At 47.0% G+C, this 57,671-nt stretch carries 41 protein-coding genes and 1 pseudogene (2 of these 42 cut by a window edge); 8 read left to right on the top strand and 34 right to left on the bottom strand.

Annotated elements, in window-relative coordinates:
* The 11 genes from BLS14_RS06940 to BLS14_RS06990 form a co-directional block, all read right to left on the bottom strand.
* Positions 1–426, bottom strand: the start of a protein-coding gene (locus BLS14_RS06940; RefSeq protein WP_090806669.1) for a GDSL-type esterase/lipase family protein. Its footprint begins 861 nt before the window's first position; 426 of the gene's 1,287 nt are visible here — the first part of the coding sequence; its start codon is at positions 424–426; its stop codon lies beyond the left edge, outside the window.
* Between the two features lie 136 nt (positions 427–562).
* A complete protein-coding gene (locus BLS14_RS06945) occupies positions 563–2,263 on the bottom strand; it encodes an RICIN domain-containing protein (RefSeq protein ID WP_231952494.1) in 1,701 nt (566 codons plus the stop codon).
* A 103-nt stretch (positions 2,264–2,366) separates the two neighbouring features.
* Positions 2,367–3,308, bottom strand: a complete 942-nt coding sequence (locus BLS14_RS06950; RefSeq protein WP_371121619.1) for a carbohydrate ABC transporter permease — start codon at positions 3,306–3,308, stop codon at positions 2,367–2,369.
* A gap of 20 nt (positions 3,309–3,328) precedes the next feature.
* Positions 3,329–4,231, bottom strand: coding sequence for a carbohydrate ABC transporter permease (locus BLS14_RS06955; protein WP_090950449.1), 903 nt, complete (start codon positions 4,229–4,231; stop codon positions 3,329–3,331).
* Positions 4,228–6,798: a DUF5696 domain-containing protein gene (locus tag BLS14_RS06960; protein WP_090950452.1), complete on the bottom strand. Its 2,571-nt coding sequence runs from the start codon at positions 6,796–6,798 to the stop codon at positions 4,228–4,230. The genes BLS14_RS06955 and BLS14_RS06960 overlap by 4 nt, the downstream gene beginning before the upstream one ends.
* A gap of 15 nt (positions 6,799–6,813) precedes the next feature.
* Positions 6,814–7,449: a Yip1 family protein gene (locus BLS14_RS06965; RefSeq protein ID WP_072733035.1), complete on the bottom strand. Its 636-nt coding sequence runs from the start codon at positions 7,447–7,449 to the stop codon at positions 6,814–6,816.
* A complete protein-coding gene (locus BLS14_RS06970) occupies positions 7,433–8,884 on the bottom strand; it encodes an SMP-30/gluconolactonase/LRE family protein (protein ID WP_371121462.1) in 1,452 nt (483 codons plus the stop codon). Before BLS14_RS06970 ends, BLS14_RS06965 begins: the two co-directional genes overlap by 17 nt.
* Positions 8,885–8,911: 27 nt before the next feature.
* Complete coding sequence (locus BLS14_RS06975; protein WP_090950461.1) at positions 8,912–9,787, bottom strand: carbohydrate ABC transporter permease; 876 nt, start codon at positions 9,785–9,787, stop codon at positions 8,912–8,914.
* 1 nt (position 9,788) lies between these two features.
* Positions 9,789–10,745 (bottom strand): carbohydrate ABC transporter permease, encoded by a 957-nt coding sequence (locus BLS14_RS06980; protein WP_063567965.1) that lies wholly within the window; start codon positions 10,743–10,745, stop codon positions 9,789–9,791.
* Positions 10,746–10,764: 19 nt separating this feature from the next.
* Positions 10,765–13,656: an extracellular solute-binding protein gene (locus tag BLS14_RS06985; RefSeq protein WP_090950464.1), complete on the bottom strand. Its 2,892-nt coding sequence runs from the start codon at positions 13,654–13,656 to the stop codon at positions 10,765–10,767.
* A gap of 103 nt (positions 13,657–13,759) precedes the next feature.
* Complete coding sequence (locus BLS14_RS06990; RefSeq protein WP_064637823.1) at positions 13,760–15,124, bottom strand: extracellular solute-binding protein; 1,365 nt, start codon at positions 15,122–15,124, stop codon at positions 13,760–13,762.
* Between the two features lie 303 nt (positions 15,125–15,427).
* Between BLS14_RS06990 and BLS14_RS06995 the strand changes: the two genes are divergently transcribed.
* Entirely contained in the window at positions 15,428–16,195 is a 768-nt protein-coding gene (locus BLS14_RS06995) for a helix-turn-helix transcriptional regulator (protein WP_090950469.1), read from the top strand.
* A gap of 100 nt (positions 16,196–16,295) precedes the next feature.
* On the opposite strand, the gene BLS14_RS07000 is transcribed toward BLS14_RS06995, so the two are convergent.
* From BLS14_RS07000 to BLS14_RS07020, 5 genes are all read right to left on the bottom strand, one after another.
* Positions 16,296–17,927, bottom strand: coding sequence for a response regulator (locus BLS14_RS07000; RefSeq protein ID WP_090950472.1), 1,632 nt, complete (start codon positions 17,925–17,927; stop codon positions 16,296–16,298).
* On the bottom strand, positions 17,912–19,669 hold the full coding sequence (locus BLS14_RS07005) for a sensor histidine kinase (protein WP_143021524.1): 1,758 nt from the start codon (positions 19,667–19,669) through the stop codon (positions 17,912–17,914). Before BLS14_RS07005 ends, BLS14_RS07000 begins: the two co-directional genes overlap by 16 nt.
* 75 nt (positions 19,670–19,744) lie before the next feature.
* Complete coding sequence (locus BLS14_RS07010; protein ID WP_090807527.1) at positions 19,745–21,325, bottom strand: extracellular solute-binding protein; 1,581 nt, start codon at positions 21,323–21,325, stop codon at positions 19,745–19,747.
* 200 nt (positions 21,326–21,525) lie between these two features.
* A complete protein-coding gene (locus BLS14_RS07015) occupies positions 21,526–23,085 on the bottom strand; it encodes a glycoside hydrolase family 43 protein (RefSeq protein WP_090806684.1) in 1,560 nt (519 codons plus the stop codon).
* Positions 23,086–23,162: 77 nt separating this feature from the next.
* Positions 23,163–24,689 (bottom strand): glycoside hydrolase family 43 protein, encoded by a 1,527-nt coding sequence (locus tag BLS14_RS07020; protein WP_090806686.1) that lies wholly within the window; start codon positions 24,687–24,689, stop codon positions 23,163–23,165.
* A 197-nt stretch (positions 24,690–24,886) separates the two neighbouring features.
* Between BLS14_RS07020 and BLS14_RS07025 the strand changes: the two genes are divergently transcribed.
* Positions 24,887–25,795 carry an AraC family transcriptional regulator gene (locus BLS14_RS07025; RefSeq protein WP_090950476.1) on the top strand — a complete coding sequence of 303 codons (909 nt, stop codon included), beginning with the start codon at positions 24,887–24,889 and terminating at the stop codon, positions 25,793–25,795.
* A 317-nt stretch (positions 25,796–26,112) separates the two neighbouring features.
* Here the strand turns inward: BLS14_RS07025 and BLS14_RS07030 are convergent, their stop codons facing one another.
* The 7 genes and pseudogenes from BLS14_RS07030 to BLS14_RS07055 form a co-directional block, all read right to left on the bottom strand.
* Positions 26,113–26,973 carry an ABC transporter ATP-binding protein gene (locus tag BLS14_RS07030; protein WP_371121620.1) on the bottom strand — a complete coding sequence of 287 codons (861 nt, stop codon included), beginning with the start codon at positions 26,971–26,973 and terminating at the stop codon, positions 26,113–26,115.
* A pseudogene (locus BLS14_RS33050) lies at positions 26,971–27,828 on the bottom strand (ABC transporter transmembrane domain-containing protein); the annotation flags it as partial. The pseudogene BLS14_RS33050 and the gene BLS14_RS07030, both read right to left, overlap by 3 nt.
* On the bottom strand, positions 27,825–28,682 hold the full coding sequence (locus tag BLS14_RS07035) for an ABC transporter ATP-binding protein (RefSeq protein ID WP_090950480.1): 858 nt from the start codon (positions 28,680–28,682) through the stop codon (positions 27,825–27,827). The gene BLS14_RS07035 and the pseudogene BLS14_RS33050, both read right to left, overlap by 4 nt.
* 9 nt (positions 28,683–28,691) lie before the next feature.
* The gene (locus BLS14_RS07040) at positions 28,692–29,705 is read right to left on the bottom strand and encodes a FecCD family ABC transporter permease (protein WP_090950485.1); all 1,014 of its coding nucleotides are present in this window, start codon (positions 29,703–29,705) and stop codon (positions 28,692–28,694) included.
* A complete protein-coding gene (locus tag BLS14_RS07045; protein WP_063568420.1) occupies positions 29,702–30,727 on the bottom strand; it encodes a FecCD family ABC transporter permease in 1,026 nt (341 codons plus the stop codon). The genes BLS14_RS07040 and BLS14_RS07045 overlap by 4 nt, the downstream gene beginning before the upstream one ends.
* Positions 30,728–30,801: 74 nt before the next feature.
* Complete coding sequence (locus tag BLS14_RS07050) at positions 30,802–32,775, bottom strand: AraC family transcriptional regulator (protein ID WP_090950488.1); 1,974 nt, start codon at positions 32,773–32,775, stop codon at positions 30,802–30,804.
* Positions 32,776–33,150: 375 nt separating this feature from the next.
* Complete coding sequence (locus tag BLS14_RS07055; RefSeq protein ID WP_090806689.1) at positions 33,151–33,762, bottom strand: TetR/AcrR family transcriptional regulator; 612 nt, start codon at positions 33,760–33,762, stop codon at positions 33,151–33,153.
* Positions 33,763–34,096: 334 nt separating this feature from the next.
* On the opposite strand from BLS14_RS07055, the gene BLS14_RS07060 reads away from it, so the two are divergent.
* Entirely contained in the window at positions 34,097–35,029 is a 933-nt protein-coding gene (locus BLS14_RS07060; RefSeq protein WP_090950491.1) for an alpha/beta hydrolase family protein, read from the top strand.
* A gap of 970 nt (positions 35,030–35,999) precedes the next feature.
* Here the strand turns inward: BLS14_RS07060 and BLS14_RS07070 are convergent.
* Positions 36,000–36,884, bottom strand: a complete 885-nt coding sequence (locus BLS14_RS07070) for a LysR family transcriptional regulator (protein WP_063563777.1) — start codon at positions 36,882–36,884, stop codon at positions 36,000–36,002.
* 164 nt (positions 36,885–37,048) lie between these two features.
* Here BLS14_RS07070 and BLS14_RS07075 point away from each other — a divergent pair, with 164 nt between their 5' ends.
* Positions 37,049–38,101: an SDR family oxidoreductase gene (locus BLS14_RS07075; protein ID WP_072733050.1), complete on the top strand. Its 1,053-nt coding sequence runs from the start codon at positions 37,049–37,051 to the stop codon at positions 38,099–38,101.
* A 457-nt stretch (positions 38,102–38,558) separates the two neighbouring features.
* On the opposite strand, the gene BLS14_RS07080 is transcribed toward BLS14_RS07075, so the two are convergent.
* Genes BLS14_RS07080 through BLS14_RS07090 form a run of 3 tightly spaced genes read right to left on the bottom strand, consistent with a single transcriptional unit; the run spans position 38,559 to position 44,886 of the window.
* A complete protein-coding gene (locus BLS14_RS07080; RefSeq protein ID WP_090950494.1) occupies positions 38,559–43,001 on the bottom strand; it encodes a carbohydrate binding domain-containing protein in 4,443 nt (1,480 codons plus the stop codon).
* 40 nt (positions 43,002–43,041) lie between these two features.
* Complete coding sequence (locus tag BLS14_RS07085) at positions 43,042–43,920, bottom strand: carbohydrate ABC transporter permease (protein WP_063563774.1); 879 nt, start codon at positions 43,918–43,920, stop codon at positions 43,042–43,044.
* A 15-nt stretch (positions 43,921–43,935) separates the two neighbouring features.
* Positions 43,936–44,886 carry an ABC transporter permease gene (locus BLS14_RS07090; RefSeq protein ID WP_090950496.1) on the bottom strand — a complete coding sequence of 317 codons (951 nt, stop codon included), beginning with the start codon at positions 44,884–44,886 and terminating at the stop codon, positions 43,936–43,938.
* Between the two features lie 146 nt (positions 44,887–45,032).
* Between BLS14_RS07090 and BLS14_RS07095 the strand changes: the two genes are divergently transcribed.
* Both BLS14_RS07095 and BLS14_RS07100 read left to right on the top strand, forming a co-directional pair.
* Entirely contained in the window at positions 45,033–46,742 is a 1,710-nt protein-coding gene (locus BLS14_RS07095) for a sensor histidine kinase (protein WP_090950502.1), read from the top strand.
* A gap of 9 nt (positions 46,743–46,751) precedes the next feature.
* The gene (locus tag BLS14_RS07100; RefSeq protein WP_063563772.1) at positions 46,752–48,392 is read left to right on the top strand and encodes a response regulator; all 1,641 of its coding nucleotides are present in this window, start codon (positions 46,752–46,754) and stop codon (positions 48,390–48,392) included.
* A gap of 141 nt (positions 48,393–48,533) precedes the next feature.
* On the opposite strand, the gene BLS14_RS07105 is transcribed toward BLS14_RS07100, so the two are convergent.
* The 3 genes from BLS14_RS07105 to BLS14_RS07115 form a co-directional block, all read right to left on the bottom strand.
* Complete coding sequence (locus tag BLS14_RS07105) at positions 48,534–50,222, bottom strand: extracellular solute-binding protein (protein WP_083584605.1); 1,689 nt, start codon at positions 50,220–50,222, stop codon at positions 48,534–48,536.
* A gap of 200 nt (positions 50,223–50,422) precedes the next feature.
* Positions 50,423–51,136 carry a beta-glucanase gene (locus BLS14_RS07110; protein WP_090950505.1) on the bottom strand — a complete coding sequence of 238 codons (714 nt, stop codon included), beginning with the start codon at positions 51,134–51,136 and terminating at the stop codon, positions 50,423–50,425.
* Between the two features lie 268 nt (positions 51,137–51,404).
* On the bottom strand, positions 51,405–51,827 hold the full coding sequence (locus tag BLS14_RS07115; protein WP_256336233.1) for a CocE/NonD family hydrolase C-terminal non-catalytic domain-containing protein: 423 nt from the start codon (positions 51,825–51,827) through the stop codon (positions 51,405–51,407).
* A 420-nt stretch (positions 51,828–52,247) separates the two neighbouring features.
* Here BLS14_RS07115 and BLS14_RS33055 point away from each other — a divergent pair, with 420 nt between their 5' ends.
* A complete protein-coding gene (locus BLS14_RS33055; RefSeq protein WP_256336234.1) occupies positions 52,248–52,469 on the top strand; it encodes a TetR-like C-terminal domain-containing protein in 222 nt (73 codons plus the stop codon).
* A gap of 343 nt (positions 52,470–52,812) precedes the next feature.
* On the opposite strand, the gene BLS14_RS07125 is transcribed toward BLS14_RS33055, so the two are convergent.
* Positions 52,813–53,646, bottom strand: coding sequence for an alpha/beta fold hydrolase (locus BLS14_RS07125; RefSeq protein WP_090950508.1), 834 nt, complete (start codon positions 53,644–53,646; stop codon positions 52,813–52,815).
* A 108-nt stretch (positions 53,647–53,754) separates the two neighbouring features.
* Here BLS14_RS07125 and BLS14_RS07130 point away from each other — a divergent pair, with 108 nt between their 5' ends.
* Positions 53,755–54,312, top strand: coding sequence for a TetR/AcrR family transcriptional regulator (locus BLS14_RS07130; RefSeq protein WP_072733056.1), 558 nt, complete (start codon positions 53,755–53,757; stop codon positions 54,310–54,312).
* Positions 54,313–54,626: 314 nt separating this feature from the next.
* Here BLS14_RS07130 and BLS14_RS07135 read toward each other — a convergent pair whose 3' ends face one another.
* The 3 genes from BLS14_RS07135 to BLS14_RS07145 all read right to left on the bottom strand — a co-directional run.
* On the bottom strand, positions 54,627–56,366 hold the full coding sequence (locus BLS14_RS07135) for an ABC-F family ATP-binding cassette domain-containing protein (protein ID WP_090950510.1): 1,740 nt from the start codon (positions 56,364–56,366) through the stop codon (positions 54,627–54,629).
* A 291-nt stretch (positions 56,367–56,657) separates the two neighbouring features.
* The gene (locus tag BLS14_RS07140) at positions 56,658–56,867 is read right to left on the bottom strand and encodes a hypothetical protein (RefSeq protein WP_063563765.1); all 210 of its coding nucleotides are present in this window, start codon (positions 56,865–56,867) and stop codon (positions 56,658–56,660) included.
* A gap of 177 nt (positions 56,868–57,044) precedes the next feature.
* Positions 57,045–57,671, bottom strand: the 3' portion of a protein-coding gene (locus tag BLS14_RS07145; protein ID WP_090950511.1) for an SDR family NAD(P)-dependent oxidoreductase. 156 nt of this gene lie beyond the right edge of the window; the window shows 627 of its 783 coding nt (coding positions 157–783); its start codon lies off the right edge, out of view; it ends in the stop codon at positions 57,045–57,047.

Consider the following 57,671-nt stretch of genomic DNA (forward strand, 5'->3'; position numbering starts at 1 on the left):
GACTGTCCCGTCCCGCAGCACATCCCGATCATAGCGGACAATGCCCAGCTGTGAGGGAGTGCCGCCTACGCCTGCCTTGATCAGACGAATCGGACTGTCATCCGATGGAGCGAACATATGCTTGAAAATTTCATGCGAGCGATAGGCGTAACAATTCAGATGAAGAGGAACGGCGCCTGCGCCGTGGGTAATCGAGCCGCCAATGTAAGCGATGGTGACCGGCTCGCCGCGTTTTGCTTTTTCAATAGCAGCCTTCAATCTAGTGTTGTTTCCTTTGTTCAATAGAGATTTACCAATCATATCACGATAAGCCTGTGACTCGGGATCAACCGGCGGCTCATTCCCAGCTTCAGCAACCCCAACAGGGTCACACGGTGCCGTCGGACCTTCCTTTTCATTTGCCGAATCCGCTGAATTGTTGAGCATGGACATCCATCATCCTTTCCATCAACAAAGGGTTTAATTGGGTTACTGAAGCATATTATGAAGCACGCTAATAAACTTCAGGTATACTCCAAAAGCCTTGCTTAAATTTGCTAAGCCGGGCTTTTGGAGATACATCTTAATTGTTAACTGCGACAAATTTCCATTGCTGATTGGTTGCGTTTGTAAAACCGTTTTGCTGTAATTTGGCACCGTCTGCAGTTGAGGAGCCTGCGACCTCTATGGCCTTATTGCTGTTGACGTTTATAATACTCCAATAGCCATTGCCCAGATCGTTGATTTTAAAATGCTGCGCGGTGGTATTCAAATTGCTCATGAGCTGTACTGCCTCTCCGTTGTTACTGGTGCCATTACGAATGTCGATGACCTTATCGGGCGAATTTACACTCGTCAAACTGTAAATTCCACTAGCAATCTGGGTCAGGACCCACTTTTGAGGGTTGCCGCCCAGATCAGACCATTGCTGAAGCTGCAAATTGCTCTCATTTACCCCACCCGGTACATCAATAACCTTACTCGAATGTCTAGCCACGATCTTGTAGGTTGCCCCCGGCGTCAATCCGGTTGATGGAGTGCCACTGTTCGGGTAAGACTGTGCCCGTTCATAGAACCATTCGAACAGGAAACGTCCCATCGCGCTCCGTGAAGCATCACCGTCCCATTTTAGGCCTGCCGTCGGATCGGCAAAGGAGCTTCGTTCCCCAGCATCCAAAATGAAGCCGTTCATATGTGCTGCAATGCTGACATTGCCTGCCGCGTTGAAAATAGTCTTCGTATTGTTGCCGAAGCCTTCATTGCTGCCATTGAACAGATTCCAGTATTCGGAATCGCCTGCTTTTGTTTTGAACCACGTGACTTCGGTGATGTTAATCGGATATTTATCAGCCGCAGCCTTCACATTCGTATTCCACTGATCTTGCAGAATGGACATGTTGTCATGCGCTCCGTACCCCGGATACCAGTGAACGGCATAGCCGTAATTGTTCAGTGGATCTGTTAAAGGATGGCTTGCTGTCAGACTATAGAATTGGTTGTACCCCAAACCAGCGGCCCAGATAACATTATCCGCGCCTTGGCTGCGGATGGTCGAGATGATGGAGTTCTGAAAATTGCGCAGATCATTCCAGTGATCCACAAAGTCGTTCTCGCCGTTGTAGCCGCCCCAATGTCCGTTAGCGTACGATTTAACTGGCTCATTGATCAGCTCAAAGTGTACGTTGTCTGCGCTTTTAATTTCCGGGCGAGAAGCGAGATAACCCCAGATTTGATTGAACTTTTGCAGATTGGCTGCGGTCGTAGCTTGATCATCCTTCAATGTGAAGTCAAGTCCGAGTGTAACATAGACACCTTTCGTTTTTGCATATTGGATATAAGGGATAATGACGTTCTGCGTTACAGTTTGTACACCAGCAAAATTATAAGTGCCTGCTGCTACGTCTCCCATGTCCTCGCGGTCAATGAACAGACGAATCTGATTCATATTCCAGCCGTGGCTGCTTCCGTATTTAGGACTTGTACTTGTAAATGTATCGGTAATGTCTTTCAGATAAGCCAATGTAGCGGCATGGCGGTTGTTGCCGTTTCGAGTGAGATAATAGTTGCTGTTCTGGTAGGTCCAGTAGGCTCCTGAGGGCTGATGCCAGCCACTCATTACGACGGGTTGGTTACTGCTGTTCACTAGATTTTTCCCACTGACGTGAAGCTTGCCCATAGGCATGCCAACCCACGCGTCCGCGCGACCCGATCCGAGTGGCGTGATGGACAGCAGCAAAGCCAGAATGAGCATAAATTTACAGTAATTCAACATCTTCTTCAACATAATCCCTCCTGAGCTTGAATGGTCAAACGTGAAAACAGACGGCATCACCTCCTTCACTGAACTATATTGGGCTCGCCTTCGTAGCCCTTCTGATGGAGAAGCATCATCCAACGATGCCCGTGCGTTCAACACTCTCCACGAAATAACGCTGTACAAACAGGTAGATGATGATCAAAGGCAAGATGGCCAGTAAAATCCCGGTATCCTGTATCATGCTTAGATAAAAAGGATCGGCTTTGGATGCACCATCGCTTACCTGCTGGGCCAGATTATACGGTAGCGAGGACAGCTGGGTGGACATCACTTTGCTGGACGTCAGATAGGTTGTCGTATAGAAGCTGTCATTCCATTGCCAAACGAAGGAAAATAACAGCACCGTAACAATCGACGGTATCGCATTGGGCAGCATGATGCGTGCAAAAGTGCGGCTGATGCCAGCACCATCAACGTAAGCCGCTTCCTCCACTTCCTTGGGAATGCCTCTGAAAAACTGGCGGAAGATGAAAATATACAGCCCTGCCTTGAGCGAATTGGCCGTTATGGCAGTCAGAATAAACGGCCAGTACGTATTCAGCAGATTTGCGGGTTTGCCAGCGATCAGCGTCATCAGTCCCATCAGATCAAAGCTCTTCAAATTCAGGTACACCGGAATCAGGATGGTCGTTGGCGGAACTAGAATGGTCAGGATGACTCCCGCAAACAACAGATTGCTCCCTTTGAATTTCAAGCGGGCAAACCCGTATCCAGCGAGTGCGCAGGAGAGCGTCGTCAAAATGGTCGTTGTTGCAGACAGTGCAAACGTATTGAGCAAGGTGGCCCAATAATCCATGACACGAATGGCCTGCTTGAAATTGTCGATGGAGAAATTTTGCGGAATCCAGACCACGACGGCCGAATACAGGTCGCTCTTATCCTTGATGGACGTCGATATTTTCTTAAATATCGGAAACAGGATCACGAAGGAGAGCCCGGTAATCAGCGTGAACCGCACAACGGACCACAGCCAGCTTTTCCACTGCTCAAGTGAAAACAGCCTTGATATCATCAATCTGAACAACCCCCTTTCTAATCTTGATAGAAGACACGTTTGGAGAAAATAAGTGATACGATGACCAGAATGACGGCAATCGCCACGAAGTAGACCCACGCCATGGCTGAGCTTAGTCCAAAATCAAATTTGACAAAGCCCGTATCACGAATGAGCGTAGTCATGGCATTGTTGGCAAAGGAATCGACAATGGTATAGATCACGTTAACGAAAATAAGCGGGCTGACCATGGGGAACGTAATTTTCCAAAAGGCTTCATACCCCGTAGCCCCTTCCATTTTGGATGCCTCGTACAGCTGGGGCGATATGGTTTGGATGCCTGCCAAAAAGATCAGAATCTGCACGCCTGATTGACTGACGATCTGATAAATGCGATCTACGGCGCCGCTCAGATACATGACAACCCACTCGCTCAGCCCCGCGTCCAGCATCAGGTTTTCAATCTCAAATGTGCCCAGGGCACTGCCACCCGTACTGCTCTGGTTAACGGCCTCGATCAGACTGGTGCTTTCCAGCGCCATGATGACACCTGATGCCAAAATCACCGGCAGAAAAAAGATTGACCGCGCTATGGCCCGCCCCGGAAACTTCTGATTGAGAATGACGGCAAGGAACAGGCTGAATATAACGATGAGCGGCACATTGACGAATACATCCGTTATGGATCCGATCAGCGCTCGGTTGAAGCTGGTATTGACCGTCAGCGCCTGAATATAGTTGGCGAGACCTGTGAACTGGATGGATATGCCCTGCGCGTTCGCCTGAATTGAACTAAGGCTGTAGCGCAGGGAAGCCAGCAGCGGAACAAAGAAGAACAGGACAAAGCCGATAAGCCAGGGAAGCACATAAATTACTCCCCAGGCCGCCTTCTGCTGAGCATAGGTTCGACGTCCCCACTTTCCTTTCAGTAGCGCTTTCAGAGCTGCTCACCACCTGTCACGTAACTTTTGGCTTCTACGGTTCGGCCTGCTGCCTGCACGGGGGAGTCGTTATAATTCACCAGAGCGAAGCCTCCGTTTTCGTATGTCGTTTGAAATACCCCTTCAGCCAGCTTCTCGTGTGCGATCATGTGAAGCCCGGCGAATGGACGATTGGCCTGATTGACCTCTTCATACATCTCGGCTGCCAGGTCCATCCACTGCTCGTAATGGGCGGCGTACAGATCGTCGTAATCCGTTTCCTTCACGACATGGTTCGGCGCGTTGAACCATGTGAAGTAGGGGCTTGCTCCATACTCAACAAGCTTCAACACATATTGTCTCGCATCGGTATACGTTGACAGATTGTAGGCTGCTCCGGTGTAGCTGATGCCACCGTGAACAACCAGTTGGAAGAACGGAATCTCTTCATCCTCCAGCTTGAAGTGGCTGCTGGACATCGGCGCATCCGTCAACCCCGTCACATATGGCAGCGCATAAGCATTCCCACCCTCCGCCACAAGGGGCATCCCCTGCTGTGTAATTTGCTTCAATGCCTCCGTGACAGCAACTTGCGTTCCGGTTCGGTCCAGCAGTTTTTTCGGATTCATATCGCTATTCAGCTGCTCGGCCAGATCACGCATAGACAAGCCGCCTGTCTCATATGGCTGGAGTGCTTTTAGCATGTCTTCGGTCACATCACCCAGCAGGTTTGGAGAAAGGATATATGCCGGTTGTCGATCCCGGTCACGCCGCTGTGTTGCCGGGTCCATCGGATATAGAACCGCTGGCTCCTGCGTGAGTGTTCGGGAAGCTTCCGAGGAAGGCTTGAAGCCGCTCTTCGCATGCACGTTTAGGACCGCTACATCAGGATAAAAGCCGATCCCGGCCTCACGGGTATAGTCGCTAAATGCCTGCATGCCTTTACGTCCTCCCACCGCCCCATCCACCTTGATGGAATCCGGCAGCCGATGAAGGAGTCCTCCGTTGAACCAGCCCGCGTAGCGCACCTGAATGTTGGATACGTGTTTTTCTTTGAGCTCGGACAAGATGTGCTGCGCCTCTTCAAACGTGGTCAACGCCTCATTCGATTCGTAAGGTATACCCAGCAGGTGTTTTTGGGTGGTCATACTGCCGACAAGCTTCAGGTAAAACGGAATGCCCTTTTCTCCCTCAGCCGTTTGCTTCGCCGGAAGGCCGTCCGTCCGGGTTAAATAATCCCGGTACAGAGAGGCAAGACCGGAATAGGACGCATCCTCTGCTCCGGCAAAGGCGTAACGAACGACAAAATCGGATGCCGTCGGCTTCTTCTGGAACTTGGGCAGTGTCCGTACCATGTCGCTCGCCTGAAGCGTCACATCACTTTTGTTCACAACGTAAAAGCTTGGATACACATTGTTGTAGCTATTCAGCTTTCCGCTGATATCCGCATTAACAACGGCTGTAGCCGCACCTTCCTCGATGATGCCCAGGAACGCACCGCCCGAGTGAATCAGTCCGAAAACCGGCAGCCTGGCCTTTTCCTCAGTCGAGTCCACTTCACGAAGCTTCATCGTCAGGTCCGGTCCATACACGTCCTGCTGATAGGCGGGATATTGAACCTTGCCATTGTTGAAATGAATGAGTGCTCCCGAACCGTCGGGTACAAACAGGGAACCTTCTTCGTCCGCTGCACCAGCACCGAAATAATCCAGCACCGATATGCTATTGATCGGATATTGCTCGGGAAAATGAATGCCGGATGCCGGCACGCGTACGACCAGTGTTTCGTCATCCAGCTCGTATTCGATGGATAACATAAACATGCGTGGTCCGCTTTTTTCCTGCTCGATGCCATGCTCGACATTGTCCAGTTCAAGGTCCTCTGGTGTGTAACCGGCTGTCTCAAAAGCCTTGAGGGCACGCGTTAGCTGAAGTCCCTGCATCGCCTTGTCGATTCGGACGTAGACGCCTTCGTCCTTTTCCTCGGCATAGCCGACCTTCAAGGCACGCTGCCCGGCCTTATCGAGCGCGGCAAGCAGCTTCTGCTCGAAGCGCTCCTTGCTGATTTTCACAGGCAAATCCTCTATGGAGCTCTCATTACTGCCAAACTGGTAGTTCACCCGAACGCCATTTGGCAATACTTCGTAGCTTATCTGCTGGTGGGCTACACTATCCGTATAGGAGTTAACCGAGCTGCTCTGTCCCTGACTGTTATAAAAGCTGAGCTTGGCCTGCGAAGACAGCAGGTCCTTGTTGATTCCCGCCGCAAGCGTATCCAATTTGCGCTCTTCCGGATTGCTGCGCCAGATCTGCCCGCTCTGCTTGTGAATCACCGCAATCTCGGCTGTCTCTTCCTGGATGAACAGCTGCAGCGTTTCATTCTGGGCAAGCCCGATCATGCCCGGAAGACGTGTATCGTTGAAGGATGAGGCCAGCTTCTCTCCGGGCGGCAGCGCAGGCACTTCCGCTTGTTCACCCGAGCTCGCAGACATCCTGGGTTCAGGCATGGAAGCGGGCTGACACCCGCCAAGAAGAAGGCCGAATACGAGCAGGATCGCGATCATTTTTTTAGCCACGTACAAATTCATCTCCATTCTCCTTCCTTAGCCCCGGAGTACAAGTTCCTGATAGATGGTGGCTGCAAAGGACACAATCTGCTGCACCAGACTGAAGAACAGCAGGCAGAGAAATGCCATGAAGGCCATGGCAACCAACGTCAGAAGCATGGTCAGCACCGTTTTGGCGGGTGAGTATTGATGCACCGTCATATTGCCGACAAATAACAGGTATACCGTCCAGGCCGTGGCAGCCATGTTAAAGAAATAATAAAAGGCGGTTTCCTGCCCGGAAATGATCAGGCTGAGCCAAATCCAAGGAAACTGAATCAAAATCAGCGGAACCAGTGCAAAACACGTGGACATGAAAATTTCCGAGAATTTGCCCTCTCCGTCCATAAGCGTGGTGAGCGACCAGTTCGCTGTACACCAGAACAGCACCGGAACAATGACATAGACCATTTCCAGCAGGCTGTTCAATCGTTTCGGGTTATTGAAATTAACCAGGAAGCCGCTGTATTGGGCCTGAAGGATCGTTGTTATTGTCAACAAACCCAAAATGACCAATGCGATCATCAGCGTTGTTCTCTGATTTCGCTCGTATTTCAGCTCCCAATACCCGTCAAACGGATGAAATATGAGATGCAGCGGATATTGGATCAGCTGTCTACTTGATACCTGCATTCGTTGTCCCCCTTCTCTGTCTGCGAACGATGGTCACGGTTACCAGCACGGCAACAATCAGAAATAATCCCGACATGATCCATGAGAAATGCTCGCGGAGCAGCTCTTTGCGAAACAGGAGAAACGCTTTGGAATACCCTTCCCGCTCCATGCTTCGCTTAAAATATTGCGCAGATTCTGCATAATCCTTCTGACGCAGCAGCGCTTTTCCGATTCCTGCGTAGGCGTATTCAAGATTGGCATTCATATCTGCCGCTTTCGCAAAGCTTGCCGCAGATCCTTCCTCGTCTCCGTTGAAATAGCTTCGCACCGCTTCATGCAGTGTGCGTCCATATTCTGTCGTTTGAAATACAGTGATCTCGCCCAGTGCTTTGTCCAGCACAAGCATGCGGTCTCCTGCACGCTCCAGCGAAACAGGAGTGTTGAATTGTCCCAACCGGTTGCCGATGCCTCCGAACATGTGGAGCAAATATCCATCTCCGTTATAGGTAAACACTCGCCCCATCTTGGCATCAAGCACGGAATACATATCGCTGTCCCCCACGTCCACATCAACCAGCCGGGAAGGCCCTTTCTCATTGGTGTACAACAAATCCCCCTGCGGCGGATAGTAGCCTTCCCTTCTCAGGATGTCCGCGCCCTGCGCATTCAGTTTCTTAATCGGTAATCCCTTCTGGTCCCCGCTCGTTGCATAGATGAATCCTTCTTCGTCAATGTCCATATTGGTGAACTCGGTTGGTGTGAACATGACCATCTGGCTGCGCTGTTGACGGGTTGCGAATCGTTTCCAAAGATACTCCACCGGGTCGACCGATACCCTGTTGGCTCCGATAAACGAGGCAAAGGAACCGTCGGAATTAAACTCCATGAAGCCGTCAAAAACACCTTCAGCCATGACGTAAATCCGTTCGCCTTTATCCATAACAACCCGGAGCGGCTTGAATTGAAAGTCCGCTTTCAGCAGGTCGGATTGCGGCTGCTCCACAATTTTGATCAACTGCCCCTGCTCATCCAGATGAACCACCCGCTGATGATCCGAATCCGCAACGAGCAGCTGCCCATTGTCTGATACATACAATCCCTGCGGATTTTTGAAATAATCCTTCTGTCCGTCATGATCAAATGAATCGATAACTCGTCTCAGCTTCAATTCCCGATCCAGCTCGACGATTCGGCTGTTGCCCGAATCCAGCACGTAAACCCGCTCATCGGCTGTGACATGCATGTCGTTTGGTTCTTTGAATGTGCCAATCTTCAGCTCGGTGCCCGTCACTATTCGGGTCGCCTCATACGCGGCAGGAGAGCGAACCGCTTCTCCCCAGTAGGAGTAGTTGTACGCATCCGTCTGACCATCGGCAAAAGCCGTTGCCGCCGCATTTCCCAAGCACAGGAGGCAGGCAAGGCCCATCGTGAGCCATCCGCATTTTTTCCACATGTTTTTCAATATGTTGCTGCCCCCCTTCTACTCTTTCATACCGGAAGTTGCCATCGTCTGCATGACACTGCTCTGGGAGATGATGAACAGGACGATCGGCACGATCATGAGCAGAAGCGCTACCGCAGCGCCGACGCCTGCACGAGCAATTCCTCCCTGGATAATTTGACTGAGCGCATAGTGCAGTGTTTTCAGATTTTCACTGTAAATGAAGCTTCCGCCATCGGTCCCCCACAACGCCGGAAACTGTAAAATCATAAGCGTGAGCCAGGCTGGCTTCACATTGGGCATCACGATACTCCAGAATATCCGGTATTCGTTAGCCCCGTCGATTTTTGCGGCCTCCAACAGTGTATCCGGTATTTGCTCCATGAACTGCTTCATCAGGAAGAGTCCCAGGGAAAAGGCAAGCGAAGGCACAATAATGGATGCATGTGTGTTGATCCATCCTAGCCAGGACATCACCATGTAGTTCGGAATCGCCGTGACGTGTGGTGAAAACATCAGGGACAGAATGACGATGGTAAACAGCACCTTTGAACCGGGAAACCGGTATTTGGCCAGCGGGTACGCTGCTGCGGAAGCCAGCAGGATATGGCCTGCCGTTCCGAGCAGCGTAATAATCAGCGTGTTCGCAATGTATCTGGATAAGGGAACCCAGGAGTTCCCCATCAGATTGATCAGGTCTGCAAAATTTTCTGTCGTCGGATTGTTCACCCAAAAGCGCGGTGGAAAAATAAACAGCTCATCCAGCGGTTTGAAGGCATTGTTAACCGTGTAGATCAGCGGCAATACCATGAATGAACCAAACAGAGCCAGCAGTGCAAACAACATCAGGCTGACGGTAAATGACCGATTCAGTTTTCTGGACATGCCGAAGACGGCGCGTACCTTGCTGGTCATGTCATTCACCTATCTTTCTCAGCATTTTTTGTGTCAGTATGTTCGTTCCGAGCATCATGGCGAACAAAACAGTCGCAATGGCGGACGCATAGCCCATCTCGAAACGGATGGTGCCGTAGTCCATCAGATGTGTTACGACGGTATGTGCCGCATAGTTGACGCTTGGAAAGCCAGCCAGCGCGATGGAGATTTCGGCGACGGCGAACGAGGCTGTAATTTGCATCACTGCGCCGAACATAAGCTGCGGTCTCATGGAAGGCAGTGTAATGTACCATAGCTCCTGCCAGCGGTTTTTGATGCCATCCACAGTGCCCGCTTCAACCAACGATTGGTCGATGGTCTGGAGGCCCGCAATAAAGGCGAGAAAGCTCGTGCCAAGGCTAAGCCACAGCTGTACGAGGATGACGATCGCCAGCACGTACTTCTCGTTTGCAAGCCAAAGGATCGGCTCCAGAATAACGCCGAGGCGCATCAGAAAGCCGTTCATATATCCATAGCTGTCTCCCGAAAAAATGATCAGCCAGATGAAAAAAACGTTGCCTGAAATGGAAGGTGCATAGAACACAAGCGTCATGATGGCCCGAATTTTGGGCGACAGCTCGTTGATAATCCACGCAAACAAAAAGCAGGCAATATAGCTGACAGGACCCGTAATAACGGCAAATAGCAGCGTATTTTTAAGAGCGATCAAAAAAACATCGTCGTTCAGGAACAGCCGCGAGTAATTTTGCCAGCCGACAAATCGGGGCAGCTCCAGCATATTGAAGTGAAAAAAACTGAGGCCCAGCGAGAGGCCGACCGGAATGACCGTAAACAAGAAAAAGATCAGCATAAACGGTGCCATCAGTACGTAATAGTGTCTGCTTAGGTACAAATCCCTTTTCAAAAGGGACCACCTGCTCGCTTGCCTGGCGTTGATGGCAGGCGCAGCGGGTGTCTTGGTGATTTCTGCCTGCAACCGTTACCCTCCCTTCCTTCTACTTCAGATTAAATTCCTTGCGCTTGAGCTCGATCTCATCGTCGATGTACAGAACATAATCGGACAAGGCTTCACGCGGATTCTCGTTTGCATTGACCACCTTACGGAACGCGTTGTCGAGATGTCGGCCCGTGAAATAGCCACCGGGAACCTGGGGAATGCCCTCTACCCACTCCCACTGCTGCTCCAGGTTTTGATAATCCTTAACCGGCCAGGGCAACTGCTCTAATGCCTCGATGTTGGCGGTCGGATAACGCGCCGCTGCTCCCATCAGTCCCTCCATTTCCCTGCCATATTCAATCTGGGTCTGCTTGTCGGTCCACCATTTCATGAACGACCATGCAGCCTCCTTGTTCTTTGCGTTTTCCAGCATCATGACTGCACTCGTCGTGCTTGCCACCTCATGCCTTACGGAACCATCCTCCAGCTGCGTGCCCGGAACGATGGTGAAGTCCCACAGATTGCGGATCTCGGGCGCCATAACGGTCAACATGTTATAGGTTGTGTAATCCGCGATACCAAGCGGCATCTCCCCAGTACGGAAGCGGTTTGGAAAATCAGCTTTAAGCGGGAATTTGTAATTTGTATAAAATTGGGTCCACCTCTTGAACGCATCCATGGAAATTTCTGAATTCAGCGCGCTCTCCTTTTGATCTTCCTTATAGAAGTCGCCATCGTTCTGGTATAGCAGCATGGCGAAGGTGGCGTTGGGTATCATGTTGGCATTGTTTGTTGTATCCTCGATTGGCAAATAGAACTCCATATTGTGCTTTTGCAGCACCGAGATGGCATTATAGACGTCCTGCCACGTTTTTGGCGGCTCCAAGCCAAGCTCGTTGAGGACATCCTTGCGATAGAACAGCATCGGAAAATGCTGCTGCTCTGGAAGAGCATATACCCCGTTGTTATAGCGGTAAGGCGTCAATCCGCTCTCGCGAAATCGACTTGCAACCTGCTCAAAGTCCGGGAATCCGCTCAGGTCGGCTGCCGCATTACGCATCGCGTAATTGACCGGAATATCCTCGCCCATCTGCATCGCCACATCCGGGCCTTCCCCGGCCAGCGTTGCAGGCAGCAGGATGTTGGGAGGAACAAGGCGCAGCTGCACCGAAATATCGGTTTCCGGTGTAAAGGATTCATCAATCAGAGCTTTCAGCACCTGTGCCTGATCACGTCCGGTTGTAATCCATACGGTGATGGAATCCTTTTTCTGCTCCATGTTGCCGATGCTGTCATAATCCTCCGTGTAGGAAGCGACGTAGGCACCCACTTCATGCTTCATCTGTTGCAGCACAGTTGCCTCAGCCTCGGGCAGCTTCTGATCCGGTGAGGATACCAGGAGGTAATCCAGTGCTATAGGCTGTTCACGAACCGATAGAATCCATGTTCCCAACCCGCCCACGTTGATTTTGAAGGTATCCAGACGTTTGGGCACCGTTTCCGGTCTTGCCGCCATATCCTCCAGCTGCACGACCATCGCATGCAATACGGCTACCTTGTCGCTCTGCTCACCTGTCGCCTTCTCCAAATAGTCGGCAACGGAACGGAGAATGTCGGCCTGCCGCTGGAATACCTCGGTCATCTCGGGAATGCGCTGTTCAAGCTGGTAATCCCTCAAAGGATCAGGATTGTTAGAGGTAATCATCAAAATTTTGCGGTACATCTCATTCAGATCCAGCACGCTGGATTCCACCGTGCGCAGCAGCGGAGCGATATCGCCCAGCGTAACCGTCATTCGCAAGCGATGTGTTCCTTTTGAGAGCTGGAACAGGTAAGGCTCGCTTTCACCAAGAACCCGTGTCTGCCATTCGGGGCTATAGTTAAAGCGAATGCGTTCCATTTCCTTGAATGGAACCTTCCCGTCAATCATCAGACTTCGGGTGGCATAGACGCCGCGAAGCTGATCCTGTTTCACCTTGAGTGCAATCTGGTACAGGCCATCCTCCGGCACGTCTACATCCCATTCGATCCATTCGCCGGGAAGCTTCCAGTTGATGCCTCCAATGGCGTTGATCCGAATTTTGGATACATCATAGGGCTCAAGTGAAGGACTCGACCGATCCGAAATGGGGGCAAGGGTTGGTGACGATTTACTCACCGCCTGTTCTCCCTGTACCTTGAGCATGACAGCTTCCGCTGGCTTGAATCCTGCCGATTCATAAGTGGCCTGCAGCTCTGCGTAAGATGGAATGTCCTCTTCCTTGTACAGCTCGATATAATCGATCGCCATGCTTTCGCGCAGCGAGGTAAGCGAAAGCTTCTGGTTTCCCTTTTCAAAATAAAACTGGTACGGCTCCTCGAAGTAACCGGCGCTGTCCTTGAATGCAGCAAGCTGCCAAACGGGCTTCTCCACCTGCCGTGGTCTGAGATCATTGCCACGATCATCCCTTCGCACGCTGTCTTCGCGGTTCCCCCATACCCTGTCAAATAGCAGCACATCGGCTCCCCTGAACGGAACCTCTCCGTTCAGGGTCAGCTTCCGCTCAATGCCGGAGCTTTTGCCCGCGACGGGATAATAATGAACGCGGATCTGGTATAAACCGCTCGCCTGTACAGGGACCTCCCAGCTGATAGTGCCAACTTCCGGGGTGATGACCGCTTTCCCATCCAGTCCGGCATATTCATTGACAACCTCGAACTCATCGTCCGCAGCCTGAATGAAAGATTCTCCTTCGATTCTTACGGTCTGCTCCGGCTTGTCTGCGTTTGTATGCGTTGAGAGATAATGTTCATAGCTGCGTGGATCGTCTGTACCCGACACGGCTTCAAAATCCTCGCGCGCCTGAACGATGCCCGGACTACGATCCCGCGCAGGGTAAATGCTCCATATGGAGAAGATCAACGCAATGGCGAGCAGCAGAATCAATCCTTTTTTCTTTCGTGACCGCATGTTCCAATATGTCCCCCTTCCTTATGGCGTGGAGCATGGTTATGGTGTGTCACTCTCCGGGGACAGTGCGTAGGGCTTTGCATCCGTTCCGGAGAGGACAGCATCATTTCTTTTGCTTGTATACCTCATCGATGGCTGCCTGGAACGGCGTCTTGTATTTTTCAATGACGGTTGAAACGGAAACACCATCGACCAGCTCACCGTTGAAATCCCAGAAAGGCAGTGACGGGAACGTATTGTGGTCAAGCACCAGCATGCCGTCAGCAACCGTTCTGGCATTTTCGATGTCAGCTTCGTCCGCCAAGTGAGTCTCCAGGGTCGATTGTCCGGGGTAATCGTAGATTGAATCGATCTCATTGATTTTTTCCCAGATATACATCAATTGCTCCGGATGCTCGACTGCTTTTGGAATCGTCAGCGCCTGATATTGCGACTCGCCAGAGTGGTACGCGCTTGCACTTGGCCCTTTCGGGAAAGGCAGGAAGCCGATATCATAGTCCTGCATATCTGTTTTGATGCCTTCGATCTCGTACATGGCGCCCGAATACATTAGCGTATTGCCCTGACGGAAGAACGTGGCCGGTTCAGTCCAATCCCCGCCTTCCGAGGCTCTGCCGACTTGCTCGGTAGCCATTTTGGAAACGAAGCTCAGTGCTTCTTTTGTTTTTGGATCATCCAAATTTTGCTTGTCACCATTGGTCAGTGAGGCTTCGTTGGAATACAGCACCGGTTCAAGCAGTCCCCTTTGGGCCAATCCCCAGGTATCGAGCTTGCCGTCGTTATTGCGGTCCTTGTTTGCCTTTTTGGCTACTTCAATGAACGTATCCCAGTTCCACTGATCTTCGTCCACATATTCCTGCAAGGGCTTCATACCTAGCTCCTGCATGAGTGTGCGATTATAAAAAATGCCACTGATAAATGAAGATTGATCCTCGGTAAATCCGTAGCCCCTACCTTCGTACTGCATGTATTCGTTGGTCGTTTTCTGGTTGAACACCTTTTCGTTCTTGGTATACTCATCCACGGGCCATAACAAGTCTTGCTTGGTCAGTGCCGGAATAGCGTAGCTTTTGCCCAGCCGGACAATGTCGCCCAGCGGTTCTCCCGCCATCAGGGAAGCCACGACCTTCTCCTGGTATTCGCCAAAATCAATCGAAATGTATTCGATGTCAAAGTTGTGCTTTTTCTTCAGTGCTTCCAAGTTCTCGATTCGCTGAATGTTATCCGGGTTGCTATCGGTCATTTTCATGTCCCACCAGGCAACCACCTTGATTTTTCTTCCCCCCATGTCAAAATCCATCTCCGGCGTTGATGTCTCATTCTTAGGTTCTGTTTCATTCGTAGTTTGCTCCGCCTGCGGCGCCTTCGTTTCCGGCTCTGTCTGTGCGCTGGAGCCAGTGCTGCACGCGGTAATCAACAGCATGATTACAAGGACCAGGCTCATCAGCATGTACGTTTTTTTTCTCATCGTTGTCCCCCCTGAATGTGTTTTACAGTTTTCTATCAAAGTGTAGCTCTTGAATGAAAGCGCAAACAACCCGTTAAAGTAAAGGGGCTTACCCTGTCAAACTATAGGTTTTGGCAATTTGAATCCAGGTTGAAGCATTTTCGGCTTGAATTGGTAAACAAATGGTCCCTCCGCAAAGAGATGCACATTGTATGCGCTTTCTTTTATTCCCATAATGAAATAAAGACATGAGTCATACTAAGGACCGAGGGTTTTAGAGTGGTTCAGAGAGATTCAAATCAAGCGAAAGTGAGGTTTTGCTTCATGCATGACATCTTGCTTGTGGACTTCAGCGGCCACACGCACGGAGAATTGCAGAAGTTGCTGCGGCGCAGTAACTCCGATCACGTCATCGGAGACTGCGTAGTCTCTGCGTGCGCCGCCTTGTCAGCTTTGGCCGGTCGAGAATTTTCTGTCGTGCTCGTGAGCACCGGGGGATTTGCTGCTGCAGGTTTGTGGTTATGCCACTATATTCGAAAGAAAAGTCAGATTCCGATCCTTTTCATGGGGGGAGGGGATCATTTCAGGCTTGTACGCAAAGCGTTAGCATATCAGGTCAGCGATTATTTGCCAGGTCCGTTCCATGCCTTCGCCCTCCTGAACAGTCTGGATCGGCTCAAGTCCAGGCTTGATTCGGAGCCCGCGAAGAGACTTCCTTCTGCCTTCAGATCGCTGGTTCATTTGGAAGGCAAGCACGTGCATTCCAGCCAAGTGATCAAGATGGTAAAAGCTTATGTGCTCGATCACCTGAGCAGTGACATTACACTAAAGAGGATTTCCGACTTGCTTCATTTTAATTGTGCGTATCTTGGTCAAAAATTCAAAATGGAAGAGAACGTGTCCTTTAATCATTATTTAATGCAGCAGCGGATGGAAAAAGCCAAGCTGCTGTTGATATCCACCAATTTGCGGATTTACGAAATTGCCAGCGAGGTTGGATATACGGATACAGACTGGTTTTATAAAAAGTTCAGAGCATATACCGGGGAGACCCCCAATGTCTATCGAAAGCAAAAAACGTTCACCGCATAGTTGTGGAGCTGCCCCTTTGGGAATCATCAAACAAAAACAAAAGCAAGACCTCAGGTTCATCTCACCTGAGGTCTTGCTTCTGTTCATATCTACTTCTATTTTAACGGACCAAAAGGGATTCCCGGAATTCCTGGGGAGTCATGCCTGTCACCTTTTTGAAAAAACGAGTAAAGGAATGCGCTGCCTCATAACCAACCAGGAGTGCAACCTCCCGAACCATGAGATCGCTATTCCTGAGCAGTTCCTTTGCTCTTCTAACTCGCAGCTCGTCAATAAATTCGGAGAGGTTGATGCCCATCTCCTGTTTGAAGAAACGGGAGAGATAGGATGGATTGAAATGATGAAGCTCTGCCAGCCTCACTAGGGAAAGATCTTCTTCCAGGTGCTCCTTGACGTAAGTACACAGGGAATAAATGACCGCATTCGCTCGCTCCTGCTCATCCGAGCCCTTGAAGCGTACGAGCTTGTCGGTTGCCTGATACAGCACCTGCACCGCGTCCTTCATAGATGCGTACTCGCTCAGACGAAGCAATCTGCGCTGATCGGGAATATCCTGATACAGTCCCCATCGATTGATAGTCGAATACAGATACAGCGCCAGATTATAATAGGTTTCCATCGCCCTCTCCATCGTCACATCCTGTTGAAGCAGTTCATTGGCCAGCTCTTCAAACACTTCGTAAAATTGCTGAATTCGTCCCGTTTCCAAATACCCTGACATGACCTCAATTCGGCTGCTGACCCGTGTGAGCTCCCTTTGGCCCTGATTCGGCAAAGCATCATCATGATCGGTAAGCACCATGGAAATGCCATCACCAATCTTCATCCAATGCAGTTGCCTCAATCGCTCGTATTGCCGAGTAATGTCGTACCAGTTGCAGCTTTTCCCGCTTAACGCAAAAGCCACCGATATGCCAAGTGAAGCCATGCAGGCTTCCTGCACCAATTCGAGTATACCCTCCAGATATCGGATCAGTGAATGGCCTGGCTCTGCTTCCGGATGTTTTGGCTGAACCAGCCATACCACATCTCCATAATGGTCTGTTACGCTGGCGTGAAGGGTGTGCTCATCCATCAGGGAAGAACCGATCCTTCGCGCTGATGCCTGAATCTGTACGCGCTCCAGGTGCAGAGGTTTATCCTTATAATCAAATCGACCCATCACAATGTAAACAGGGGCCGAGAGATGAAGACTCATGTCTCGCCTTGCCCATTCATCCTGAATCTCACTGGAGCAACCTGCCACATATGGTGTGGAGTTCTGTAGCACGTTCCTCAAATACTCTTCCTGCTGAAGCACCTCCAGCTGACAGGTTGCCTCTTGGGACTGCTCCAGCAATTCGTGCATGCGGTGACTCTGCCGAATCTCTTGCATGACCTCCTCAACCACAGCCATGATCTTGTCATATCCTTCCGTTTTGAGTAAATAACGTACATTGGGCATTTGAAAAGCCTTGTAGGCATAATTAAAATCGCTGTAGCCGGTGAGAAAAATGACGCGGCAGTGCGACCAGTAAGCCTGGATCTGTTCTGTCAGTTCAAGACCGCTCATGCCAGGCATACGAATGTCTGTCAACACGATATCGATCCTTGAGCGTTCCATCCACGTTAATGCCTCCCTGGCTGAATAAGCCTTGCATACATCAAGCCGTTCCGGCATATGGCTTGCAAAGGTTTCGTAGAGGCTGTCCGTAATAATTTCCTCATCATCCACAATCAAAAGTCGATACATTCGCTTTGCCTTCCTTCCCTTCGGATTCGAATCGTGACCTTCAATCCCTGCAGCTCGCTTCTGGCCAAAAACAGGCCGCTTCCTTCCCCGAATGTCAGCACCAGGCGCCGATGAATATTCATGAGTCCGGTCATTTCATCCGAGTTGCCATCTTCAAGCAGACGCTCCTGAAGCGCATGAATGTGCAGGTCCGTCAACTCATGCCCGTTGTCCTCTACACTGATTTCAGCGATATTCCCCTTCATGCTGAACCGGACCCTAAGCATGCCCTGATCCGTCATTTTTTCAAGACTGTGCTCGTAAGCATTCTCAATGATTGGCTGTATGATTAACCGGGGAACACGAATCTGCTTCATATCCAGTGGCAGCTCCCCGAAGTCGGCCTGTATTCGTCTGGAAAAACGCAGCTTCTGAATTTCCGTATACACACTCGAATGGGCAGCTTCCTCCTCCAGTCTTACATGATCTGTCCCGTTTCGGGTAATGAACCTGAAATATTCACCAAGCATGTTGGCAAATTGCTCAATCCGCGCTGTATCCCCCGTTCTTGCGAGCGAATTGATAATGAAAAAGCTGTTATACAAAAAATGAGGATTAATCTGCGACTGAAGCTGCTTCAATTCGGCGCGCTGCATCATCATCGTCTTTTTGAAATCCCGATCGATAAGCAGTTGAAGCTTCTCAAGCATCTGATTGAACCGGGAGTACAGAAAGCCAAATTCATCCTTGCGCTTGTGCACGATGGGGATGTCCAGTACACCTGTCTCCATTTTTTTGAATCTTTTGACGAGCAACAGCAGCGGAATGTGAATCAGCCTGTAGCTAGAATAGAGATAAGCCGATATCGCGACGAAGGATGTCATTGCAAACAGCCAGGCCCAATGATAGAACTTGCTTAGCGGCCTCTTCACACTTTCCTCCGGTAAATACGTTGCTACCGATAAGCCCAATGGGCCCATATGGCTCTGGCTGACATAATAGCGTGTACCCTCGACCTTCACCTGAAAGCCGCCATGATCACTATCGGTGATGTGATCACGGTAGTAAGGGAGGATTAAGTCACGCTTGGAAACGTCTGTGATAATATGGCCCGTCTTTTCCTCAATGAGGAAGGAGCCACTGTCCGAGTACAGATTAAGCTGGGTCAGTGCATTTTGAAATTGCTCCGTATCCAGCTCGACCTGGACCGCAAACAGCGGTTCTTCTCCCTTCTTGCCAGTCAGGCGCACGGCACTCAGATTCATGGTGTCCTCCTTCACCGTAAAGCGCGCGCCTTTCCCCTGCATGCCGGAGCTAAAGTATTCATAGGAGGCTTTGTCATAATCATCGATGCCATGGGTGGCGGAGATGCTCTTGCCAATCGTGCGGATATGCACATAAACGTTCTTGATGTAAGCACTGCTGTTCTTGAACGTAGCCAGCCGCTCGGACAAATAATTCAATGTATCGCGGCGCTCTACCTGATCCATCATTCCCCACAGAATGGCGAGCCTGTTCAGCTTCCTGTCCTCAACGATGTCAAACTGCTGCAACTCCAGCCATTCAATTTCCCGATTCAATTCATCCAAATATCGGGTAAGCCGTCTTTCTGTTGACGAGGAAATTTCCTGGCTGGCATTGTCATAGCTCCAATTGTACAGATACAGGCCCAGGAGAATCAGTGGAAGAACAAAAATCAGATAGGTGATAACCAACCGGGCGAAAATGCTGCTGCGCCAGGATTGGGCAGGAAACTTAATCAACTCACTCCCCTCCATTGCTACAGGCTGGATTGTCTTTTTGCACATTTTGCATATGAAGGCACCATTGAGGAGCGGTCAGCGTTCCAGTGCTGTTTTGGTTTTGAGCCACGCATTAACCTCCGTTGTGATCTTTTCTCCGCCTAACTTGAGCCAACTCTCCACAAACTGGTCGAACTCTTCAATCGGTCTGCCGAGAATAATGTTCATGTATGCCTCAAGCTGAAGATCGTTCAGGATCATCTGACGGTCGACCATCGTTTCTGTAATCCCCCCCGTGAATTGGTCATATAAAAGCTGTCCGTTCCGCTCGTAACCATCAGCTATGCTAAATGCGCCTGTCGGTCCGTAGGTTTGATTCCAGCCCCAGCCGCTTTCGACACCTTCCGTCTCATAGGCCTCAACTCTTTTCTGAATAGCGGATGCTTCATCCTGAAGAACAGCAAGATTACCGGAACGCTGCGCCTCCCGAATTTGCCGGTAAGCATCCAGATTTTTGGTTCCCGGAAAGGGGGTCACCGGCGATAGCATCCACACTGCCTTGGAATCGTCATTGTAGTACGTTTCATACTGCGCCTGCTCCCCCCAGTTGGTCTGCAAATGAAGATTCATAAGCTTCATCACCACTTCAGGATGAGCATAGTCCTTCCTGACGGCGAAATATTGCCAGGTATTGGTGCGAAGTGGCACTTTAACCTGCCTGCCGGATTCTGCGGCAATGGGGTAAGGCTGCCAGTCCACTGCTGCATCGTTCTCTCGGCTCGACTGAATCATGAAGGGTGTCCATTGTTCTCCGTACAGCATGCCGATTTTTCCGTTTTTGATCAGTCGTACGGCCTGTGTTCCCTTCTTATAGCTGAATTCAGGGTCAAGCTGCCCCTCCAGGTACATCGTTTGCAGAACCTGCAGCGCCTCCCGGACTTCAGGCTGAATGCCGCCATAAACGAGCTTGCCATGTGCATCTTTAATCCATATATTCGGGTATGCACCATACCCTGCCATCAGACCAGCACCCCCCATGACCGGGTCCCACAGATGATTCGTTAGTGCAAGGCCGTAGGTATCCTGTTGGCCGTTGCCGTCAGGGTCTTCTTGTGTAAACGCTTTCGAAATCTCAAGTACGTCCTCCATCGTCTCAGGCGGCTGAAGTTCCAGACGTTCAAGCCAATCGGTTCTGATCCACAAGTACTGGGCTGTCTCGATGGAGGAGGCCGTTTCAGGTATCGCCATCAGCTTGCCATCGATGGTTGCCGCGTCAAAAGGCCCGCTTCCTTCCGCCTCCAATATGCTCTTCGCAAGCGGCGAAGCATATGTTGTGTACACCTCGGACAGATCCTGGATCAGCCCCGCATTGCTCAGCTGCCTTAATTGGTATGGATTTACCTTCACAACGTCCGGAATTCGACCTGCAGCGAGGGAAACACCCAGCTTCTGACCGTACATATCTCCTTTGGCGATCCAGTCATAGCGAAGCTTAATCCCAAGCTCTTGCTCATATAACCGGGTCCAGCGATTGTCCAGCAGTGTCTCTCCCGGCATCTGGCTGATCATGCGCTCCAGATCATCCCCGGCCTCTCTGACAAAAGATACTTCTACAGGAGAACTGTATTTTCCGAAAATGGAATGATCCTCGGATGGCTGCCCATCCACCACGGGCATGCTTTGTCCTGAATATCCGCTCGTATGGTCTGTTGGTATACATGCACTGAGCAACAGAATGACAACCCACTTTATTTTGGTTAAAGCAGAAATACGCACATCATGCACCCCCATTCGTCTGTAATGGACAACGTTTTTTGGCAACATCAGGAATTTTAACCTTTCTGATATTATAAAAAAAGCCGCCGGCTCGGCGACTTCTATGCAAGTTTGTTCTCGTCCTCCGACACGATCACATCATATTTAAAATTCGAAAAATCAGCGCTGCCCCCGGTCACTCTCGTCGAATATAAAAACAACCCGATCCGGCAGCCCATAAAATGATCCAGCTTATAAATCATTTTGTGGGAAATGCCAAGCGGCTTCCACTCTGTCCCCTCCAGATAGGAGAACGTACAGTCGTCCTGATTATTCACGAAGTTGCCAAAAGCCTTGAGCGTAACTACGGATCCTGAAACAGGTATCCTGGCATACTCGGTGGCAGGCTCCGTATCAACCAGATTGCCAAATATCGATGAGTCCTCGCTGTTTCTTGCCAGCATGACCAGGTAAAATTGCCCTTCAGTCTTCGTCAGCGCAATTAAACCGTATGTACCGATCAGGAAACACAAGCCTGCATAATCACCATCCTCCAGCCTGCTGCCATCCAGCGTAACGATTGCTTCACAGGCAGGGCCCATTGCACGCTGCGTCAGCGTATTAACCGCAAAGGTCAGATTGGGGCTGATGTGTGCGGTTTGAATCCGATACACCCCAGGCTGGTCGGTTACCGACCAGAGCGCATCATTCGGAGTGTGATTCCATTGCCAGACATCCTTGAGCCGTACCTTTCCTTCTGCATTCGCTTCATAGTGAAAGTCATCGCTGCCAATCAGAGGTTTGTAGACGTGATCCGGTCTCGTACTCGGCACAACGATCTCTTTTGGCGCTTCCGTGGGGAACACCGGGATATCGTTCTCAAAGTGAAGCGGAACCAGCACAGGGATGCGGCCAACCGCCCCGTGATCCTGAAACAGCATGGCGTACCAGTCGCCATCCGGTGTATCCACGATTCCGCCCTGGGCTACACCTGAATTAAAATAACCCATATCGTCGTTAAACACTTTTCCGCCAACAAATTCGTCTTCCAGGGAATCCGCCATGTAACACGCCTGTGTTCTTCGGCCGGTAGCTTGTGAAATATGAATCAGAAACACATAGTATTTTCCATTAATTTTGTAAAAATGGGCCCCCTCGTAACCGAGGAAATAAGGCTCTTTTTCTTTTACGATCATGCGCAGCACTCCACCGGGCTTGGGGCCGGACAGATCAGAGCTTAACTCGGTCAAATGAATTTCGGCATTACCATGGACCAGGTAAATTCGGTCATCTTCGTCGAAAAACAGGGAGCAATCATGATAAAAGCCTTCCACATACTGCTTGGCCCATGGACCCGAGATCGTATCGGCCGTGTACAAATATGTCTTATGGGTATCGTTTGCCACAAAAATAACATAGAACTTATGCTTGTGATATCGAAGCGACGCTGCCCACATGCCTTTGCTGTAAATCTGCCTGCCTTGCTCCAGCCGCTGCGCGGGTGTATCGTCAAGTCTGTCGTACACATGCGTAGCCACTTCCCAATGGATCAGGTCATAGGAACGCAGGATGACGCAGCCTGGCATCATATGCATGGTTGTGCTGACCATATAATACGTGTCTTCAACCCGAATCACATCTAGATCGGGATAATCGGCCCAAATAATTGGATTTGCATGCATGTTGGCCATTCTTCCTTTCTAGCTTTATTGGCCACACAATCTCAGCAGATATATTAGGCCCAAGTCTAGTTCCTTGCTTATTCAAAACTCCATTCCCTAATACTGAAGCCTTGCTTGCCCAATGCTCCCCCAACCACCATGTAGATGTCATGAACTCCCTGTGCATCAGTAATCCCGGTTGAATGCTCTTTCCATCGAGGTGATATGCCCGATTCAGGTGATCCACCCGATGCCGGAATCTCAAGCTGCCCAATCAGCAGTCCGTCCGGACGATCCAGATGAAGCTCCAGCACCGCCTCCGCGCCTTCATTGGAGATTGCAGCTGTAAAGCATGCTGCCCCTTCATTGCCAAAATCAACCTTCGATAACGCAATCCAGCTGCCTCTTTCCATCTCGGTAACAACAACCTCAGAATCGGCACCAGCCGTAGGCTTTGATGTACTTAATCGCTCCGTCTTCACCCCTGCGCTCCATCCCATTGTGGCAGCAGCTACCCTCTGATAAGGATTGAACAGCTTGATCTGTTCAACACCTTCATAATCTGCGTCCACCTCGTTCATACGACCATCTGCTTCGTTGAAGCTAATCTGGTTCAGATGTGTCGAACGATAACCATCAGGAACCTCCATCGCCTGTGATAACGTCTGGGCGTGATAAGCAATATACCAGTGATCCGCAAATTGAAATATGGCATGATGGTTGTTGCCGCCAACGCCAAAAAAGTGACCCGGATTTCGCAGGACCGTTCCTCTGTACGTCCATGGACCCATGGGCTGGCTGCTCGTCATGTAAGCAATCTCGCCGGGTGGCGGACTGCCCTCTGGACGAATACCCTCGTCAAAGTTAGAGCAGTAGGTAAAATAATAGATATTGTTAAATTTATGAATCCCCGCATCCTCAAACATGTACGGAGCAGGGATAACCCTCGCCCGGCCCACCACACTGGTCATATCTTCACCCAATGGCATAACTCTTGCGGTATCCGGCCTATCTGCTCTCCCTTCCGGTATACCACCCCCAAAATAGATATAAGCTCTGTGATCATCATCTACCAGCACGGCCGGATCGAACAGCCACGTCACATCCTCAACACCCGGAGTCTCTCTGGTAATGAGCGCTTTTCCAATAGGATCTGTCCAGGGCCCGACCGGACTCGGGGCTGACAATACGCCGATGCCGCTGGCATTGTTGGAAAAATAAAGGAAGAATCGATCCTGCCCGTCAATGATCTGATGGGCAGCGGCTGGTGCCCAGGATTGAGTGGCCCATGTGGCTGCGCCTTGGGGCCCTGCCACATGAATCTCCCCATGATCTGTCCAGTTAACCAAGTCGTCTGAAGAGATGACTGTTATGCGGTTGATCGAGTGGAAACTGTTTTTCTGCGGATTGCCCTCAGAATCATATTCCAGCTTATCACTCGTCATGTACAGATAGACACGCCCCTCGAACACCAGAGCATACGGATCGGCTCCAAATTTATGAGCAACCAAAGGATTTTTATTTGGTGGAAGTTTCCCTATGGCCTTACTGATCTTCACAGCAGCTATAGATGCATGATTCTGTTCCGTTTGTTCCCTCGCATTTGAAGCAGAATTGTAGTTCATCAGTCGTTCCTCCATTTGAGTTTGATATACATCTTATCGCCGCTCTGCGATTTGCCAGATCCAGGTTTAAAATGCAGGGAAACGCTTGCAATAGCAGATGCAGCATGTTAGGTTGATTACAGTTTAAGGTAAAGCTGATTACATTTTCATTGCGTATTCCGCTCTATTTATTGCGCGAAAGGACAAGGAGGTGCTATATGAACGGATCCACTGAATATTTTTACGATCCCATCCAGTCCGAGCTTTTATATCTTCATCGCGTAACTACGTATCCTTTGGAAACAATCTATCATCGACATGATGCATACGAGATCTACCTTTTTATTCGCGGCAATGTCAACTTTTATGTGGAGAACCGATGTTATCATCTGGAGCCGGGGGATTTGCTTATTATGTCTCCGGAGGAAATGCATCGCGCCTTTATTTTGGATGGAACCGAATATGAACGAATTACTATCAATCTAAAAAAAACATATCTTTGTCAGTTGTCGACTCTATCAACCAATCTATCCGCATGTTTTGATCATCGTCCAAAGGGACAACAAAACATCGTTCACTTAGATGATTACCATATGAAGCAGATTTTGCATTTAACTAGCGAACTGGAGGAATTGCTTGATTCAAATGTATATGGAACGGATGTTAAAACCAACGCAGTCATTGCACAATTGTTAGTTCTCATTAACAATTCGTTCCACAATCAGTCCTCTATACCAATCGATATCATGCCAGAGATGGTACGTAAAACAATGGATTATATTGAAGCGCACATTTCCCAGGAGATTACGCTTCACAAGCTTGCCGAGGCATTTTATATGAACAGCACGTATATCAGCCGCCAGTTTAAAAAGCATACCGGACTAACGATCCGCTCTTACATCTTGAACCGTCGTATTGAATTGGCGAGATATTACCTATCAGGCGGGGTGAGCATTACGGATGCCTGCTTCCAATCGGGGTTTCGCGATTATGCCAATTTTATTCGAACCTTCACCAAAATTACCGGAGTCTCTCCGGGCAAATATAGCAGACAAGCACAAAATATTCCTGATCCATCCTTTGCACACTATGCAGCATTAAACCCGGCAAAGGATGATCAAAAATAAACCCCTGCAATGAAGAGTATTCATCAACAACATTGAGCAATCCTACCCATTAGATTAACGAATTAAGAGGCGAAAATCGTTTAGATACATGCCTAATCGGTAATCGGAATATGTTCTTGTCCATTCAGGCAATCGGTACAAGTTCTTCTCCTTGGCCGGGACACGAACTTGTACCAACCTTCATATCGTGCATTCCCCTATAAAATGCAGCGTACATTCCTGCAGGACCGGACCGCCGCCCACAATCGTTAGAATTTATAATTCAGTCATCGTCGTCCTGTCCTTCTCCTGTTTAGTCTTGTTTGTATTGGTTACGTTCAAGAGGCTTGTGTCGCATACAATCGTGCATAAATACCTCCGCTATGCAGTAGTTCCTCATGCGTACCCATCTCGGCAATCTCTGTACGCTCCAGTACGACGATCTGATCGGCATGACGGACCGTCGATAGCCGATGGGCAATCACCAGTGTTGTGCGATCCTTCGATATTTCATCCAGTGCCTGTTGGATCTCTTGCTCGGTCTTGGTATCAAGCGCCGATGTCGCTTCATCCAGAATGAGGATCGGTGCATTGCGCAGAATCGCCCGTGCTATCGAAAGGCGCTGTTTCTGCCCTCCAGACAAACGCACACCGCGTTCACCAATTACCGTATCGTAGCCTTGCTCCATCTGAGATATAAATTCATGCGCTTTAGCTGCGGCAATCACATCTTTCCGGGTCGCGTCCTTCCATCCATAAGCAATATTGTCATACACCGAGCCATCAAACAGGAACGTATCCTGCAGCACCATTGAAATATTGTTACGCAGGGTGGAAGGCGTCACATCACGAATATCGATGCCATCCACTCGAATCGATCCCGCCTGCGGGTCGTAGAATCGGTTAACGAGACTGGCCAATGTCGACTTACCCACTCCTGTGGTGCCTACAAGAGCTACTGTTTTTCCATGATCAATGGTCAGGTTCAGCCCCTCTAGTACAGGCGAACCATCTTGATAAAGAAATGTGACATCTTGAAAGGAGATCTGTCCTTGTACACGCGGCAAATGGACTGCGTTTCGCTTCTCCTTTATGTCTTCCTCTTCTTCCAGCACATCATATACCCGTTTAAGGCCAGCAGAGGCTCGCCCTGCCATTTCCACCAAGCCGGAAAAAGACTTTATCGGTTGATAAAACATACCCAGGTAGGCAATGAATCCGATGATATCAGCAATGCTTACCTCGCCTGTTGCCATCAATCTGCCGCCCAGTATCACGACAAATACAGTCCCCAGTGTGGTCACAAATGCCAACAACGGCAAAGAGGTTTCATAGAACAAACTGGCGCGTAAATAGGTCTTCGAATATTTCATAGCCAGACGAGAAACGTTGACCCGCTCCTCCTCCTGTCGATTGAAAATTTGGATTTCTTTCATGCCCGACAAATTTTCCTGCACCTTTCCAGCGATATCTCCCCGAGCTTGGGAACTCTCTCCCCACAGCGGCTACAAGTGCTTGCTTTGCCATACCGTGATTACAAGCAGCAACGGAATCGTGATCAGACTGATCAGTGCCAGCTTCACATTGATCGTCAAGAGCAGGATGCCTACTCCGATAAAGGTCAGTCCGTTAACGATAAAGTCAGGTATAGCATGGGCAATGAAAATTTCCGCTTCCATCGCATCATTCACAACGCGCCCGGTCAAGTCACCCGTCCGGCTTCGATGGAAATAGCGCAAACTCATCTGCTGATATTTGCTATACAATCTTGTTCGTAAATCCGCCACGTAATGAAGTGCGGCATAATGGTTCATATAGCCTGCCAGTGATGTTCCGATGGCTTGCAAACAGGTAGCTCCAAGTAGCAATAAACCAATCTTCAATGCTTCTGCGGCAAACTGACTGCTACCTTCGGTCGCCAATTGTGTCAACGAACGGAGCGCCCAGGGCAAATAAAACCCGGCAATTGTGGCCAGCACGACACCGACTAATCCAATGCCTAACTGCAACCAGTATTTTCGTGCGCCCAGCAAGACACGCCATGCGATTTTCATGTGGCAATCTTCTCCTTCTTCTCCTTATCATTTAAGAATCCTTGATCTGCCCCTTGGCCTCTACGCTTATCACGCAATATCTCGTACGTCACATACACTGGTCGCCCCGTTCGTGGTTCCAGCATAATTTCGGCATCGATGGCAAACACCTCACGTAGCGTCCGTGCCGTCATTACGTGCTCTGGCGAGCCATGCTCCACCACCTGACCATCACGAATCGCCACCATATAGTCGGAGAAGCGTGCTGCCAGATTCAGGTCATGCAGCACCATCACAATCGTAACCTGCTGACTGCGATTCAGTTCATAGAGCAGCTCCAGCACTTCAAGCTGATGTGCCAGGTCCAGATAGGTGGTGGGTTCATCCAGCAGGATCAGATCGGTCTGCTGGGCGAGTGCCATCGCAATCCATACGCGCTGACGTTGACCGCCAGAGAGCGTATCGACCTCGCGATGCTCAAACGCTGTAAGCTGTGTAACTGATAGGGCCCAGGCAACTACTTGCTTATCCTCTTTGGAGAGCTTGCCGAAGCCCCGTTGATGAGGAAAACGCCCATAGGCCACTAATTGACCGACCGTCAAACCGCTCGGTGCAGTAGGCGTCTGCGGCAGAATTGCCATCTGCTTGGCCACTTCTTTGGTGGACAGTGTGCAAATATCAGCACCATTCAGATAAACCGTGCCATTTTTCGTCTTGAGCAGCCGACCGACTGCCTTTAGTACGGTTGATTTTCCGCAACCATTGGGGCCAATAATCGAGGTAATCTGTCCACACGGAATCTGCAAATCCAGTTCTTTTACGATAAGCGTGTCATTATAGGCAATATCGATTTGTTGCGCTGTAATACTCTCCATGACGTCCTCCTAATTGGCCTTCGATAGTAAATAAAGAAAGTACGGAACACTGATGACCGTAATGACGATTCCCGTCGGCACATCTCCCCCCAGGCTAACCGTGCGCGTAATTGTGTCAGCCAGCACCACGACTAATCCACCGGTCAGGCTGGCAGCCGGAACGAGCAATTTGTGATCGGGCCCGACCAGTTTTCTTGCCATATGCGGAGCGATCAAACCAACGAAGAAGAAGCTTCCGCCCACGGCCACACTGCCAGAGGATAAAGCAACAGCAGCGATCGACAACCCCAAAAACTGCCGCTTCACGGCAAGACCCAGTCCTTCTGCCGTCTGATTGCCCAGATGGAGGGTGTTGAGCATGCGAGACTTGTAAAAAATATAACCGAGTAAAATGAAGACCCATGGTGCCAGTACGGAAATATAGCGCCAATCAGCGCCCCACAAGCTTCCCGCCAGCCAGTGCAGCATGAAATCCATCTGCGAATCATTCAGCTTGAGTGTCAGGAAGGTGGTCAGCGCTTCATACCCGCTTCCGAGCGCGACCCCGGTTAAGATCAAACCGATTGACGAGATATCTCGCCCACGGCGATACGATAATAAGAAGATCAATCCCGCCGCCAACAATCCACCAATAAAAGCCAGTAGTGGCAGGGCAATAAAGGAGCCCTTTCCTGTCGATGCAATGAATACGACGAAGAACAATACAAACAAACCTGATCCCGAACTAATTCCCAGTGTCCCCGGACTAGCCATGTCATTGCGCAGCAAACTCTGCATCACGACCCCAGCCGCTCCCATGCCTAGACCCACCAAGATCGACAGTGCGATTCGTGGCAACCGAAAATCAAACACGATCAGATTTTGCTTGTCGTTGCCGTTTCCCACGAGAACATTCAACACTTCTAGCGGTGAAAGATTCATCTTGCCAGAATTCATGCTAATGATAGCAAACATAAGAATGAGCACCATAAGCACTACATTGATGATGATGCCCCGTTGCATCGTATAACGCTGCTTGATCATTCAGATTCCCTCCTTTGTCTGCGAGCCAGGAAGAGAAAGTACGGCACACCAATGATAGAAAATATAATGCCAATCGGCGTTTCGAACGGCTTATTGATCAAGCGTCCAGCCAGATCGGCTGACACGGTCAGCAACGCACCATATAACGCAGCCGCCGGAATAATGTAACGATAATCGACACCGACCATGTATCGCACAATATGTGGGGTAATCAGACCAACAAAACCGATCGGGCCAACCACGACAACTGCCAATCCAGTCAGCACGAGCACAATAATCGTCGATAATCCCTTGACCAGTCCGCTACGAATACCGAGTCCACTTGCCACATCATCCCCCAGACTGAGCAGTGTAACAGAAGGAGATAGCGCCAGCGCCAGCAGTACACCACCAACAAATAGCGGTGAGATAATCAGCAATTCCCCCCACTTGACCCCCGCTGTACTGCCTGCTGTCCAGAATGTCAATGCTCGACCCAAGTTATAATTGATCGCTAAATACTGACTGAGTGCACCAAATAGCATGGAAATGGACAGTCCTGCCAGTACCAGCCGCTGAGGCGTCATCCCGCGCTTGCCCATTGACGCGATGAAGTAAGTGATCCCGGTCGCGAGCGCTGCTCCCAGACAAGCAAACAGCATCATCTGTCCATACGAATAACCCGGCAGAAAGGCCAGGCAAAGAGCAATCGCGAATGCTGCCCCAGAGCTGATCCCCATCAGCCCGGAGTCGGCCAGCGGATTGCGCGTCGTTCCCTGCATAATAGCCCCGCATACCGCAAGGCTGCACCCGACGATCAGATCGGCTACGGTACGCGGAAGACGTAGGGTTTGAATAATGTGATGCTCAGTGAGCGTTGGATCAAATCGGAAAATAGCCTCCCATGCAGTCGCTAACCTCATGTCGGCGGCGCCGAAGCTAATCGACGCCGCCGACATGAGAACCGTTAATCCAAGCCCTACCACCATGTACATGGTGAAGTTCACCGCCCCACGGCGTTTTTGTTCAGGCTTGTTTTTCATCACGTTTTCCTTTCCTTACCTACTGACAGTCATATTTGTAAATTGGAGTACTTCTTTATACCTCGTCAAAACTCTTATTTAGCCATTGTCAGCAATTGATTTACAATATGATCAATTAATGCACTGGAAGTCATTATATCCGTGGACCAAGATAGCGATGTACCCACTGTTACGATCCGATTATGTTGCACAGCAGGTAGCGATTTCCAGACCGTATTATCAGTAGGAACTTTCGTATCTCCTATAGCGATTAGATAATCCCCTATGTAAGCAGCCAAGACCTCCATAGAGATATCTCCCCAATATTTATCTGAGTCAATAATATCAGTTTGAACTTTCGACGGTGCCTTCATTTTAAGTTCATTATAAACAAGGTCGCCAACCGCATGCTTGGCTCCAGCGATGTAGTTACTTTTATCACTGAATTCCCCCATAGTAATCGTCACGTCTGAAAGACCTGCATTCTGAAGGGCTAGCTTGGCTTCTTCGATTTTTCCGGCATAAGCACTCAAAACTGCCTTAGCCTCTTCCTGCTTGTTCAAAACATCGCCTATAAAATGTATCCGTTCTTCTGTAGTCATATCACCATAAGGGACATAAATTGTCAGGGCAATTTTGGATAAATCTTCATAATTTTCATCGCCCCATGCTAAAATGATCAGATCAGGCTCAAGAGTCATGACATCTTCCGGCTCCATAGCTACTTTAATGGAGTCTGTAATCTGGTTAGCAAAAACAGCCTCTTTCCCGTCCCTTGCCGCTCTCGCCACACCTAGTGGAGTTACACCTAGAGCCACTACATCGCCAACCAAATAATCGACTACAACACGCTGAGGGTTGTTAGGCACCTTAACGTCACCCTTTACTGTGGATATCGTTCTCGTCTGCGAAACTGCTTCTGAAGCTTTCGTATCCGATACTTCCGATTGTGTTGTCTGTTGTGTCTGCGCAGGGATTGGATTCACCGTTCCCCCGTTATTCGATGGCGTTCCCGACGCACATGCCGACAATAAAAACATCAAGCTCATTGCCGCCGCCAAGATCATTTCTTTACTTCTTACTTTTCCAAACATAGTTGATTCCCCTTCTCTATAAGACTGGACTAGACCCGCTAGTTCCCTCTCATAGTAAAGAAAATGAGAATCATTATCAATACCATCAACCTGCATGGATAGTGCGTTTATTTTCCGATAATCACTTGGTGTCATCTTGTAATACTTCTTAAACATCCGAAACAGATTTTTCTCATCTGTAAAACCAGATCCTGTTGCGATCTCTTTAATGGTTGCTTCTGTATGCTTCAAGTCATGACAGGCAGCCTCAATCCTTTTCTGAATGAGGTACTCCTGCAAGCTCATCCCTTCCTTCTTTTTGAACAGCCGCGTCAATTGCCCACCACTGATCCCAAACATATCGGCAATTTCTTGAAACATAATCGGCTGCATATAATGTTTATCGAGATATATCTTGGTAGAACAGGCTGGATCTGGCTGGAGATACCGAATCTCACCACTCTCAAAATCTCTGTATACCCCATGAACCAATTGATATAGAAAACTTTTGGCCTGCAGCTGATCCATCGCCTTGCCGCGGTTCCAACCATTCATCAACTGTTGAAACCAATCGAGTAGCAAAATAGGATTACTTGGTGTATAACCAAACTGTTGAACGAATGGATTCACTTCCTCCAGTAATTGCTGCAGGTGCCTCTTGAAAAAAAGAGGTGATTCTGCTTTATAAAACACCATAAAGGTCTTCACAATCTCCCCTTTAGGCGAAATACTGAGCAGGCTCCCCTTCCCACCGTGAATTAAACCGAAGCGTTCCATTCCAAATGTGGTTTCATTCAGTTGAATTTGCGCTTCTCCTCCATATGCATAGATAAACATGCTACTAGGCATTTTATACTGCTCCAAAGGGGTTTGGGACGCCGCTACATTCTGAAAGCGTACATCTATTAATGTAATGATCGAACGTGTCCAAATACGGGCCATCGTATCGATCATCTCCGGTGTAAATACCTGGCTTGCTTCTGCTTCTTCTTGCATCTATCCGCGCTCCCTCATCACACTTTTTCTATATATCAACCATTGATTGATATTGATTATCAATATCATTATTCATGAGGTAAGTATATCATCATTAAGTGATATTGGGGGAGCAGGCAACGGAAACTAAAAAAACTGACGCCGGTAGAGTACCGATGCCAGTTTGCCGCCTAGGTTCTTTTTAAATGTAAACAAAATGGGAAAAGAACTTGATTCCTTATAATAAAAAAGCCACTAAGATAGCGGCTTTACAGGGCATTGCTCATGTCTCTCGACATATTGAGTTTATCAACATCCCCCTAAGTGCTTAGGTAATGGAGCTGGTACCATGCGTAATTTTTATTTTACTACATACCGAATCTCTCGATATCCCCTTCAGAGAGCACGGTAACGCAACCCATCTACAAGCAGAGAAACAATATTTTTTGCATGCTCTATATCATCGTTGTCTACTGCCGTACTTAGGCTTGCTACCGCCCACAACAATTCATCTGGTGTAATCTTGGCACGTACTTCATCTGCAGCTGTTGCTGTTTCAATCAAAGTCTTTAGAGCTGGACTTAATTCCTCTACAAAGCAAATAGGTAAGGTTTCGTATGCCGGATCGCTAGAATGTAGAGCTGCAGCGAGTCCTCGTTTAGTTGCTATGAACTCCAAGTAACGCAACAGCCATCGCTCCAGTGCCTCAACAGGTTTATATTTATCAGCTAAGTCTACTGCAGCATCTGCACAAGCATCGATCTCCTGACGAAAAACAGCTTCAATTAAGTCTGAACGTTGTGGAAAATGACGGTAAACAGTTCCAACCCCTACGCCAGCCTTATCCGCAATCTCACGAACTGGAGCGTCTACCCCCGAGGTTGCGAACACTGTCATTGCTGACTGGAGCAAAGCATTAATGTTGCGTTGTGCATCGGCACGCACGCTTCGAACTGTCTGCTGACGAGGCTCCAATCCTTCACTGCGATCTTCCGTTTTGTCGTTCATATAAGTTATATCCCCCATAAGTTAATTCTACATTACGTCAATGGAATTTAGCTACTGTCCTATTCTTCATATTAACAAGACATAATCATAGCTTCAAACAAAAGAGTATTCCATATTCAAATTGGACATTGAAACAGGGCCTGTAGAATCCACTCATTACATCATCCAATGTAATCTAAAATACTGTGGATGTTATAAGTTTAATAAATATCTTGCAAGTGGAACTTCGTTCCGCATATAATAGGAACAACGTTCCACTTATGTTCTGCTATAGCAGAACATAGGCGAACTCATAAATTTTAATTGTTTAAAGAGAAAGGAAGGGATATTTAATATGAAAATCAATATGAGCGCTCACTCTACCATCGTCTCTGTGAAATCGATAGCACTAAAAGCCCCAGGTCGTGGTGAGGATTTGTTAGTGAAAATATCCGCCCCAACAACTGGAGGCAATTTGCCAATTATTCTTTTCGCACACGGTAACGGATCTTCGCTTGACGGCTATAGCCCTTTGACCGACTTCTGGGCTGCTCACGGTTTCGTGGTCATTCAACCTACGTTCCTCGATTCGAGAACTGTTGGCCTTACTCATGACGATCCCCGTAAACCACGGATTTGGCGTTACCGAGTCGAGGACATGAAGCGAATCCTCGATAATTTAGACCTTATTGAATCTGCCGTACCAGGCCTCAGTGGACGCACTGACCGAAGCCGAATAGCAGCAGCCGGACATTCCTTCGGCGGCCAAACGGCGGGCAATCTCTTGGGATTGCGAGTCCTCGACCCAGAAACTAAGAAGGACGTGGACCTGTCCGACTCACGCATCAAAGCGGGCGTGCTGTTCGCCACCGCTGGACAAGGTGGCGACAACCTGACACCGTTCGCGACCGAGAATATGCCGCACTTGAACGTGAGCTTCACGCACATGACCACGCCCACGCTTGTAATCGTCGGGGACCAGGACTATACCCCGCAAAAGTATCAGTTGACCGTCCGCGGCCCGGAATGGATGTCCGACCCCTACTTCCTAAGCCCAGGAGCCGAGAGCCTGCTCACCTTATTCGGTGCAGAACACTCACTTGGCGGAATCCCAGGTTATGAGGTTACGGAAACAACAGATGAAAATCCAGAACATGTCGCCTTAATTCAGCTGGTCTCATGGGCTTATCTTTGTCATGCGCTGGATATTGAACATGACAGCTGGTCGGCAGTTCAAAAGACTTTGTCAGAAGATCCAAATCCAATCGGTCGAATTGAATCCAAGTAAACTTTCACAAGAGCTAGATACGCTCCTTTACCCACCTCTCACTGGGAATGGAGAGCTAGTTCCAGTGTCAATATTTCGCTTTTTAAATACCTAGCCATCCGTATTTATCTCTTATCGTGTTTGTTGTTCCACAACAATATGAACATTTTCATATGTTATGATACTTAATGAAGGTTCTAACTGTATATCCTTCATTATTTATCGATCTAATCAGGAATCGGACCTAGTTCTTATCCGATGAATGGTCCACTAAATTATCAAATCTAAATTTAAACGACGGATTCCCAGGTAGAAATACTGGGAATCCGTCGTAAGCCTATTTTAGAATTAGCTTATTTAAAGGGATCCTTATGCCATGTATTATCCCCCATTATCCTATCAATAATATGTTGTGATTCCCAAACAGCTGCGATCTCTAATCCTTCGCATTCTTTTATGTCAGCAGGTTTAATCTCACCCTTGTAATAAATTGAATACTCACCTGTAAGTTGATCAATGACACATGCAGGAGCCTCTTCTTCATTAACAAATGGTCGGTTTTCTACTACAGGCCAATCACCTCATTTTAGAACATCATCATAAACCCCAACAATAAATTGATAATTCTCTTGCTGCGCTTATCCTCAAAGGTGTTTCCCATATAGTTATAGATGGCTATACTTGCATCTTTAAATCTTCTTCCAAATGCAAATTTACCATTTGGCAGAGGTATGGCATATAGATCTCCCAATTTAATGCGCTTGCGTTTTGTATTTTTCAGGGTTTTCCAAACTCCTTCGTAGCAGCTTTAGAATATGCGTACTTTCCAACAGTTGTTCATCTATTTGTTTGATAAGTATTTGGAGCTCTCTGCCAATCTATAAACCCGTCAGGTTCAAACCATCATACGTTTAGCTTTCTTTCCACCCAGAATTTGCACTTTCGTAACATCTAAGTCCTGATCCTAAGATTAATGAAAACATGTATGAGACTATTTCAAGGTATTCACTTGCTCACGGATCTTCTTTATAAAGTCATTTAAATCGTACTCATGTTTATGTTTCAATTTATAGCCCAAAAATATTTCATTCTTTACAATCATATCTCCGAAAACAACCTTAACCATGGAATTAGGCTGTTGTTGATTCAAAATATAAGTTGGAATAAGACTGATGCCCGCCCCATCTCCAATAACTCTTAATATCATATGAACATTTGGAATGATATGAACAGGTTTAATTAAGGGACGATTCCTGAAGTGTTCTCGCCAATATCTGCGTATAATAGGTAACTCCAATCCGTAACTGATCCATTGCTGTTTCAAAAGCCATTCTTCTCGAATTATTAACTCATTACTTACAGGTACATCCAAAGAATTCGGGGCAACTAAAACAAATTGTTCTTCTAAAAGCCTGGTGTATTCAATTCCTGGAGCCAGGAATTTCTTCGAGGTGATAATCACATCTACCCGGTCTTCTTTCAGAAGCTCTAAACATTGCTCTGCATCCCCAAAATAGGCTACAGTACTTACTTCATACTCGGATAGATTACGAAGAATGATTTCGCTATACATTTCTGGGGCAGACCCTATTTTCACAACGTTCATCGTCGGCAGTGAGGTTGATTTAAGTCCCATGGTTGCTTGTTCTAAGGCCTCAATAAGTGGGGCAACTTGTGAATACAATTCTTTTCCTCGTTCGGTTGGAATCATTTTCCGTGCAGTCCGCTTAAACAATGGTTCTCCAGTTTCAGCTTCCAGTGCAGCTAAATGTTGACTCATGGCTGGTTGAGTCATAATCCGTGCCTTCGCCGCTTCGGAGACAGAGCTATGTTTGTATATGGCAATAAAACTTCTGTACCACTCAAAATCGAGCATTAAAACATTCCTCCGATGTACTTAAGAGTCAATAATATGTTACCAACATACATCATACAAACATATTATTATAAAATTATTTATAATAATAATGAAATTTCATAATTTGATTTATGGAATTTGGTGACCTATGATAGCTTCATAACCATTAAGGAGGATTGAGAATGACTAAATACAAGGCTCTTGTCGTAGGTGCAACTGGTATTATTGGAAGCTATATTCTTGATCATTTAAGTATATTGGACGAATGGGATGCAATCGGTGTTGCAAGAAATATCCCCAAAAAGAACCCTGAACGTTATGTAAGTCTGGATTTATTAAATCCTGAATTGCTTAGGAATAAACTGGAACAAATCCGAGGCATCACTCATATCTTTTATGCTGCATATCAAGATTTCCCTGCACAATCTCAAGAACAGCTTGATGTGAATACAAGTATGCTGGCTAATGTCGTGAAAGCTGTTGAGGAGACCTCGAATTCATTGGACCGAGTTATTTTGATGCAGGGTGCAAAAGTATATGGGGTCCATCTCGGGAAATTTAAGACGCCTGCGAAAGAAAATGATCCAAGGCATCTTCCTCCAAACTTTTATTATAACCAGGAGGATTTTTTACGAACTCACCAAAAAGGAAAGAGTTGGACTTGGACGATTCTACGCCCTGATGTCGTTGCTGGTGTATCCATTGGTAATCCAATGAGTATTGCCATGGTTCTTGGCGTATATGCATCAATTTCCAAAGAGTTAGCCCTTCCACTTCGATTCCCAGGTAAAGAAAATGCTTATAAAGCACTAGTCCAATTTACAGATGCTTCTCTTCTTGCGCGAGCTTCTGAATGGGCAGCCCTTCAAAAACATACTGCACTTGAAGTTTTCAATATCACAAACGGAGACCTTTTCCGCTGGGAAGACCTTTGGCCAAAATTAGCTCAGTACTTTAAAATAGACGCTGGCCCGATACAGACGATTTCTTTGACAGAGCTAATGCCTTTACAAAAAGAAACTTGGGCCAGTATGGTTAACAAATATGATTTGCTGCAAACTCCATATGAAAAAGTTGCTGCTTGGCCATTTGGTGATTTTGTATTTGGATGCGACTATGATGTTATTTCAGATACTACAAAAATTAAGCAATTCGGTTTTCATGAAGTGATGGATACAGAAAAAGAATTATTTGCTGTTATGGATGAACTAAAAAAACAAAAACTCATTCCCTAAACTTAGTATTTCATATTACAATACAAATTCGAGTGTTTTGAGGGCGACCAATTGCTGATTCCGGAAATTGTAGATGCCGATACCGCTTTTCAAATGATTTCATCGATTGATATTGCGGCATTTGCCGTCATTGCCTTTAACTAGCCGGAGAAATTTACACGAGAAGTGGTTGAAATTGTCGGAGGTTAAATTTCCCTCCCATCCTTTGAAGGCCTTCTAAGAAATGTTTATACATTGGTTTACTGTCTTTAGTTCTGAAGAATCTCCATTCAACACTCCTCCAGTCAAGTGGACTACTTTGATGGATATATTCCCTCACTCGATCCCGTCATCACGGGCTACGGCGTCCGCGCTTAGGCCGCAAAAAAAGAATCCAGGTGCACCCGGATTCTTTTTTTGCGAACAGATATATTCTTTGGGGAAAGCATCCAAGCATTAATCTATGGTAGGCATTGGGTTATTTGGCTGGCCCCAAGTTAATCAGGGTGACATCAGACAATGTAATTGTCGTATCACTGTCTTCCGTCCCGGAAATGTTGCCCATGTCAAAAACAATTCGAGTATTCGCATAGCTTGGTTCGGTAGCTTCGAACTTGTAGGAATACTCTTGTTCCTCTGTGGACAGGTCCACTCGCTCTCCAAAAAAACCGTGCCAAGCATATTTGGCGGGAACGTCGACCCAGCCGATGCCCAATCCCATTTTTCGCGCCTTATCCGCTTTGGCTTTGAAGGTAAGTTTGTAGATATAACCTTGCTGAACGCCAAACCCTTCATTAATGACCTTTCGATCCCATGGATTGCTCCCTACTTGGCCGATTCGAGCTAGCAACTGTTGATTCGCAACACTAATTGCTAGATTTGCAGGATTGCCGTCTACGTACGTGAACCAGCCTTCGCTTCCTTTCGCAAAGTCGCCGTTCGGAATCAGATTGACAGACACCGGCTGTCCGCCCTGATCAGCGCCTGGATTCACTTCAAATAATGCCACGTTTTGGATCAACACGTTATGCGGTTTAGACAACGGATATCCCAATCCAAAGGCCAGCACGGCCTCTGAATCGGAAGTGCCTCCCATCGTAAATGTATACGCATACTGCTGCTTCTCCTCAGTCAGTTCCACCGTTTCTTCCATATACTTGGCGAATTCTCCGCCGCTCTGCGAGATCACGGCCTGCATTGATTTTGGATCGGATACGGAAGCCTCGAAGCTCAGCCGGTATGTCTTTCCGGCATCCAGCGCAAGTTGGCCTTGCTGCAATAACGCATCCCACCAATTTCCGATTGTCACTGGCAAGGCAATGCGGATGCCAGTTTGACCTTCATACGAAGCCGTGAGGTCGGCAGGAGTCAGTTCCCAATGGGTACGATCTGCTGCCAGCTCGCCATTCTTTAACTTATTCTGTGAAATGTCCAGCCAGTGTGTATTGTACTCATTGCCTTCAAAATTTACGTAATACTGGCTTCCCGCTTTCAGCGAAACCGGTGGTAAATAAACGGTTTTGTAAGTTTGCCAGCCCCCCGTGTCTCCAAGAAGAAGATCGGCGCTTGCAATCGTCGTCCCTTGTTCATCCTTGACGCTGAAGCGAACTTTTGAATCACTCTTAGCACTGGCTAACCGCGTGGAGAAAGCGTAAACTCCTTCGTTCGTCACATCGATCTTGTATTGCAGCAAGTCTCCTTCATCCATGTAGCTGACATGTTTGCCCCCTTCATCGGAGTTTTCTATTTGTAACCCTTGCATAATCCAGGCATCTACTGCAGGAATGTGCGTGTACCCATGAATCGTTACAGGTTTACCACGTTTCGTAAGGCGAACATTGTCTACATAGACCTTGCCCGTGGAACTGCCGAATAATAGACGAAGTTCGGACATTGCTGTAGCTGTACCCTCTCCGATCACAATCTCACCGGTGTAGTTCTTCATCTCTTGCCCAAGCCGGATCTGCTGTCCTTGATGAACCTGTACGACATGACCATCGCTGCTGGTCATGTCGATGTCCATTGTGCGAGGCGCATCGGACTTGGCGTCGAACGAGAAACCATAGGTTGTGCCTGCTTCCAGTTTCATATCCGGCTGAACCACAACTACTTGATCCGGCCGGCCGTTGGTTTGCGCAACATCAACCACGAGTTGTCTTTCCATGATCGGGAATTTCAAGAAGTTGTTTACGGAGACCTGGGCTTCCGCACCCGAATGGGTCTGAGTGGACCAGAATCCCAAACGGTTTTTGCCTTGATCAAACGTGCCGTTGAAGACGTAATTGCCATCCGGTAGCGCTTTTCGTTCTATCGGCAGTGGATCTGCTTCGCCAATTTCGATCAGTCTGACATTGGACACAGTCACGGAAGCGTCACTCAGTCCTAAATTGAATTCGAATCTGGCATTGTTGTCCGTACCATCCCGCATGTTGAAGGTGTATTCGTACGGGTTCCAATCCGTAGTTAAGGAGAAAGATTTTTCACCGGAATAGTTTGTCCAGCTTTTTTCAAACTGAGTCACTTTGGATCGTATCACCCGGTTTGCAGATGCCTTGGCATCAAACTGCACCTTATATTTTTTATTTTTCTTCACGTAGATCGGCATTTGCGTTAGTTGCACGGAATAATTTTCGGTTCCTGCCTGCGTGATCGTAACTTTCGCAGCTTTACCTTTCTGTTCATCCTCAACGACCTCTACCTTACCAGCCCCGCTGGCATTCGTGATGAATTTCCATTGGTTCGGCACACCATCAGCACCCAAACCTTCGGCAAAGCGTTCATTATAGATCTGGTTGCCATCCGCTTGAGGTTCGCGTTGTCGTTCAGGCTCGATCGGATTCGATGTTACGTCCGGCCATTCGTTCAGGTTTTTGTACGAATACACCCGGACGAAATCCACATTCATCTTTTCTGAGACAAACTCGCTTTCTGGTGATCCCGGCCAGTCTCCGCCTACCGCCAAGTTCAGGATCAGATAGAACGGACGATCGAACGGTGCTGGGAAGGTGTAACTCTCCGGCTGGCCCGCAGCTGTCGTCTGCCAGTTATTCACCTGATGATGCAGTTTCCCGTCAACGTAGAAGCGAATCAAACCTGGTAGCCACTCTACCTGAAAATCATGATATTCGTCTGCAAAGGACTTGCCTTCGGGCAATGTAAACTTCCCTTGATCATGACCGTGTGAACCGTCAGCCTTCACGGCATCATAGTGGAGTGTGCTGTATACTTCGTGTTCGGCCTCTTTGCCGCCGATCAACTCCATGATGTCGATCTCTCCGGATGACGGCCATCCTCCGTAATGGGCTTCATCCGTAGGCATCATCCAGATTGCGGGCCACATGCCTTTCTGTACAGGAAGTTTGGCGCGCACAACCACTTTGCCATATGTCCAGTCGCCTTTCCCCATCGTCATCAATTTGCCCGAGGTATACTCTTTGCCGCTCTTCGACTCCCGTTTTGCCTCGATTTGCAACACGTTTCGTTCGCCATCCTTGACGACGCGTGTATTGTTCGGGCTGTAATACTGCAATTCGTTGTTGTAGACGAGCCCGGTATCCTCAACGATCCATTTGGAAGCATCCACGGAAGACCCGCTGAATTCGTCGTTCCAAACCAGTTCCCATTGTTCATTCGGAATTGTCGTTGCAGGAATCGGCTTTTCACCTGCTGGATTTCCGGGAACGGATGGCGTCTGTCCGCTCGGTATCGACGATATCGGATCATTCGACCCATTGACGGGCGTTGATGGTTTGGATGGCACAGTCTGCTCAATTTCAGGCGTCATCATCGTGTGCTGCCCTGGAGTGATTTTTTTTCCGTTAACGAGTACGTCCGTTGCATCCACCTTCAGCAGCTTGATCTTGCCTTTTGTATTAATGCGGGTGTGCCGAGCTTTGTCCAAAATCGTAAGCGCATCGACGATGGTGTCGGAAGAAAGTTCAACCGTTGCTTTACGCAAGACAAGCATCTCTTCAACTTGACTGCCTCCTGCAATCTCCAGGTGTACTGGAACGGAAGCTTTGTCGACCACGACGCGCTTCAGTTTGGAGTTGCGGATAAGGATAGAGTGGCTTCCGCCGCCTTTCACGATTACGCTTCCGGTGACGGTCACACCATCCAGCGCCACGGTACCATCACCAATGCCTTCAGTTAGTAACAAGTTACCGTTTACGGTTGTGTTCTTTAACGTCGCGTCGGCAGACCGAACGATTAAATTACCCTCGACCTTGGATTCATACGTGCCCGGAGCGCTTATAACATCCCCAATCATAGAGGACAATAACATTGCTGCTTCTGCTCGCGTAATGTTCGACTGCGGAGTAAGTTTACCACTGTATCCGTTTACAATTTTCTCACTGATAAAATAACTGAGTGCTTTTCTGGCATACCCTGCTACATCTGTCTCATCTTTAAAACTTGACACTACTCGTTCATCTTCCTTGCCTGTCCATAACTGAAACGCACGATCCGCCATGACAGCAGCGTCTTGCCGGGTGATCGGTCGTTGCGGTGACAGGTGCGCTGCATCCGTTCCCTGGATGATTCCCGAGCCATTTGCCCGCATTAATGCATCATAGTACCAGTCCTCTTCATAAACGTCCGAAAAAGATGCTGATCGTGGACCGCCTGCAAATCCGAATACTCGGTCCAGCATCACCACAAACTCGGCCCGGCTGATGATTTCATTAGGCTTAAATGTGCCGTCCGCATAACCACTGGTCAAAGCAAGATCTTGCATGCGCGCCACGGCAGTTTCTGCCCAGTGTCCCGTCAGATCCTTATAAGGAGCGGAATGCAGGCTAGTCGCCTGCACATGTTCCGCCTCCGCTTGCTGCTGTGCGCTTTCTGCCCCGACAATTGCCGGATAAATCAGTGAAACCATCATGCTTCCTGCTACGAGACATGCCAATCCCTTTTTCAATCGTATTCCCCCTTCATCGTATTGTCATTGCCAGTCAGTGCTATTCTTTCACTGCCCCAATGACGATTCCTTTCACGAAAAAGCGTTGCAAAAATGGATAGACCAGCAAAATAGGCAATGCGCCGATAAAGATCTGTGCCGCGCGAACCGTACGCTGGGAGACGTTCTCCAGCATGGACGGGTCCACATTGATTTTACTGAGGTCTTGTTGCACGATAATCGTCTGAAGCAGCGAAGCTAGTGGATAATTTTTAACATCCGACATATAGATCATGCCGTCGAACCAGGAGTTCCATTGATACACCATGGTGAACAAGGACAGTGTGGCGATTGCCGGAAGGGACAGCGGGATGTAGACCAACACCAGGGTTTTGATATGACCCGCGCCATCCAGATAAGCCGCCTCCTCCAGTTCCTTAGGCAACCCCCGAAAGAAGTTCATCATGAGTATGACATTCCACACGGACAATGCTCCTGGCAGAATAAGCGCCCAGATCGTATCCATCAAACCGAGTTTCTGGATCAGAATATAACTCGGTATAAGACCGCCGCTGAATAAAATCGTGAAAACAAAGAACCACGTGTACATCGAGCGACCCTTAAAACTAATATCTTCCTTTGATAACGGAAAGGCCGTAATCAGCATAATGACCATCCCGATAATGGTAGCAATTACAGTACGTTTGACCGAGACCATCAAGGAGTTGATAAAGTTCGAATTGCCAAACGTCTTCACATAGGCATCAGTCGTAAACCCGATGGGCCAGAAGCTGACCAGATTGGAAGAGGCCGGTGCCATGCTGCTGAACGAAACAGCCAAAATATGAATGATAGGTAATATGCAGAGCAGCGATAACACTCCGAGAAAAATATAATTGGCAACACTGAATATTCGATACCCTTTTGTTTTGTAATACAAGCCCTTTTCTCCTCTCTAGAACACTCGGTAGTTAGCCATTTTATAAGCGAGTCGGTATGAGATAACAATCAAAATGGTTGCAACCACGGATTTGAACAACCCTACCGCTGTGGCAAAACTCATCTTGCCGTTCAGGATACCGAGTCGATATACGAAGGTATCGATAATGTCTCCTTTGTCATAAACAAGTGGATTGTACAGGTTGAACACCTGATCGAATCCCGCATTCAGAATGTTTCCGATGGAGAGTGTCATAAGTACTATGGTGATCGGCATCAGCGCAGGAATGGTAATATGCAGAGTCTGCTTGAACCGGTTGGCTCCATCCACTTCTGCTGCTTCATACAATGAAGGATTTATTCCTGCGAGAGAGGCCAAAAACACGATTGTTCCAAAGCCGAATTCTTTCCAAATATCACTAATTATAAGTGTTATGCGAAACCATGTTCCATCCCCCAGGAAAAATATCGGGTCCCCTCCCAGTGCAACAATAAGCCTGTTCACCATGCCTCCTTGCGGAGAAAGGATGTCAAGCAAAATCCCGCCCAAGATAACCCAAGAGAGGAAGTGAGGCAGATAAACGAGTGTTTGGCTTACTCTTTTAAAAGCGACCAAACGGACTTCGTTTAACAAGATTGCGAAAAGAAATGGTGCGACCAATCCTGCGACAATTTTGAAAAAAGAAATGATTAAGGTGTTCCAGATTACTTGGCCGACATCGGGATATAAAAACAAATATTTAAAATTGTCCCAACCCACCCATTTGGATTCTGAAAATCCAAGGTAGGGTTTGAAATCCTGGAAAGCGATAACAATCCCACCCATTGGTATGTACTGAAATACTACGGCCAGCAAAACCGCCGGAACGAGCATCATATGCAAGGACCAGTTTCGTTGTATATTCCAGCGCTTTTTTACCTTGATGGCCAGCCGCTTGCTCGGCGTTTCTATCGTATGTTCCTTCACCCCAACATCCCCCATGTTCTAAAAATTTATATTTTACAAGTCCGCAGGAACTTGTATATTAAAATTATAGCAACGGTCATTAGCGATCTATATCCTAATATTGCAACAACGATAACAATATTTTAATAAGTTGAGGAGGTTGAACGTTGCTCACCCGTTTGAATGTCTTTACCAAAATAACGCTGCTGTTTGTGATACTGCTTATTCTGGTTCTGTTTCTCTACACATACTCCAACAGAGAAAGCGTGCGTGTTATCAAACACGAGATTCAGAACAACACCATGAATCACTTGTCAACCTTTGCCGATTCTGTAGAATCCAATATATACCAACTATCCCTCTACGGAATGTCTATCGGACAGGATTCCAGCATTCAGGAGTACCAGCGCCCGGATTACAAGGATGTCCCCTATGAACGTGTCAAAGTCGGAAGTGCCATTTTGGAAAAAATGAATCTCTACAACGCGGCCAGCAAATGGCATTCGACTATCACGTTGTATTTTCCGCGTCTGCATAAAGTGATTTCAACGGACTATTATGCATTCATCCCGTACAGGGAAGATGAATTTACAGAACCGCTCTCGAAGTCATGGACGTATACCCATAATCAGTTTGAGTGGTATACTACGGAGCCAACTACAGCGATTGGCAAGCCGGGCAAGGCCAGATTAATTACCAAAATCAGCTTCCCTGTGCGTCACTTAACTGCCATGCTGGATCAGAACAAATTAAACAACAAAGGTGATCCCTTCATGTTTCATCCTGAGTTCGGCTTAATCACCAACAGCAGCGGAAAGGACACCCTGAATGCTGTCCAGTTCAAGCTGCAAGAGGCGAATTTACAGGCAAAAGGAGGATTCACCACCAAGATGAATCAAACGGAATACTATGTCTCGTATATTCAATCCGACAGTCTGGGATGGTACTATGTAGACTATGTTCCTATGCAGCAGATCCTAAGACCGATTACGAGCAGCCGTAACCTTTTTTACGCATCAATTGCTGTTCTGATCGCCATGAGCGTTGTTGTGTTGTATGTGCTGTATCGGAGTGTGCAACTCCCACTTCTTCAATTGGTGAAAGGAACGAATCGATTGTCGACCGGAGACTTTTCCGTTCGCCTGCATCATTCCTCACGCAATGAATTCAGCCTGTTGTTTGCACGATTCAACATCATGGCACAACGAATCCAGGAGTTGATTGAGAATGTGTACGAAGAAAAATTGAGGAGTCGCGAAGCCACGCTGAAACAGCTTCAATCTCAGATTAACCCGCATTTTCTCTACAATTGCCTCTTCTACATCAAGAACATGGCCAGGATGAAAAATGAAAAAGCAGTCGTAGCCATGGCTCTGAATCTGGGCGAGTATTATCGATACATAACAAGGTCTGAGAATGATCAGGCAACGATCAAGGAAGAACTGACGATGGTCAAAAACTATCTGGAGATCCAGTCGCTAAGGTTGGAACGAATGCATTTTACAATCGACGTGCCCCAAGATATTTTAGATAGGACCGTGCCCAGGTTGACGCTCCAGCCCATTATTGAGAACGCTATCATTCACGGGATTGAGCCCCGAATAGAAGACGGCGAGATCAGCATTCATGCAATTTACAAGAACGATATGTATACGATAACGGTCGAAGACAGTGGTCTTGGTATGACCGATGACCAACTCGATCAATTGAGGAGCAACCTTCACAAACCGCTCGACGGAAACATGGGTTGTGGTACCTGGAATGTCCATCAACGTTTGTATTTTCTGTATGGTGAAGGAGCAGGTCTGACTTATGAGCATTCGACCATGGGCGGAGTGAAAGTCAGCATCACATGGCACGACAATACCAACGAGTAGGTGACACTTATGTTACAGATTTTATTAGTCGACGATGAACGTTCGGTCGTGGAAACATTAGCCGAAACCATTCCATGGGAAAGCTGCGGAATCAGTGTAGTCCACGAAGCGTTATCTGGTGATGTAGCGCTCGAGATTATGGAGAATCACGACATAGATATCGTAATTACGGACATACGTATGCCGGAGATGTCTGGTATCGCCCTTATTACGGCAATCCACGAACGATGGCCGCATGTGCAGACCATCCTTTTGTCAGGATACGCCGATTTTGAATATGCGAAGCAGGCTATTGCAAAAGAAAGCTTTGATTATTTGCTGAAACCGGTGAGCGATGAAGACCTGATCGAAACCATGCAGCGTCTCGTGGACCGGATCAAGAAAAAGTGGGAAACCGCGGCGTCATACCAACGGGCATTAAATGCTTTTCAGGATAACCTGCCTTTATTGCAATCCACTATGCTTCATGAATTGCTGACGGGTAAAACCTATTCCTCAGCAGTGCTGGCAGACAAGCTCGAGCTGCTGGAACTACCCTACTCGATTGATGAAGATCTAGGTATGCTGGTCATACGTATGGAGGAACACTTGTCCGAAATGGCACACAGCGACCTCTCATTAATGGAATATGCCATATGCAATATCATTAGCGAAGTGACGCATAATCATTTTCATATCTGGCACACACGAGATGTTCATGATTATCTTGTCGTCCTGGTCAGTGTCAAACATTCCGGCGCCAAGAATTTTAACAAGGATGAGAAGCCGCAAACGCTGCTGGAGCATTATGCGGCCCAAATTCAAACGAACGTGCAGTTGTACTTGAAAGGCGCCATCTCCATCTCGGTTTCCCGTTGGGGCAAGTTTCCTTACGAAATTGGAGAAATATATGAGGGTGCCGTAAGGTCCATGCGAAAGCGGATGGGTCAAACACAAGGTTTGTTCGTGACGGCTTCGGATGAAACGGATGTCCATCCACTGCCAGCAATCCGTTCTCTCTACAAGCCGCCAACACTCATTAGTCTGTTGGAAGCCGGACGTTTCGACGATGTGGAACAGAAAATCGAGGTGATTTTTGAAGAGCTGCTGCATTCGGGAGAGCATCATGATATCGTGGAGACGACGATTGAAGTGTACCATGCCTTAGCCGGGGCCTTTGCTTATATAATCCACAAAAACGGGAAGCAGATCTCTACCCTCCTGCCCGCTGAAACATATCGGTATTTTCAAGCACCAAGTTATGGTACCGCACAGCAGTTGAAAGACTGGTCCATCCGGACACTCCATTACATAAGCGAAGATGCTGAACAAGAGCTGAAGGACAATCACAGCACCATCGTCCGCAGTGTCAAAAGCTTTGTGGACCTGCACCTGGCTTCAGACGTATCCTTGCCAGCGATTGCAGATCATGTTCACCTGCATCCTGTTTACTTATCCAAAGTCTATAAGGCAGAGACTGGAGAAGCCCTTACAGCATATGTATATCGATTACGAATGGAAAAAGCGGCCTATTATTTGCGGACGTCAGGCGCGAAGGTATTCGAAATAGCCGATCTTGTCGGATATAACAATACTGCATATTTCATACGTGTTTTCAAAAAGTTCTATGACCTTACTCCGCAAGAATACAGGGAGAATCTACCCGTCTGAACCTAACATCGTCCCGTCCATTTGCTATCTTAGCCGCTTTTCATGACGTATCTCCAAACAAGGCATTGCCGGAGATCTTCTCCAGCAATGCCTCTTCAAGTTGTTTAGCGCGTTTACAAAAATGCGGTGTTTTATTCGTTCTTATTTTCCGCTGGTTACAGACTGATACCACTCGTTCACTTCCTGCGTGATCTGATCCCCGCCAGAAGATTTCCACTTCTCAACAAAGGAGTCAAATGCGTCAATCGAAGTTTTCCCATAGATAATTTGAGCAAACATGTCCTTCTCCATCTTGGCTAATATATCATTGTTCATCTGCATGGTCATCGTAGGAGCGCCAGTGAACATCTGGCTGTAAACAATGTCCTTTTGATCCAAAACAATCTTGGCTGCCTCCAGCATCGGTGCCGGTACTCCAGAATTGATTTTTTTCTCGAAAGGCGTCGTGGCCTCTTCGCCGCCGGCAAGCTTCGCGAGCGTTGTCATGCTCAAATTCGGAATTCGTGCTCCGTCAAAGGTCAACGTGTATTTCTCAGGAGCATAACCGTCTGTAAGGCTTGCATCCGTAGAAGGTTTACCATCTACCATTACCCAATCATATCCTTCGGCGAAGCCATGTTCGAATTCATCGCCCTCCGGCGGATTGGCATAATGATCAAACAGATAATTTTGGTACGTGAAAAATGTTTCCGGGTTCTTCATATCCTTGTTAATCAGGATCACGCCGTTACCATTAGATGTACCATGTCTGCCTGCTTTGCCCTCAGGTCCGGCCGGAATCGGATACGCCTTGTATTCAGCTTCAGGATTATTTTTCTTCACGTCCTCCAGCGGCCATGACGGCATCCAGTGAGGCCCCACGACGATACCTGCTTTGCCTGCAGTAAACTCTTCAGCAGCCTTGGTCTCATCATATACGCCCGCTTCTTCAGGAATATACCCCTTGCTCATCCAATCTTGCAATGTAGCAAGAGCCTCTTTGGCGCCTGGCGTCACCGAGCCGTATTCAAGCTTTCCGTCTGCGGTCAGGTTCCACTGATTCGGCATCGTGCCATAAGCTCCAAAAATCCAGCCTGCATCAGACATCCAGGTATTTATCCAGTTCTTGAATCCGATCGTCAGTCCGAACGTATCCTTTTTTCCGTTTCCATCCGGGTCTTTATTTGTAAACGTTTCCATAATAACCTCAAGATCACTTAATGTTTCGGGTGCCTTCAGATTAAATTTCTTCATCCAGTCTTCCCGAACCCACATGACTGGGTCTCCGTTGTACGCATAATCCAGAATGGGAATACCGATTCGTTTACCGTCCTGCATGTAAGGATACCACACGGAAGGATCTTCATTCACAGCTGATTTCCATGCATCGCTCGCATATTTATCAAATAATTCGCCGGCATCGACAAACTTGCCGGTTTCGATCAACTCACGCACCAGATTGAACTCGCCGCGATACGAAATAATGTCTGGCATTTCTGCATTGGAAGCAAGCGACAGACGCAGCTTCGTTTCAAAAGCGTTATTGGTGGACGGAGATACCCACTGATTTTTCAGTTCAATCCCCAGCTTGTCTTTTGCCCATCGGGTATGAACGTTGTTGTCCTGATCCTCTCCCGACTTGAACTTCACATCTGGTCCCCACGGCCGCAAATATGTGATGCTCACTGGCGGATCATATTTTCCATCCTTCAATTCCAATGCAGTACTTGGTGCACTTGGCTCAGCTTCTTTGCTCGGCCCGCTGCTACTGCATCCACTCAGGACGGCTGACAACGCGAACATCCCTGCTAGCGCCAAACTACCTATTCGTTTCTTTTTGCTAGTGTCCAACCTTTATTTCCCCCTGTCTATGTAATGTTGTTTACAGAGTACATCATAATGAATAATCGATGTGTAAGCCCATACTAATATTGCAACATTTATTGCATTAATTTAGGATATTGGAAAATGGATATGAATCTTGTATAAATGCAATCCTCTTGAGATACAAAAAAAAGCAGCCTGACGAACGGCTGCTTCTGCATGTGATTCTAGTTACTCGTATATTTCACCCAATCGTATTCAGCGTAGAGCGGATTAGCCCCGTTATATGGCCCAAGCCAGTCGTCAACGCCAGTTCCGTTCCAGAGGTTCATCATGATTTTGCCGGGTGTAATGGGAATGTTGGACGTTGCAGTATGTTTCAGCACACCGTCCACATACCATTTGATATAACCTGGTTGCCAATCGAAAGCATACGTATGGAAGCCTTGGGACGCATCAAAGCCAAGGTTAATAACCTTCTCATGACCGCCGACTCCGTTCGTATAATAATTGAATTGGACTTTCGTAGTATCTTTTCCCAGGAATTCAATATCAATTTCATCCCACTGCGTGCCATTTGCAGGCCCTGTATAGGTGAAGAAGGAAGAAACGATTCCCGTATTCTTCGCAGGCTTCATGCTCAACTCGTACAAGCCATATCCATAATTGTTGGTTGATCGATATTCCCCGCAATCGAATTTGTTGTATGCAGAACTTGTTAAGCCGAGCCTGAGTTTACCGTCACTCGTAAAATTAACATTGTTAGCCCGCCAAGTACAATTGAACATTGAACCATTGGAGTAACCGTCTGCTTTTTGCCACGTACTCGGGTTGAAGTAACTTAATGGCTCCCAGAACACATACCCGGCGAAAGCGCTTACGGAAAAGAATAAAGAAACGATTCCTGACATAATTAATGTGTACCATGCCTTTCTTTTCATCATACACCTCCATCACTGATTCCAACCTGCAAGCAATCGTTATAAGTCAATTGGCATAAGTCATTCGTGAAAATCAACTACATTAATAGCCTTTCAACTTATAAAACGCTTTCATGGTTGGTGCTTCTATTTTATATGGATCAGGATAGGCGAACTATAACAAACTTTAAAGAATGAATATTCAATTTTCAAGATAATCATTTCTACATAGATTCTTTTCAAGAACTTCTGCCCAAAATAAATATGGGTTCATTAATCAGGGCTTTCACTACTCTTTCGAAGGAATCACTGGTACCAAAAGGAATGAATCATACTTGCCACCGACATGAATGGAATGAGTTCCTTTGTTCACTGTATCGGTGTGCCCATAACCCCTTGAACCTGTTGGGTTGTCATCGATAATGATATCGCTTCCTTTTATAACCAGCACCAGACTTTCCCCACTATTGAGGAAGACGCTTGAAGGCAATATTTCAATTTCTACCGGCACGATCTCACCTTTAGTAAGCTTCAATAATCTCTTGTGCTTCAGTACAGGCTGATATGGCGTAGATTTCACAGGATCCCGCTCTCTATGGGAAACTCTTAACCATCCACTAGCCACCTGACCGTTTTCAAGATGGTTGAAGTCAGGCAAGAATACTTTATTACCCCGTCTGTCGAATTTCTTAATGCCGACAAAAAGATCCATATCATCCGTGTCATCGGTGGAGACCCAGGCTTGAGCTTCATATTTCCGGTGATCTCCATGTCCTCGTTGGCGGTAAATCTAAACCGTAAATCACTGTTTGCAGTCTGACCAAGCTCGGCATTAAAGGTCAGTGTGGATTCGTTCTGAACCTCAGCTGACGTATATTGTGACCTTATGCTCACTATCAAGACAAATTTGATTTAATGACAAAATGCGAAGAGGAAATTATGCTTGATTTGTCCAGACTTACGAAAGAAAGCTACCCAAGTGTTATTTCCGCACTTGAAACTGATTCAGAAACATTAATGCCATTTACCTTTACTATTTCATTATTTGAGTATTTAAATATAAATAGCGGATTTATTTGCCGTGTTAGGTCCAAATGGGGATTTAACATTTCAAACCAGATTGAAAGAATTCATGTGGGAAACACTCTATGGAAACAATCCAAATGCTTTTTTAAAGGAAGAAGACTTCCTTGTTCCAGGACAATATTTAGCTGCTTATATGGGAAGTGCGATAATAGTGGTATTTCAACAATGGTTGGAAAGTGGCACAAAAGAATCTCCTCTTGAAATGGCTCGTATCCTAACAACCATTTCGGTTAATGGTCCCTTCTTCGCAGCTGGTTTAAAAAAATAATTCACCCAGAGAATCTGATTTTGACATTAAACATGGGTCGTAAGGAATGTGAATACTAACCGACAGCGCCAGAGATCAGGACTATTGTCGAATTCTTGCGAAACTAAATAACCAGCCGCCGGTAGGATTACAGCGACTGGTTACATAAAAGAACAGTATTATATGAAACTCTACACTAATATGCCAATGATCGGCACGTAGTTGACGCTGTGTAGGGAAACTTCGAATGCAGCCAGCTTGCCTTAAACCAGGGACGGATGATTGCTCATCAACCCCTTTTAACATATCCTTCTCAGTGCTCTACTCTCAAATTCACTTTGACAGCTTTTCACCGCTTCTTACATTAAACAAACAATTCTTCTAAAGTGTGAGCAAATTCCTGCGGCTTTTGAGCATAGCCTAAATGAGCGCCTGCGATGGAGTGAATCGGTAAACCAAGTTTCTCGGATAAGTCTTTGACTACATCTTGAGGAAAGGAGCCAACGGAATCTGTTCCATTAAATAAGACAATTTCAGCTTTTTGTTCGGTCAGCTTGTTGATATCGATTTTACGGCTAGTATATTGGCGAATTTCATATTTGAACCAATCAACCATTCCTTTAACCACGGGATTATCAACATTTTCAATCGAAACTGCTGGCTTAGCCATCATCTGGGTATCCATCGGAACGGTATGCATAGCTTCAGCGAATAGTTTCATGGCTGCTGCCATTCCCTCTGTTTGAAAAGTTTCAACTATTTTATCATTCATTGCTGCCCATTCTGCGGAATCAGCCAAAAATGTGTTAATAGGCGGTTCATGGAATGCAATTTTTTTAACAATATCAGGATGGTCTTGAAAGGTTTCCATTGCGACAATTGCTCCTGAACTGCTGCCTAAAATATATATAGGTTCATCACTTAGATGTTTTGCCAAAGCAGCTATATCATTAGCGTCGGTTTCAAGACGGTACGTGCTATGTGGATTGTGAGCATCTTCTGGCAACGGTGATGTTAATTCACTCTGTCCGTAGCCGCGGCGGTCATATGTTACCACAGTATATCGGCTTTGTAGAAATTTTGCGGTGCCCGTATAAATATCCCCAGTGCCATTAGCTCCCGGAATAAAGAGGAGAACAGGACCTTGGCCCACTGTTTCATAATGTAAATTGGCACCATTAACTTGTAATCTGCTCATTGGAAATCGCTCCTTTAAAAGTATTTGAAAACTATTGCTAACTCATGACATGAACTATATACTCATGGTATGAGTTGGTCAAGTCAGCAAACAAAAAAGGATGGAATTATGACAAAGAGAATTAGTTTATCAAGAGAACTTGTCCTTGAACAAGGATTAAAAATCAGCAGTGAACTGGGCTTTGATAAGCTGACCTACAACGGGTTGGCCCGTTCATTATCCATTCAGCCACAGTCGTTATATCGGTATGTAAGTAATTTGGAGGATTTAAAAAGTGGAGTTGTAGCTATCTACATAAAGGGCTTGGTCGACTTAATCTACCATGAATTATTAGCGTACTCTGGAAAAGACGCGTTACGTAAATTCGCATTATGCGTAATTTCATATTCACAATCTAAACTCACATTCCCAGAAATGGTTGGAGGACTGGCTGAATTCAGCTATACCGAAGCAGTTTCGCAACAAATGGAACATTTGCATAACATTTTAGTTGAACTTATTAAAGCCATTACAAAAGATCAATCAAAGATTGAACAAAATGAACAATTATTTCTGAGTTATGTACTTGGACATCTGCAACTCATGAATAATGGGATTGCTCCGAAAAAAGTAAATATTCAACAAAACTTTGAAGAGAACATTGAACGATTATTCTCGTTATTTTAATGGAGGCGACTTTTATTATCCTTATCTGAATTACAATTATTCCTTAAAGTTGCTCATGCCGATCAGAAAGTTGGACTCCATCCTCATAACAACAAACTATTAATGAGAAAAGTCAATGGTCCTTTATAGGAAGGAAGAATCATTATCTACTGTTCTAAAATAAAAGCACCCCAAGTGAACCACTGACTACGACAAGAGCTATCAAGAAATCAATGCAATAAAAAAGACACTGATATTTTATTCATCAGTGTCTTTTTTATGGATACTTTTCAACCAACATCATGTTTCATCGTTGAACTCAAGACTAATTCACTTTAAAGCAACTTAATTAGCTCTTCTAGCTCATCGACCAAACCTTTTGCAAGTTCAAAATTCGTATCTTTTAAAGCCAATTCTATTTTCATTTCAACAGACTTTTTCTTTTGTTCAATTTCTAGATAGTCTTCATTAAAATGACTCGCATAAATCATCTGTCTAAATTCTAGTATACTCATTTTACTAATCGTCTTGTCCTCAATAATTAAAACATAATCCATACCATTAACAACAGAATAGAAATCATGAGAAATCATGAGAATCGCACCTTTGTAGTCTTCAATGGCTTTCTCCAATGCGATTTGTGTATATATGTCCAAATGGCTTGTCGGTTCATCTAGGAGCAATACGCTGGCTTGACTGGCAGAAACTTTAGCCAATTGAAGCATGTTTTTTTCTCCGCCAGATAACGATTCAATCTTTTGATCAAGGATTTCTCCTTCAAAGCCATAGTTTGGAAGATACGATCTAATCTCATCATACGTTTGAAACCCAGCATCTATGAATTCATTTAGTATGGTATTCGAATCTTTTAGCATTTCGCCTTGAACCTGAGATAAATAAGCCACGTTAACATCAGCATTGATTTCAATGGAATCCTGATTATTTTTAAAGATTTCTCGGAGTAAAGTCGTTTTCCCGGTACCGTTCGGACCGATCAGGGCTACTTTATCTGTCGATTTGATCTCGAAGTTCACATTTTCCAAAAGCAGCTCATCAAAGGAAACGCTATAATTATTGACTTTAACCACTACAGCTTCTTCCATTTCCTTATCGATACCAAAACTGATATTCGGCTGCTTGATATCGACAAAGGGCTCTTTTATTCGACGTGCTTCCAATCTCTCTTGAAACTTGACTCTGGCTTTTAACGCTCTGCCTCTGGAGGCTTCCGAATTGTACGTGGCGATCTCTCTAAGATTGTCGATGATGTGATCGTATCTCTCAATTTCTTCAGCTTCAGCAACCGCGATTTCTTGCAGCTCGATCTTAGTCTGAAGCAGCGAGAAGTTATAATCAATGTACCGCCCATCAAACTCTTGGATCTCCGTGTTTTCAAGGTGTATAATTTTGTTGAAACAATGATTCAACAGATACCGGTTGTGCGTAACAACCAGCAGCATTCCCTTGTGGGAATTAATAAGCTTTTTAAGTGCGTTCAGATTTTCAAAGTCTAAAAATACATCGGGTTCGTCCATAATCATTAAGTCTGGACGATTCAGCATTTCCTTCATCACTTGAATAAGTTTGAATTCCCCGCCACTTATGGCGGATATACTAAGATCTTTGAGCTTCATGAGGTTGGCAAGGTTTAACTGTTTATTGATGTTTTTTTCGAAATTATCCCCATCCATCGCCTCGAAGGCATCCAAAGCCAATTGAACCTTTTCCATCAGGGAATCCATATCCGATGTGGTGGCCATCTCCGCATAAATCGCTGTAATTTCATCTTGTATCTTGATGAATTCTTCTGCGATATATTCAAAAACGGTCATTTCTTTCGTTTTGTCTACTTGTAAAAACTGACTCACATACCCGATTCTGCAATCGGGGTCTATCTCTAACTTGCCCTCGAACAAATATCGTTCCGGATCCATCAGGATATCGATCAGTGTACTTTTCCCACTGCCACTTGTTCCGATAAAAGCACAATGTTGTGCCTCTTCAAACGTAAATGAAATGTTTTTATATAGTTCCTTTTGTGGAAATGAGAAGGATAAGTTATCAACTTTTATCATAGTGTTACCTTTCTTTACAACTAAAATGGTGACTATTATTAAATATATTGTCGAACACAGACTTTTAGAGTAACACTGTTTACCCCCAAGTTCAATCTATTTGTAGCCCCTTACCCTCACTTCGAAATTCTAGTACTTTCTTTAAAATGGTGACTTGTTGGACGATTCTCAGAATTAATCATTGAACTTGTACCGTAAAAACAAAAAAAGCCGCTAATTGCGACTTTCAAAGGGATCTACCTTTCCCCCGACACATGTACGTACCGGTTCCAGTCATTTATAACACTCCCTTCACTCTTTCTTTTTTTTGAAGAAATCGAACTTGATCACATAATCAAAGAGAAAGGTGATTGCAACAGCTCCAAGTGGAATCATTGCATAGGCCCAAGGCGGATTATTCGGAGCTTCACCAGGGGGTGCGTCAATTAAAATCTCAAAAAGAACAACACAGTAAATTACGGCCAAAACAATACCTGTTACGTTCCTATCTTTTTTACGCATAGCTACTTTCACCTCCCTTACTTACGTTATTCTTCCCGTTAATCGACACCATGTTCTTATCGATTCCAGCATTCGGTACAAACTCTTATCCCTTGCCATTATTTTTCAGGAAAAAAAGCCCCAATTTGGGGCTTGTTATTGAGTCACACTATTAACATATACCCCTACATATCATTTTTATAATACAGAGGATGTACCACCATCTATGTTCACGGCAGTTCCTGTTACATAGGAGGCTGCACCCGACACAAGAAAAGCAATCACTTTTGCCGCCTCTTCTGTTTGACCTATTCTCTTGAGTGGGATACCGTGAATGGGGTTAGAAGCGAACTCCTCCCAACTCTGCTCTGGTGCTGAAGCCTTCCACATCCGCTCAATCTGATCGCTACGAATCAGACCGATGCACACGGCGTTAACACGAATATTGTCCTTGGCGAGGTCTTTGCTCATGGCCTTCGTTAGTGCAAGTCCTGCCGCCCGACTGACTGATGTTGGCAAAGATGATGCAGATGGTGTCTTCCCTACAGTCGCCGTCACATTAAGGATGGAACCGCCACCTCTTTGACGCATATGAGATACTGCTGCCTTAGAACTGTGGACTGCTCCTAACAATTTCAAATCCAGATCTGAATACCAGCTTTCGCTGCTAACCTCTTCAAACGGATTAGCCGCAGCCGTTCCAGCATTGTTAATCAAAATATCCAATCCACCGAAATGCTGCACAGTCTGCTCTACCACACCTCGTACCTCTGCTTCTACTGAAATATCTGCAGAGATGACCAGTGCATCTGTCCCTGTCGTTTG

The sequence above is a fragment of the Paenibacillus sp. OK060 genome (genome assembly GCF_900101205.1).
GTDB lineage: Bacteria > Bacillota > Bacilli > Paenibacillales > Paenibacillaceae > Paenibacillus > Paenibacillus marchantiae.

Coding starts and splice junctions, on each gene's coding strand:
- BLS14_RS07125 (WP_090950508.1), bottom strand. CDS start 53,646: ATGAGCAGATTACAAGTTAATGGTGCCAATTTACATTATGAAACAGTG.
- BLS14_RS07110 (WP_090950505.1), bottom strand. CDS start 51,136: ATGAAAAGAAAGGCATGGTACACATTAATTATGTCAGGAATCGTTTCT.
- BLS14_RS07030 (WP_371121620.1), bottom strand. CDS start 26,973: ATGTTTTATCAACCGATAAAGTCTTTTTCCGGCTTGGTGGAAATGGCA.
- BLS14_RS06945 (WP_231952494.1), bottom strand. CDS start 2,263: ATGTTGAAGAAGATGTTGAATTACTGTAAATTTATGCTCATTCTGGCT.
- BLS14_RS07130 (WP_072733056.1), top strand. CDS start 53,755: ATGACAAAGAGAATTAGTTTATCAAGAGAACTTGTCCTTGAACAAGGA.
- BLS14_RS33055 (WP_256336234.1), top strand. CDS start 52,248: ATGTGGGAAACACTCTATGGAAACAATCCAAATGCTTTTTTAAAGGAA.
- BLS14_RS06985 (WP_090950464.1), bottom strand. CDS start 13,656: ATGCGGTCACGAAAGAAAAAAGGATTGATTCTGCTGCTCGCCATTGCG.
- BLS14_RS07025 (WP_090950476.1), top strand. CDS start 24,887: ATGAACGGATCCACTGAATATTTTTACGATCCCATCCAGTCCGAGCTT.
- BLS14_RS07040 (WP_090950485.1), bottom strand. CDS start 29,705: ATGATCAAGCAGCGTTATACGATGCAACGGGGCATCATCATCAATGTA.
- BLS14_RS07020 (WP_090806686.1), bottom strand. CDS start 24,689: ATGAACTACAATTCTGCTTCAAATGCGAGGGAACAAACGGAACAGAAT.
- BLS14_RS07070 (WP_063563777.1), bottom strand. CDS start 36,884: ATGCTCGATTTTGAGTGGTACAGAAGTTTTATTGCCATATACAAACAT.
- BLS14_RS06960 (WP_090950452.1), bottom strand. CDS start 6,798: ATGAATTTGTACGTGGCTAAAAAAATGATCGCGATCCTGCTCGTATTC.
- BLS14_RS07055 (WP_090806689.1), bottom strand. CDS start 33,762: ATGAACGACAAAACGGAAGATCGCAGTGAAGGATTGGAGCCTCGTCAG.
- BLS14_RS07140 (WP_063563765.1), bottom strand. CDS start 56,867: ATGCGTAAAAAAGATAGGAACGTAACAGGTATTGTTTTGGCCGTAATT.
- BLS14_RS06950 (WP_371121619.1), bottom strand. CDS start 3,308: ATGATATCAAGGCTGTTTTCACTTGAGCAGTGGAAAAGCTGGCTGTGG.
- BLS14_RS07075 (WP_072733050.1), top strand. CDS start 37,049: ATGACTAAATACAAGGCTCTTGTCGTAGGTGCAACTGGTATTATTGGA.
- BLS14_RS06995 (WP_090950469.1), top strand. CDS start 15,428: ATGCATGACATCTTGCTTGTGGACTTCAGCGGCCACACGCACGGAGAA.
- BLS14_RS07000 (WP_090950472.1), bottom strand. CDS start 17,927: ATGTATCGACTTTTGATTGTGGATGATGAGGAAATTATTACGGACAGC.
- BLS14_RS06975 (WP_090950461.1), bottom strand. CDS start 9,787: ATGACCAGCAAGGTACGCGCCGTCTTCGGCATGTCCAGAAAACTGAAT.
- BLS14_RS07060 (WP_090950491.1), top strand. CDS start 34,097: ATGAAAATCAATATGAGCGCTCACTCTACCATCGTCTCTGTGAAATCG.
- BLS14_RS07050 (WP_090950488.1), bottom strand. CDS start 32,775: ATGCAAGAAGAAGCAGAAGCAAGCCAGGTATTTACACCGGAGATGATC.
- BLS14_RS07100 (WP_063563772.1), top strand. CDS start 46,752: ATGTTACAGATTTTATTAGTCGACGATGAACGTTCGGTCGTGGAAACA.
- BLS14_RS06970 (WP_371121462.1), bottom strand. CDS start 8,884: ATGTGGAAAAAATGCGGATGGCTCACGATGGGCCTTGCCTGCCTCCTG.
- BLS14_RS07010 (WP_090807527.1), bottom strand. CDS start 21,325: ATGCCCGTGGTGGATGGGCAGCCATCCGAGGATCATTCCATTTTCGGA.
- BLS14_RS07115 (WP_256336233.1), bottom strand. CDS start 51,827: ATGGATCTTTTTGTCGGCATTAAGAAATTCGACAGACGGGGTAATAAA.
- BLS14_RS07035 (WP_090950480.1), bottom strand. CDS start 28,682: ATGGAGAGTATTACAGCGCAACAAATCGATATTGCCTATAATGACACG.
- BLS14_RS07135 (WP_090950510.1), bottom strand. CDS start 56,366: ATGATAAAAGTTGATAACTTATCCTTCTCATTTCCACAAAAGGAACTA.
- BLS14_RS07015 (WP_090806684.1), bottom strand. CDS start 23,085: ATGCATGCAAATCCAATTATTTGGGCCGATTATCCCGATCTAGATGTG.
- BLS14_RS06965 (WP_072733035.1), bottom strand. CDS start 7,449: ATGCAGGTATCAAGTAGACAGCTGATCCAATATCCGCTGCATCTCATA.
- BLS14_RS06990 (WP_064637823.1), bottom strand. CDS start 15,124: ATGAGAAAAAAAACGTACATGCTGATGAGCCTGGTCCTTGTAATCATG.
- BLS14_RS07045 (WP_063568420.1), bottom strand. CDS start 30,727: ATGAAAAACAAGCCTGAACAAAAACGCCGTGGGGCGGTGAACTTCACC.